This is a genomic window from Peribacillus huizhouensis (assembly GCF_014138605.1).
Lineage (GTDB): Bacteria > Bacillota > Bacilli > Bacillales > DSM-1321 > Peribacillus > Peribacillus huizhouensis.
Map to the genome: position 1 here is coordinate 1 of NZ_JACJHX010000020.1, position 48,219 is coordinate 48,219.

Below are 48,219 nucleotides of genomic sequence, written 5' to 3' on the forward strand. Positions count from 1 at the left end.
CAACCGTTTCGATTTTTGGTTTTTCTATTTCGATCATTTAACAAACCCTCCTTCAAAACGTCGAAACCTCGGTCATTAAGTATTTTACCTTATAACCGAAATTCCCCATGTATACGTTCCCGCTTGTGAGCAACAACTGAATTAATCATTCTGTTAGAACGCAAACTTAGTATTATGTCCCATTATAGACATGAATACAAAATTTATACAGAAAAATTAAACACGGCGACGTTTTGGTGGACGGCATCCGTTATGAGGAACTGGAGTTACGTCTTTAATTGCAGTTACTTCTAGTCCAGCAGCTTGAAGTGCACGAATTGCAGCCTCACGTCCAGCACCTGGTCCTTTAACAGTAACTTCAAGAGTTTTCATACCATGTTCGATTGATGTTTTTGCAGCAGTTTCAGCAGCCATTTGAGCAGCGAATGGAGTTGATTTACGTGATCCACGGAAACCTAGTGCTCCAGCACTTGACCATGAAATTGCGTTACCATGTGAATCTGTAATAGTAACAATCGTATTATTGAAAGTTGAACGAATATGTGCGATACCTGTTTCTATATTCTTTTTCACACGACGTTTACGTGTATTAGTTTTACGTGCCATGAAAAGTAACCTCCTTTACTGATTATTTTTTCTTGTTAGCTACTGTACGACGAGGTCCTTTACGCGTACGAGCGTTGTTTTTAGTGTTTTGTCCACGAACAGGAAGACCACGACGGTGGCGTAAACCACGGTAGCTACCAATTTCCATTAGACGTTTGATATTAAGAGAAATTTCACGACGAAGGTCACCTTCTACTTTTAAAGCATCGATGATTTCACGGATTTTGTTTAATTCATCTTCCGTTAAGTCGCGAGTACGAGTTTCTTCAGAAATACCAGCTTCTGCAAGAATTTTAATCGCAGTTTGTTTTCCAATACCGAAAATGTATGTTAAAGAAATGACAATACGTTTGTCACGGGGAATATCTACACCAGCAATACGTGCCATAGATGTGTGCACCTCCTTCTATATTAGCCTTGTTTTTGTTTATGTTTAGGGTTTTCGCAAATAACCATAACTTTACCTTTTCTGCGGATAACTTTACACTTTTCGCAGATTGGCTTAACAGATGGTCTGACTTTCATTGCTATCTAACCTCCTTATACAGATCGGAGCGTAACCAGATTATTTAAATCGGTATGTGATTCTGCCGCGAGTTAGATCATACGGGGAAAGCTCAACCGTAACTTTATCTCCAGGCAAAATGCGAATAAAGTGCATACGAATTTTACCGGATACATGAGCTAAAACAGTATGACCATTTTCTAATTCTACCTTAAACATTGCGTTTGGCAAAGTCTCTTGTACTGTGCCTTCTACTTCAATTACATCGTCTTTCGCCATTAAGTGATTCTCCCTTCTCTATGCATGGACCCATTTAGCACATGAACAATATCACCTTTACAGCACATTGTCAATGATGACAACAGCTCAAGGTATATAGCTCTCTAAAAGGGTTCACATCTTTCCGTCAAACTTTACTTTCGTCCATCATCCTCTAAAGTCTTCACATCTCTGCTTTTCAGATTTCGCCTATTAATAAGGGCGTAACCATACCAGGCTTCTACCGGTAACCAAGTGTTAGGCAGACCGGTTTGAGGAATATTTGGCCCTCATGTAAGTCTTGACCGATTATGTGGCCTCCATACTCTCTACTGTAAGAGAAGCTTCCAGCCTTGACATAGGTTTGAATAGCATGGGAGATGTTTGAAAGACGCACATCTTACTCGCTTCTTTCAACTCTCTATATAATGACTCTAGCTTCTTTAAAGAGTCGTTTTGTTAATTTAAAACCTTATCGCAAGGTTGACAGCAGCTTATTGATATCTTCAAAAACAAGATTAATATCCTGTTGACCGTTAATGTTGCGTACATACCCTTTCGCTTCATAGAAGTCGAGAAGTGGTTGTGTTTGCTTGAGATTTACGTCGAGACGATTCTGAACTGTTTCTTCATTATCATCAGCACGTTGATAAAGCTCTCCACCGCAACGGTCACAAACATCATTAACAGCTGGAGGATTGAAAACAAGGTGATAAGTAGCACCACAAGATTTGCAAATGCGTCTCCCAGTCAATCTATCCATTAAGATGTTTTTATCAACATCAATATTAATTACATATTGTAATTGACGATCTAAGTCTGTAAGAATCTTTTCAAGAGCCTCTGCTTGGGCCACCGTTCTAGGAAAACCATCAAGCAAGAAACCTTGGCTGCAATCATCTTGACTTAATCTCTCACGAACAATACCGATTGTTACTTCATCAGGAACAAGCTCGCCTTTATCCATGAATGATTTAGCTTGTAAACCAAGTTCCGTGCTGTCTTTAATAGCTGCTCGGAACATATCTCCAGTTGAGATATGAGGGATGTTATACTTTTCGACGATTCTTTCGGCTTGAGTACCTTTTCCGGCACCCGGAAGACCCATTAACACTAAATTCACGTTTCGTTCCCCCTCAAACTCCATAATGGATTTTAGGGAACAACGCTGTCCCTAAAACTCCATTACTTTATAAACCCTTTATAATGACGCTTTACTAACTGTGATTCAAGCTGCTTCATCGTATCAAGTGCAACACCGACAACGATTAAGATACTTGTTCCACCAATTTGTGCCGAAGCCGGCAAGTTAGCAAGTTGTATGAATATCACCGGTAAAATCGCAATAACTGCTAAAAATAGCGAGCCCACGAAAGTTAAGCGATATAACACACTTGTCACATAATCTTGCGTCGCTTTTCCTGGTCGAATGCCTGGTACATATCCACCTTGTTTCTTCAAATTATCTGCCATTTGTTCAGGATTAACTTGAATAAATGCGTAGAAATAAGAAAATGCAATGATAAGAGCCACATAAATGACCATACCAATTGGGTGTTGATAAGTAAGATTATTAGCTATCCAGTCAGTAACTTTATTCGAACCAAAGAATGAAGCAATTGTTGTCGGCGTAACAAGAAATGCCATGGCAAAAATGACAGGAATAACTCCCGCAGCATTTACTTTTAACGGCAAGTGAGTAGATTGCCCTCCCGCTGGTGTACGACCTGCTGCCGCACGCTTAGCGTATTGGATCGGAATTTTACGTAGCGCTTGTTGAATAAAAATAACAGCCACTACAACTGCTAACACAGCAATCAAAAGTAAAACAACTGTAAGAATTCTTAAGAAGAGTTGATCCCCTGCATCTTCAAATTGCTGAGCAAAAATCTGGTTTGCAGTATTCGGCATTCCTGCTACGATACCAGCAAAGATGATAATGGAAATTCCGTTACCAACTCCTTTGGACGTAATCAGTTCTCCTAACCACAAGAGAAAAGCCGTACCAGCTGTTAATACTAAAGCAATTAGCAGATAAGTACTAACACCAGCGTTTTTGATAAGCATTCCATTGGACATGTTGTTAAAGCCATATGACATACCTAATGCTTGGATAAACCCAAGTATTATAGTGAAGTAACGAGTAAACTGAGCTAACTTACGACGTCCAGCTTCTCCTTGTTTGGACCACTCAGTGAACTTTGGAACAACATCCATCTGTAAAAGTTGGATTATGATCGAAGCCGTAATATACGGCATAATTCCCATAGCCAAGATAGAGAAGTTTTGGAGTGCTCCACCACCAAAAGTGTTAAGAACACCAAATACGCTTAGCTGATCTTGTGCCTTTAACACATCGGCATTCACATTCGGTACGGGTATAAATGTACCGATGCGATAGACGATGAGCATTAAAAGGGTAAACATAATTTTGTTTCTTATATCAGCCACGCGCATAAAGTTGGAAATCGTTTGAAACATTAGATCACCTCAGTTGTACCGCCAGCTGCTTCAATAGCTTCTTTTGCAGTAGAGGAGAATTTATGAGCTTTAACAGTAAGCTTTTTCTCAACATTGCCTTTTGCAAGAATTTTAATTCCTGCTTTTTCTTTACTTACGATACCTGTCTCAATTAATAGAGCAGGTGTTACTTCAGTACCATCCTCGAAGCGGTTTAACACTTCAAGATTTACGATAGCATAGTCTTTACGGTTAATGTTCGTAAACCCGCGTTTAGGCAAACGTCTGAATAATGGTGTTTGACCACCTTCAAATCCTGGACGCACTCCGCCACCAGAACGAGCATTTTGACCTTTATGGCCTTTACCTGCTGTTTTTCCGTTGCCAGAACCAATACCGCGACCTTTACGTTTGCGCTCTTTACGAGCACCTTCTGCAGCTTTTAATTCATGAAGTTTCATTGTTGTTGGCACCTCCTTGTTAAGTGGTAATTATTTTATTGTTCGTTTACAGTAACAAGATGAGCAACTTTGTTAATCATACCGCGAATCGCAGGGTTATCATCATGAACAACTGTTTGATGCATTTTGCGTAAACCCAGAGTATTAACTGTAACGCGTTGGTCATCCGGACGACCAATCAAGCTGCGAGTGAGGGTAATTTCTAATTTTTTTGCCATTGATATTCCCTCCTTATCCTAACAGTTCTTCTACTGATTTACCACGTAGTTTTGCTACGTCCTCAGCACGTTTTAATTGCTTTAATCCTTCAACTGTAGCACGAACCATGTTAATAGGTGTGTTTGTTCCAAGTGATTTCGAAAGAATGTCACTTACTCCACCTAATTCTAGGACCGCACGAACCGGACCACCAGCAATAACTCCTGTACCTTCAGAAGCAGGTTTTAAAAGGACATGACCTGCACCAAAGCGACCGTTCACTAGATGTGGAATTGTCGTACCAACGACAGGAACCGCAACTAGATTTTTCTTAGCATCCTCAATAGCTTTACGGATTGCATCAGGTACTTCTTGTGCTTTACCTGTACCAAAGCCAACGTGACCATTCTTGTCACCTACAACTACAAGTGCAGTGAAGCGGAAACGACGTCCACCTTTTACAACTTTAGCTACGCGGTTGACAGTTACTACACGCTCTTCAAGTTCTAATTTATTAGGATCAATACCTCGCATCAGTTTTGTCCCTCCTTTATCTATTAAAATTCTAAGCCGTTTTCACGAGCAGCGTCAGCTAATGCTTTAACACGTCCGTGGAAAAGGTATCCACCACGGTCAAATACAACAGCGCTGTATCCTTTTTCAACTGCGCGTTTAGCAATTAGTGCGCCAACTTGTTTAGCAGCTTCTGCATTACCAGCAGCTTCAATGCTAAGCTCTTTATCAAGAGTAGAAGCACTTGCAAGTGTTACGCCATTTGCATCGTCAATTAATTGAGCGTAAATGTGTTTGTTTGAACGGAACACATTTAAACGAGGACGAGCTTCAGTTCCAGAAAGTTTAGCACGTACACGTGCATGTCTTTTCTGACGAGTAGCGTTTTTATCAAGCTTCGTAATCATTTACGTCACTCCTTTCATTTACTCAGGCGACATTACTTACCTGTTTTACCTTCTTTACGACGAACAAATTCGCCTTCGTAACGGATTCCTTTACCTTTATAAGGCTCTGGTGGACGAACTTGACGAACATCAGCAGCTAAAGCGCCAACGCGTTCTTTGTTAATCCCTTTGATAATGACTTTTGTATTTGAAGGAACTTCAACTTCTAGTCCTTGTTCAACTTCGAATTCAACCGGGTGAGAGTATCCTACGTTTAGGACAAGTTTGTTACCTTGCTTTTGAGCACGGTAACCTACCCCGATAAGTTCTAATGTTTTTTCAAACCCTTTAGAAACACCCTCAACCATGTTTGAGATAACCGCACGAGTTGTACCATGAAGGGCACGGTGTTCTTTTGCGTCAGATGGACGTGTTACAGTTAACACGTTTTCTTCCACAGAGATTGTAAGATCTGAATTGAAAGTTCTAGATAATTCACCTTTTGGTCCTTTAACAGCTACTTCACTACCGTTAAGAGTAACTGTTACACCAGCAGGAATTTCAATAGGTTTTTTACCTATACGTGACATTTAGTGCACCTCCATTCTTGTGAAAATGTATTACCAAACGTATGCTAGTACTTCTCCGCCAACTTGTTTAGCGCGAGCTTCTTTATCTGTTAAAACTCCCTGAGAAGTAGAAACAATTGCGATACCTAAACCATTAAGAACGCGTGGAACCTCACCAGTTTTCGCATAAACACGTAGACCAGGCTTGCTGATACGTTTTAGTCCTGTGATAACACGTTCGTTATTTGCACCGTATTTTAAGAAGATACGGATGATACCTTGTTTGTTGTCTTCGATTAACTCAACGTCACGTACGAAGCCTTCGCGTTTTAAGATCTCAGCAACTTCCTTTTTGATCTTAGAAGCGGGCACTTCCAATTTCTCGTGACGAACCATATTCGCATTACGAATGCGAGTTAACATATCTGCAACAGGATCTGTCATGACCATTATTTTTTACCTCCTTCCCATAATTGGGTTTTACCAGCTAGCTTTTTTCACGCCAGGAATTTGTCCTTTATATGCAAGTTCACGGAAACAAATACGGCATAGTTTAAATTTACGGTATACAGAGTGTGGACGTCCGCAACGTTCGCAACGTGTGTACTCTTGAACACCAAATTTAGCTCCGCGTTTTTGCTTCACGATCATTGATTTTTTAGCCACGTTTTCGCCTCCCTTTACTTAGAGATTACTTTTGGAACGGCATTCCTAATTGAGTAAGTAGTTCACGAGACTCTTCGTCAGTATTAGCAGTCGTTACAATAACGATGTCCATACCACGAACTTTGCTCACTTTATCGTAGTCAATCTCAGGGAAGATAAGTTGTTCTTTAACACCCAAAGTGTAGTTCCCGCGACCATCAAAAGATTTTTTTGAAACTCCGCGGAAGTCACGTACACGAGGTAAAGAAACAGAGACTAGCTTATCAAGGAAATCATACATACGCTCACCGCGTAATGTAATTTTCGCACCGATAGGCATACCTTCACGTAGACGGAAGCCTGCGATAGATTTTTTTGCTTTTGTTACAACTGGTTTTTGTCCAGATAGAAGTGCTAATTCTTCAACAGCAACATCCAATGCTTTTGAGTTTGAAACAGCATCACCGACACCCATGTTAATAACGATTTTATCCACTTTAGGGACTTGCATTACTGATTTGTAATTAAATTTGCTCATAAGAGCAGGAGTAATTTCTTTTTGGAATTTTTCCTTTAGGCGGTTCATTACTTAGTGTACCTCCCTTCATTAATGACTTATTTATCTAAAGATTCACCTGAAATTTTAGCTACGCGTACTTTCTTGCCGTCTTCAATCTTATAACCAACGCGAGTTGGCTTCCCTGTTTTTGGATCAAGTGGCATAACATTTGATGCGTGAATAGCAGCTTCTCTACTGATGATTCCACCTTGTGGATTCAATTGAGATGGCTTAGAGTGCTTTTTCACGATATTAATTCCTTCTACAAGCACACGATTTTTCTTAGGGTATGCTGCAAGAATTGTACCTTGTTTGCCTTTATCCTTACCAGAGATGACTACGACTTTGTCACCTTTTTTAACATGCATTAGCTTCGCACCTCCTTGAAAGGCCTTTTACGATATTTATCATTACAATACTTCTGGAGCAAGTGAAACGATTTTCATAAAGTTGCTATCACGTAATTCACGTGCAACAGGTCCGAAAATACGTGTTCCACGCGGGCTCTTATCGTCTTTAATAATTACACATGCGTTTTCGTCGAAACGAATGTAAGATCCATCAGGACGACGCATACCGCGTTTTGTACGTACAACAACTGCTTTAACTACTTCACCTTTTTTAACAACGCCACCTGGTGTTGCTTGTTTGACTGTTACAACGATAACATCACCGATGTTAGCAGTTTTACGGCCTGAACCACCAAGAACTTTAATTGTTAGTACTTCACGAGCACCAGAGTTATCAGCTACTTTTAAACGTGATTCTTGTTGAATCATGTACGAAACCTCCCTTCGGATTTAACTTAATCCGAACATAGATTAGATAATTACAGCTTTTTCTACTACTTCTATTAAACGGAAACGTTTTGTAGCGGATAATGGACGAGTTTCCATCACTTTAACTACATCGCCAATTTTAGCTTCGTTAAGCTCATCATGAGCCTTGAATTTTTTAGAATACTTTACGCGCTTACCGTATAGTGAGTGCTTTTTGTAAGTTTCTACAAGAACAGTTACCGTTTTATCCATTTTGTCGGATACAACGCGTCCAGTGTATACTTTACGTTGGTTGCGTTCGCTCATTCTGCAAACCTCCCCTCAATTATCGATTGTTGACACCGATCTCTCTTTCACGAACAACTGTCTTCATACGAGCGATCGATTTACGAACTTCACGAATACGTGCTGTATTTTCAAGTTGTCCAGTAGCTAACTGGAAACGAAGATTAAATAATTCTTCTTTAAGAGATTTTACTTTTTGTTCAATTTCGGCAGTGGTTAACTCTTTAATTTCATTAGCCTTCATTTGATTCACCACCAATTTCTTGTCGTTTAACAAACTTACATTTAATTGGAAGTTTGTGTGCTGCAAGACGTAAAGCTTCTCGTGCCACCTCTTCAGATACACCAGAGATTTCAAACATTACTTTACCCGGTTTTACAACTGCAACCCATCCTTCAGGTGCCCCTTTACCGGAACCCATACGTACTTCTAGTGGTTTAGCAGTGTAAGGCTTGCTTGGGAAAATCTTAATCCAAACTTTACCACCACGTTTCATATAACGAGTCATAGCGATACGAGCAGCTTCGATTTGACGGTTCGTAATCCATGATGCTTCAATTGCTTGAAGGCCATATTCACCGAAGTGTACTTCAGTTCCACCTTTAGCATTACCTCTCATCTTACCGCGGTGTTCACGACGATATTTAACGCGTTTAGGTAATAACATATTATTTTCCTCCTTCCTCAGATTTCTTCTTAGTAGGAAGAACTTCTCCACGATAGATCCATACTTTCACGCCAAGCTTACCATAAGTAGTGTCCGCTTCAGCATGTGCATAGTCAATGTCAGCGCGAAGTGTGTGTAGAGGTACAGTTCCTTCACTGTAGTGTTCAGCACGAGCAATATCAGCTCCGCCAAGTCGACCAGATACTTGTGTTTTGATTCCTTTAGCGCCTGCACGCATTGTACGTTGGATTGCTTGTTTCTGAGCACGACGGAAAGAAACACGGTTTTCTAATTGACGAGCTACGTTTTCAGCAACTAATTTAGCATCAAGATCTGCTCTTTTAATTTCAATGATGTTAATGTGAACTCTTTTACCAGTTAACTGGTTCAAAGCTTTACGAAGTGCTTCAACTTCAGTACCACCTTTACCGATAACCATACCTGGTTTAGCAGTGTGTACTGAAACATTAACGCGGTTAGCAGCACGTTCAATTTCAACTTTTGATACAGAAGCATCGCTTAAGCGTTTCGTGATGTATTCACGAACTTTAAGGTCTTCATGCAAAAGAGTTGCGTAATCTTTATCAGCGTACCATTTAGATTCCCAATCACGAATAATTCCGATACGCATACCGATTGGATTTACCTTTTGACCCACAGTTTACCCCTCCTTCTTTTCTGATACAACGATAGTAATATGACTAGTACGTTTATTAATCGCACTCGCACGTCCCATTGCGCGTGGACGGAAACGTTTCAATGTTGGTCCTTCATTTACGTATGCCTCTGAAACAACTAGGTTATTGATATCCATTTCGTAGTTGTGTTCTGCGTTTGCAACTGCAGACTTCAAAACTTTCTCTACGATTGGAGAAGCAGCTTTTGGAGTTAAGCGAAGAATCGCTACAGCTTCACCTACTTGTTTTCCTCGAATTAAATCTGCAACTAAACGGACTTTACGAGGAGCAATACGAACTGTTCTAGCAACAGCTTTTGCTTGCATGAGATGCCCTCCTCTCGTTAACGTCTTGTTTTCTTGTCGTCACTTGCGTGACCTTTATAAGTACGTGTAGGTGCGAATTCGCCAAGTTTATGACCTACCATGTCTTCCGTTACATAAACCGGTACGTGTTTACGACCATCATAGACAGCGATTGTGTGACCGATAAATTGTGGGAAGATTGTTGAACGACGAGACCAAGTCTTAATAACTTGCTTCTTATCAGTTTCATTTAACTTTTCAACCTTAACGATCAAATGCTCATCAACAAATGGACCTTTTTTTAAGCTACGACCCATGAGTGTACCTCCCTTCGTGATTGTGCTACGGCTCTATATGTGAACCGTAGTTCAATCCCGTTATTTTTTACGACGACGTACGATAAATTTATCGGATTTGTTTTTCTTCTTACGGGTTTTAGCACCAAGAGTTGGTTTACCCCAAGGAGACATTGGAGATTTACGTCCGATAGGTGAACGACCTTCCCCACCACCATGCGGGTGATCATTCGGGTTCATTACAGATCCACGAACAGTTGGGCGTTTTCCTAACCAGCGTGAACGTCCGGCTTTACCGATGTTGATTAATTCGTGTTGTTCGTTACCCACTTGACCGATAGAAGCACGGCAAGTTGCAAGAATCATACGAACCTCTCCAGAATTTAAACGTACAAGTACATAACGACCTTCTTTACCAAGAACTTGTGCAGATGTACCTGCAGAACGGACCAATTGTCCACCTTTTCCTGGTTTTAATTCGATGTTATGGATTACTGTACCAACTGGAATGTTTGATAATGGAAGAGCGTTACCTACTTTAATATCAGCGTCAACACCTGACATAATCTCCATGCCTACTTCTAGGTTTTTAGGAGCTAGGATATAACGTTTTTCTCCATCTAAATAGTTAATTAATGCAATGTTTGCAGAACGATTTGGATCGTACTCAATAGTAGCAACGCGTCCTGGTATACCATCTTTAACTCGTTTGAAGTCAATGATACGGTATTGACGCTTATGGCCGCCACCTTGATGACGAACTGTTAACTTACCTTGGTTATTACGGCCGCCTTTACGTGTTAAAGGAGCAAGTAATGATTTTTCTGGTTTGCTTGCAGTAATCTCAGCAAAGTCAGAAGTAGTCATATTACGTCGACCGTTAGAGGTAGGTTTATACTTTTTAATCGCCATGTGTATTTCCCTCCTTCTCTAATGAATTAAGCTTCGAATAATTCGATTTCTTTGCTGTCAGCAGTTAGTTTAACAATCGCTTTACGGCGTTTGTTTGTATAACCTGCATGTTTACCCATGCGTTTAAATTTACCTTTGTAGTTCATGATGTTAACTTTCTCAACTTTTACGCCAAAGATTTCTTGTACAGCATCTTTAACTTGAGTTTTGTTAGCTTTTACATCAACTTCAAACGTATACTTCTTCTCAGCCATTGCGTCTGAAGAAGCTTCTGTAATTACTGGTCGCTTAATGATATCACGAACATCCATTATGCTAGAACCTCCTCTACTTTTTGAACAGCAGATTTAGTCAAGATCAATTTGTTGTGTGAAACAACATCAAGAACATTAAGACCATTCGCCTCTACAACAGTAACACCTGGGATGTTACGAGCAGATAACGCAACTTTCTCATCTAAACCGTCAGTTACGATCAACGTTTTAGTTTCAATAGAAAGTCCTTTAAGAACAGCTGCAAATTCTTTTGTTTTTGGAGCTTCGAAAACTAGGTTTTCAAGTACTAATACATTATCTTCAAGGACTTTAGCCGATAGTGCAGATTTAATCGCTAAACGGCGAACCTTTTTAGGTAATTTGTAAGAATAGCTTCTTGGTGTTGGACCGAATACAGTACCACCGCCACGCCATTGTGGTGAACGAATTGAACCTTGACGCGCACGCCCAGTTCCTTTTTGTCTCCATGGTTTACGACCGCCGCCTGCAACTTCTGAGCGGTTTTTCACTTTATGAGTTCCTTGTCTTAAAGAAGCTCTTTGCATGATAATTGCATCAAATAATACAGAATTATTAGGTTCAATCCCGAAAATAGACTCATTAAGTTCGATATCGCCAACTTTCGAGCCAGTTTGAGTGAACAATGTAACTTTTGGCATTCTAATGCTCCTCCTTTCTCAGATATTACTTAGCTTTAATAGCAGATTTAACTTTAATTAAAGCTTTTTTCGCGCCCGGAACATTACCTTTTACTAAAAGTAAGTTACGTTCTACGTCAACTTTAACAATTGTTAAGTTTTGAACAGTTACTTGTTCTCCACCCATACGTCCTGGTAATAACTTACCTTTGAATACGCGGTTTGGAGCAACAGGACCCATTGAACCTGGGCGACGGTGGTAACGAGAACCGTGTGACATAGGTCCGCGTGATTGTCCGTGGCGTTTAATCGAGCCTTGGAAACCTTTACCCTTAGAGATTCCTGTTACATCAACTGTATCGCCTTCTGCGAAAATACTAACTTTGACTTCTTGACCTAATTCGTAATCAGCTGGATTAGCTGAACGGAATTCGCGAACGAAGCGCTTAGGTGCAGTGTTTGCTTTTTGAACATGGCCTTTTTCAGGTTTATTCGAAAGCTTTTCGCGTTTATCTTCAAAACCGATTTGAATTGCTTCATAACCGTCAGTTTCAATTGTTTTCTTTTGAAGAACTACGTTGTTAGCAGCCTCGATTACTGTTACTGGAATAAGTTCACCATTTTCAGCAAATACTTGCGTCATACCGATTTTTCTTCCTAAGATTCCTTTGGTCATTAGTCACACCTCCTGATTTTTCTGTTTTCTATAATTAAAGTTTGATTTCAATGTCAACACCAGATGGTAAGTCTAAACGCATCAATGAATCAACTGTTTGTGGAGTTGGGTTCACGATATCGATAAGACGTTTGTGTGTACGCATCTCGAATTGCTCACGAGAATCTTTATATTTGTGAACTGCACGAAGAATCGTGTAAACAGAACGCTCAGTTGGTAATGGAATCGGACCCGATACAGCAGCACCAGAACGTTTTGCAGTTTCAACAATTTTCTCAGCAGATTGATCAAGGATTCTGTGATCATATGCTTTTAAACGAATACGAATTTTTTGTTTTGCCATTATTTTCCCTCCTTTTCGCCTATTTTCTAAATAGACTTTCTCATTGGAAATTTCCCACACACTCGCCATGGCAAAGCGGCCGGGTGTGTCAGCAACCTTCCAAATCATCGCAGTCAAAGACCAACATTGTCTATTATAACTAATGCACATTAGAAAATCAAGTAAAACTTAAATGTTTCTCTGTGCAACACTTTTACTATTATACATAGTAGGCCACTCTTTATCAAGCTTAATTTATTCTTGTATCTTCACACACTATTAATAAGGAATTTTCAACTTAATTACGTTATATTCAATTTGATAAATAAAATTATTTTATACAGACCCTACTCGTACTTAGTCCCATCCGTATTCTATCAATAAGTTTATAAATCAACTAGCGTACCACCTAATTAAACTAACTTCTTAACAATCTTTCAAACAAGGAGCCATAGAATAACAATCATATACCTTACCTTATAGATGAGAACAACCAAAATAATATATGTAAACTGTTTTCTCTTCTCGTGACTTTGAGTTGCTCGTAGGAAAAATAGATAAGAATATTTATGCTAACGCAGCACACCAGATAGATTAAGCATCTGCACTAAACCTTTACAATACCATCTGCTTATAAATAAGTGACACTTCTATTAGTTGGAGGTTTGCAACATCCCCATAATTGTGAGCCCTGTACTACTTTCGCTAGGAACCATCTCTCCAACTAGATTTATACTGGCAGTTATTCCCCTCCATCGCTTCTCCGATTCCTCTAAGCCTTGATGTTGAAGAATTACTACTGTTTATGCGGAATAATAACCTGATATTACCTTACTTTCTATAATCAATATCTACTATTATACATTTTCTATTTTTACTCTTAATAGGTGTAAAGCTAGTCTGTAAATTTGCTAATAATATTACAAGTTGCTATATATAAAAAAGAGCTGCCGGCGTCCCAGCAGCTCCCCTTGAAAGGCGTCCCTTTCAACTATTTAATTACTCAGTGATAGTAGCAACTACACCAGCGCCTACAGTACGTCCACCCTCACGGATAGAGAATTTAGTACCTTCTTCGATAGCGATTGGTGCGATTAGTTCTACTGACATTTCGATGTTATCTCCAGGCATAACCATTTCTACGCCTTCAGGAAGATTACAAATACCAGTTACATCCGTTGTACGGAAGTAGAATTGTGGACGGTAGTTTGTGAAGAATGGAGTATGACGTCCACCTTCTTCTTTTGAAAGAACATAAACTTCCGCTTTGAATTTAGTGTGTGGAGTAATTGAACCTGGTTTAGCAAGTACTTGTCCACGTTGAATATCTTCACGAGAAACCCCACGAAGAAGTGCTCCGATGTTGTCACCAGCTTCAGCATAGTCAAGTAATTTACGGAACATTTCAACACCAGTTACAGTTGTTGGTTTTGGTTCTTCAGTCATACCGATGATGTCTACAACATCGCCGACTTTAACTTGTCCACGTTCTACACGTCCTGTAGCAACTGTTCCACGACCAGTGATTGAGAATACATCCTCAACTGGAAGCATGAAAGGTTTGTCAGTGTCACGTGTTGGGTTTGGAATATATTCATCAACAGCGTTCATTAATTCATGAATTTTTTCTTCCCAAGCCGCTTCACCTTCAAGAGCTTTAAGAGCAGAACCTTTAATTACTGGAATATCATCACCAGGGAATTCATATTCAGAAAGAAGGTCACGAATTTCCATTTCTACTAATTCAAGTAGCTCTTCGTCGTCAACCATGTCACATTTGTTCATGAATACAACTAGGTAAGGAACACCTACTTGACGAGAAAGAAGGATGTGCTCACGAGTTTGTGGCATTGGACCATCAGCAGCAGATACTACTAGGATTCCGCCGTCCATTTGTGCAGCACCAGTGATCATGTTTTTAACATAGTCAGCGTGACCTGGGCAGTCAACGTGTGCATAGTGACGAGCTTCTGTTTCATACTCAACGTGTGAAGTAGAAATTGTGATACCACGTTCTCTTTCTTCTGGCGCACCGTCGATTTGGTCATATCCGCGTGCTTCTGCTCCACCTGCTTTAGCAAGTACAGTTGTGATAGCAGCTGTTAGAGTTGTTTTACCGTGGTCAACGTGACCAATTGTTCCAACGTTAACGTGTGGTTTTGAACGATCAAATTTAGCTTTACCCATTAGGATATTCCTCCTTGAAATAAGAAATTTATATTTTTGAATTATGATGCTGCAAAACAAGGCGATGCCTGGAATTGCAGCTTACATAAGTAGTTATACTTTAATAAATGATGAAAATCAATTATTCACCTTTATTTTTTTTAACAATTTCCTCAGAGATGCTCTTCGGTACTTCTTCATAGTGGTCGAAGTGCATAGAGAATGTTCCGCGTCCTTGAGTGTTAGAACGTAGAGATGTTGCATAACCAAACATTTCAGATAGTGGAACCATCGCTTTAACCATTTGTGTGTTTCCGCGTGCTTCCATACCTTCTACACGTCCACGGCGTGATGTAACATCACCCATGATATCACCCATGTATTCTTCTGGAATAACAACTTCTACTTTCATGATTGGCTCAAGAATTACTGGATTACATTTAGATGCAGCATTTTTCAATGCCATAGACGCAGCAATTTTAAATGCCATCTCGTTAGAGTCAACATCATGATAAGATCCGTCAAATAATTTTGCTTTAATATCTACAAGTGGATATCCCGCAAGAACACCGCGATCAAGTGAATCAACTAGACCAGCTTGAACAGCAGGGATGTATTCACGTGGAACAACACCACCGACGATAGCATTTTCAAATTCGAATCCTTTTCCTTCTTCGTTTGGAGAGAACTCAATCCAAACGTGACCGAATTGTCCACGACCACCAGATTGGCGAACGAATTTACCTTCAACTTGCGCAGATCCACGGAATGTTTCACGGTACGCTACTTGAGGAGCACCTACGTTTGCTTCAACTTTAAACTCGCGACGCATACGATCTACAAGGATATCTAAGTGAAGCTCACCCATACCTGCAATAATTGTTTGACCTGTTTCCTGGTCAGTATGTGCACGGAATGTTGGATCTTCATCTTGAAGTTTTTGTAGTGCTTGACCCATTTTGTCTTGGTCAGCTTTTGATTTTGGTTCAACTGAAAGGGAGATAACTGGCTCTGGGAAGACCATTGACTCAAGAATAACTTGGTCTTTGTCATCACATAGCGTGTCACCAGTTGTTGTATCTTTTAAGCCTACAGCAGCTGCGATGTCTCCAGCATGTACTACTGAGATTTCTTCACGGCTGTTTGCGTGCATTTGTAGGATACGACCAACACGTTCACGTTTACCTTTAGTTGAGTTGATTACGTAAGAACCAGATTGCAATGTACCAGAGTATACACGGAAGAATGTAAGTTTCCCTACATATGGATCCGTCATAACTTTGAATGCAAGTGCAGAGAATGGTTCTGTATCATCAGCATGACGCTCAACTTCTTCCTCAGAATCAGGAAGTGTACCTTTAATTGCAGGTACATCAAGTGGAGATGGTAAGTAATCAACTACTGCATTAAGCATTAATTGAACACCTTTGTGTTTGAATGCAGTACCACAAATTACAGGGTAGAATTCAACACTAAGTGTCGCTTTACGGATTGCAGCTTTAAGTTCAGCTACTGAGATTTCTTCTCCACCTAGGTATTTTTCCATTAGGTCTTCATCAACTTCAGATACCGCTTCGATAAGCTTTTCACGGTGTTCTTGAGCTAATTCAAGATGTTCTTCAGGGATTTCACCTTCAGAAATCTCAGTACCTTGGTCATTACCGTAGAATGTAGCTTTCATTTCTACTAAGTCAATGATAGCTTTGAATTGATCTTCAGCGCCAATAGGTAATTGGATTGGGTGTGCGTTCGCTTGAAGGCGATCATGTAACGTTCCTACAGAATATAGGAAGTCTGCACCCGTTTTGTCCATTTTGTTTACAAACACGATACGTGGTACGCCGTATGTCGTAGCTTGGCGCCAAACAGTTTCTGTTTGCGGCTCAACACCTGATTGTGCATCAAGTACAGCTACAGCACCATCAAGTACACGCAGGGAACGCTCAACTTCTACAGTGAAGTCTACGTGTCCTGGTGTATCAATGATATTTACACGGTTACCATTCCATTGTGCTGTTGTAGCAGCAGATGTAATAGTGATACCACGCTCTTGCTCTTGTTCCATCCAGTCCATTTGTGATGCACCTTCGTGCGTTTCACCAATTTTATGAATTTTACCAGTGTAAAAAAGAATACGTTCAGTTGTCGTAGTTTTACCGGCATCGATGTGAGCCATGATACCGATATTACGAGTATTTGCTAAGGAGAACTCTCTTGCCATCTTGGTCTTTCTCCTTCCTTTTTATGAGAATAATTTTATATAAATCAATCTTACCAACGGTAGTGAGCAAACGCTTTGTTAGCTTCTGCCATTTTATGTGTATCTTCACGTTTCTTAACAGCTGCACCAGTGTTGTTAGCAGCATCCATGATTTCGTAAGCTAAACGCTCTTCCATCGTTTTTTCACCACGAAGGCGAGAATAGTTTACTAACCAACGAAGACCAAGAGTTGAACGTCGATCTGGACGCACCTCAACTGGTACTTGGTAGTTAGCTCCACCCACACGGCGAGCTCTTACTTCTAGTACTGGCATGATGTTTTTAAGTGCTTGTTCAAACACTTCCATCGGGTTGTTGCCAGTACGTTCTTGGATTGTATCAAATGCAGAATAAAGAATTTTTTGTGATTTACCTCTTTGTCCATCAACCATCATTTTGTTGATTAAACGAGTCACAAGTTTTGAATTATAAATCGGATCTGGTAATACGTCTCTTTTAGAAACAGGTCCTTTACGAGGCATTATGTTTCCTCCTTTCGATGTAGTTCATATTTTTAGTTCTATTATTTTTTTGGTGCTTTTGGACGTTTTGTTCCGTATTTAGAACGACTTTGCATACGGTTGTTTACTCCAGCAGTATCAAGCGCACCACGTACAATGTGATAACGTACCCCTGGTAAGTCTTTTACACGACCTCCACGGATTAGTACCACGCTGTGTTCTTGTAGGTTATGTCCGATACCAGGAATGTAAGCTGTTACCTCGATACCATTTGTCAAACGTACACGCGCATATTTACGTAACGCTGAGTTTGGTTTTTTCGGTGTCATAGTTCCCACACGAGTACATACACCACGTTTTTGTGGAGAAGTTACGTTAGTTTGTGATTTTTTAAAGCTGTTATAACCTTTGTTAAGTGCTGGTGATTTTGAGTTATATTCTTTTGACTCGCGACCTTTACGCACTAATTGATTAATAGTAGGCATTAATTTGTCCTCCCTTCACTTTTCAGTTCTAGTACCACACATCCAGGTGGTTCATAAATGAGCAAAAACAAAGTTTTTGCAAAATCTTTTTTGCAAAAACAGTTTTACTTTTTAATGGCAACAGTAGCTGCTCCGACATCAATACCACATGCTTTTCCAAGCATTTGCATCGAATCAACGTACGTGATTGGAACTTCTAATTCTCGAGCAGTCTCTGCAACATGGGCTGTCAATAATTGATCAGCATCCTGTGCAATGATAACCTCTCGAATTAAATATTGTTTGAGAGCTCTCATGGTTTGTTTCGTTCCTATTATCACTGACTTTGCCTGTAGTACTTTTTCATAAGACATCTATCATATCCTCCAAAGTAACAGGTTATCATAGGAGCACCTTTGCAATAATATCACTTAAAATGTCTTTTTGTCAACTTATCTTTTGAAAAAAATAAATTAATACTGACTCGTGATATCATGTGGAGCTTTTACATGATTAAACTAAAATCTAATAAAAGAACATGCACATCACGAGTCAGCGTTTATATCATTACTCTACTGGAACACTATCTTCGTTTGTATCTTCTACAATAACAGGGCTTGCCTTGCGGTAACGAAGCATGCCTGTTCCCGCAGGTACCAGTTTACCAATAATAACATTTTCTTTTAATCCAAGTAATTCATCACGTTTTCCTTTTATCGCTGCATCTGTTAACACTCTAGTAGTTTCTTGGAATGAAGCAGCCGACAAGAAGGAATCTGTTTCTAATGATGCTTTTGTTATACCGAGCAGGACAGGTCGTCCAGTAGCTGGTATTTTACCAGTAAGAAGTGCGTCTGTATTCGCTTGAGTGAATTGGTGTACATCAAGTAAAGTACCTGGAAGAACATCCGTTTCACCTGCATCAAGGACGCGGACTTTACGAAGCATTTGTCTCACCATTACTTCGATATGTTTGTCCCCAATTTCTACCCCTTGCATACGATATACATTTTGAACTTCGCGTAACAAATACTCTTGAACTGCAAGAACATCTGTAACTTTCAGTAACTCTTTCGGATCAATAGATCCTTCGGTTAATTCTTCTCCACGCTGTACGTATGAATCTACAGATACTTTTAAGCGCGCAGAGTATGGTGCGGTATACGTGCGAGATTCAACTGCACCTTGAATCACAATTTCCTGTTGCTTATCTCGTATTTCATTAATTGAAACAACAGTACCTTCGATTTCAGTAATTAGCGCTTGCCCCTTAGGGTTCCTTGCTTCAAATATTTCTTGGATACGTGGTAAACCTTGAGTGATATCATCTCCGGCTACACCACCTGTATGGAATGTACGCATCGTTAACTGTGTACCAGGCTCTCCGATCGATTGGGCAGCAATAATTCCAACTGCTTCCCCAACTTCAACTTCTTGACCCGTCGCAAGATTTCGACCATAACATTTTTTACATACACCATGGCTTGTATTACATGTAAATGCCGAACGAATCCACGCTTCTTCAATTCCACTATCTTCAATATACTTAGCAAGATCTTCAGTAATAAGTCCATTTTCATGAACAATCACTTCATTCGTTTCAGGATGTTTAATTGCCTTTCTAGCGTGACGACCAATTAAACGTTCTTCTAACGTCTCTATTACCTCTGTACCGTTTTTCAAAGCTGAAATTTTCAGGCCTCGGTCAGTTCCACAATCATCATCGCGAACAATAACATCTTGTGCTACGTCTACGAGACGGCGAGTAAGGTAGCCTGAATCGGCTGTTTTAAGTGCGGTATCGGCAAGACCCTTACGTGCACCATGGGTAGAGATGAAGTATTCTAATACCGTTAGTCCTTCGCGGAAACTTGATTTAATTGGCAACTCGATAATACGTCCAGCCGGGTTGGCCATCAATCCCCGCATACCTGCTAATTGAGTAAAGTTAGATGCGTTACCACGCGCTCCAGAATCACTCATCATGAAGATCGGGTTGCTACGATCTAATGAATCCATTAGTTTAGCTTGAATCGTATCTTTAGCAGCACTCCAAATTGAAATAACTCGATCATAACGCTCGTCTTCCGTTATTAAACCTCGTCTAAATTGTTTTAAGACGTTATCTACTTTTTGTTGTGCTTCTTCGATGATTTGTTGTTTTTCACCCAAAACTACGATATCAGAAACACCAACAGTGATTCCAGCTTTCGTAGAATGTTTGAATCCGAGGTTTTTCATTCTATCAAGCATTTTCGACGTTTCGGTAATTTTGAAACGTTTAAATACTTCCGCAATAATGTTCCCAAGAATTTTCTTCTTGAATGGATCAATTAACGGTTGTGCCTGGATAAGTTCTTTTATGTTTGCCCCGTTTTCAACAAAATACTTCTCAGGAGTTTTCACTTCTAAATTGTATCCTGTAGGTTCATTAATGTAAGGGAACGATTTAGGTAAAATTTCATTAAATATCAGTTTACCAACAGTTGTTAATAAGAGCTGATTATTTTGCTCTTCAGTAAAAGTTTCATTATTTAGAGATCCTGCATGAACAGCTACACGTGAGTGCAGGTGTACATAGCCATTTTGATAAGCAAGCAATGCTTCACTTGTATCTTTAAAGACCATTCCTTCCCCGATAATTCCAGCTCTTTCTAAAGTTAAGTAATAGTTTCCTAATACCATATCTTGTGAAGGAGTAACAACTGGTTTTCCATCTTTCGGATTTAGAATGTTTTGCGCAGCTAACATTAGTAACCTTGCTTCAGCTTGTGCTTCAGATGATAACGGAACGTGTACTGCCATTTGGTCACCGTCAAAATCCGCATTATATGCTGTACATACAAGTGGGTGAAGACGGATTGCGCGACCCTCAACAAGTGTCGGTTCAAATGCTTGAATACCGAGTCTATGAAGAGTAGGGGCACGGTTAAGTAATACCGGATGCTCCTTAATGACTGCTTCAAGAACGTCCCAAATCTCTGGAGATAACCGTTCGATCTTACGTTTAGCAGATTTAATATTGTGTGCTAATCCTTTTTGAACAAGTTCTTTCATAACAAATGGTTTGAAGAGTTCAATTGCCATTTCTTTTGGAAGTCCGCATTGATACATTTTCAAGTTCGGCCCAACAACGATAACGGATCGACCAGAATAGTCAACACGTTTACCAAGTAAGTTTTGACGGAAGCGTCCTTGCTTTCCTTTTAGCATATGCGAAAGTGATTTCAACGGGCGGTTACCAGGTCCTGTTACCGGACGGCCACGACGTCCATTATCAATCAAAGCATCTACAGCTTCTTGAAGCATACGTTTTTCGTTTTGAACGATAATGCTCGGTGCACCAAGATCCAATAAACGTTTTAAACGATTATTGCGGTTAATTACTCGTCGGTACAAGTCATTTAAGTCAGAAGTCGCAAAACGACCACCGTCTAATTGCACCATAGGACGAAGTTCTGGAGGAATAACAGGTAGTACATCAAGAATCATCCAAGAAGGTTCGTTTCCAGAATTACGGAAAGCCTCTAACACTTCAAGACGCTTAATTGCTCGAGTTCTACGTTGTCCTTGAGCTGTTTTTAATTCCTCTTTTAATGCTTCTGTTTCTTTTTCGGTATCAATGTCTTGTAATAATTTCTTTATTGCTTCTGCACCCATACCAGCTTGGAATTTTTTCCCGTACTTTTCGCGGTATGCACGATACTCTTTTTCAGAAAGAAGTTGCTTCTTTTCTAAAGTTGTATCACCCGTTTCAGTGACTACGTAAGATGCAAAATATATTACTTCTTCCAAAGCACGTGGAGACATGTCTAACACAAGTCCCATACGACTTGGAATTCCTTTGAAATACCAAATATGTGATACAGGAGCAGCGAGCTCAATATGACCCATACGCTCACGACGAACCTTCGCACGTGTAACTTCTACACCACATCGATCGCAAACTACACCTTTATAACGAACTCGTTTGTATTTACCACAATGACATTCCCAGTCTTTTTGCGGTCCAAAAATTCTTTCGCAGAACAAACCATCTTTCTCAGGCTTTAATGTACGATAGTTAATTGTTTCTGGTTTTTTTACTTCGCCATGTGACCAAGAACGAATCTTATCTGGTGAAGCAAGACCAATTTTCATATACTCAAAATTATTTACATCTATCAAGGGGCCTACCTCCCTTTTGATCTCCAGGTTATACCTAAATTGCTTATCATGAACTGTCATGTATTAGGCGCCATTTTCCCTTAAAATAGCCGGCCTAATTAATTGAACTCCAACAGGCAGCATGGTTCGATCCGTTAAAAGAGCCAATACTGCCTAGTCAGAGTGGTAAAATAAACTATTTATTCAAAGCGTTAATCCGTTGTGATGGCATTTGTCTTTAAGCCAGCATCTGAGGCAACCATTTCTTTGCCTTCTGTATCAATGTTTAAGGAGTCAGAATGATTTACATCATCTTCATCTTCTAAATCACGCATTTCCACTTCGCGGTCTTCAGCATTCATGATTTTAACATCCAACCCTAAGCTTTGAAGCTCTTTAATCAATACTTTAAATGATTCAGGAACACCTGGCTCTGGAACATTTTCACCCTTCACAATCGCCTCATATGTTTTCACACGACCGACGACATCATCGGACTTAACTGTAAGGATTTCTTGCAAGGTGTATGCAGCACCATATGCCTCAAGTGCCCAAACTTCCATTTCACCGAAACGCTGCCCACCAAATTGCGCTTTACCTCCAAGCGGCTGCTGTGTAACGAGTGAATAAGGTCCTGTTGATCGAGCGTGAAGCTTATCATCAACCATGTGAGCAAGTTTGATCATATACATGACACCGACTGATACACGGTTATCGAATGGTTCACCTGAACGCCCGTCATATAAGACTGTTTTCGCATCGCTTGCCATACCAGCTTCAGCAATTGTTGCCCAAACATCTTCCTCTGTTGCTCCATCGAATACTGGAGATGCAACATGGATATTAAGAGCTCTAGCAGCCATTCCTAAATGTAATTCCAATACTTGCCCGATGTTCATACGGGATGGTACACCTAACGGGTTTAACATGATGTCAACAGGTGTGCCATCTGGTAAATACGGCATATCTTCTTCAGGAAGAATACGAGAGATAACCCCTTTATTACCATGACGACCTGCCATTTTGTCGCCTTCATGAATTTTACGTTTTTGTACAATATATACACGTGCAAGTTGGTTTACACCTGGTGGAAGCTCATCTCCATCTTCACGGTTAAACACTTTAACATCATGTACAATTCCACCGCCACCATGAGGTACACGTAGGGACGTATCACGTACTTCACGTGCTTTTTCACCAAATATAGCGTGTAAAAGACGTTCTTCAGCTGTAAGTTCAGTTACACCTTTTGGCGTTACTTTACCTACCAGTAAGTCTCCATCTTTAACTTCTGCACCGATGCGGATTATGCCACGTTCGTCAAGATTACGAAGTGCATCTTCCCCAACGTTTGGTATATCTCGGGTAATTTCTTCAGGCCCAAGTTTTGTATCTCGTGATTCTGACTCATATTCTTCAATGTGAATAGATGTATATACATCATCTTTCACAAGACGTTCACTCATAATAATGGCATCTTCATAGTTATAGCCATCCCATGTCATGAATGCTACAAGAACGTTACGACCTAAAGCAAGTTCACCTGATTCCATTGACGGACCATCAGCTAATATTTCACCTTTGACCACTTTGTCCCCTACACTTACGATTGGGCGTTGGTTATAACACGTACCTTGGTTAGAACGGATAAATTTCAATAGACGGTATTTATCAAGATTTCCTTTTACCTCTTGTCCATCTACAATACTTACTCGTCGTACCCAGACTTCACGTGATTCTACATGCTCTACGATTCCTTCGTGCTTACAAATAACAGCTGCTCCAGAATCTTTAGCAGATACGTATTCCATACCTGTTCCAACACGTGGTGCTTCTGGTTGTAGTAACGGAACTGCTTGACGTTGCATGTTCGCTCCCATAAGAGCACGGTTAGAGTCATCGTTCTCTAAGAAAGGAATACATGCTGTCGCCGCGGATACAACCTGCTTCGGTGAAACATCCATGTAGTCAACGCGGTCGCGTGGTACTACTGTGTTTTCGCCACGGAAACGGGCTACAATTTTATCATCAACAAATGAACCATCATCAGCTAAACGAGTATTCGCTTGAGCAGTTACATAGTTATCTTCTTCATCTGCTGTCAAATAGTCAATTCGATCTGTAACTTTTCCAGTTTCCGGATCAACACGACGGAATGGTGTTTCAATAAATCCATATGGATTCACCTTCGCGTAGCTGGATAATGAGTTGATAAGTCCAATGTTTGGACCCTCCGGTGTTTCAATTGGACACATCCGCCCATAGTGAGAATAGTGAACATCCCGTACTTCAAAGCCAGCACGTTCACGTGTTAAACCGCCTGGTCCTAATGCAGAAAGACGACGTTTATGCGTCAATTCTCCCAATGGATTTGTTTGGTCCATGAACTGCGAAAGTTGAGAACTTCCGAAGAATTCTTTAATAGAAGCAATTACCGGTCGAATATTAATCAATTGTTGCGGTGTAATGGTATTCGTGTCTTGAATGGACATTCTTTCACGTACCACACGTTCCATCCTTGATAACCCAATCCGGAATTGATTTTGTAATAATTCACCAACTGAACGAAGTCTACGATTACCAAGGTGATCAATATCATCTGTAATCCCTACTCCGTGAAGTAAATTAAAGAAATAACTAATAGAAGATAAAATGTCGGCTGGAGTGATATTCTTCACCCGGTCCGTTACATTCGCATTTCCAGTTACGTTGATAATTTTCTCGCCTTCTGTATCATTTGGTGCATAAATTTTAATTGGTTGTAGCAAAATCTCATCTTCAACCACACCGCCTACTGGCTGGTATGTGCGGTTACCAATTCCTTCATCAAGATGTGGAAGAATGCGATCTAAAGTGCGTCGATCTAAAAGAGTGCCTTTTTCAACAATAATTTCACCAGTTTCCGGATCCACTAATGTTTCTGCAATACGCTGACCGAATAAACGATTTTTAATATGGAGCTTTTTATTAATTTTATAACGGCCTACATTCGCCAAATCATAACGTTTCGGATCAAAGAAACGTGATACCAAAAGGCTTTTCGCGTTTTCTACAGTCGGTGGTTCACCTGGACGAAGACGTTCGTAAATCTCAAGCAATGCTTTTTCTACACTTTCGGTATTATCCTTTTCAAGCGTATTACGGATATACTCATTGTCTCCAATAAGGTCAAGAATTTCTTGATCTGACCCAAACCCAAGAGCTCTCATTAATACTGTAATTGGCAATTTACGTGTGCGATCAATTCTGACATAAACTACGTCTTTTGCATCTGTTTCGTATTCCAACCACGCACCTCGGTTTGGGATAACAGTAGCTGTAAAGCCGTACTTTCCGTTTTTGTCCATTTTTCCGTTGTAGTACACACTTGGCGAACGAACAAGTTGCGAAACAATAACGCGTTCTGCACCATTAATGACAAATGTACCTGTTTCAGTCATAAGAGGGAAATCACCCATGAATACATCTTGGTCTTTGACTTCCCCAGTTTCTTTATTTACAAGTCTGACTTTTACTCGAAGTGGTGCTGAGTACGTTACATCACGTTCTTTCGATTCTTCTACCGAATACTTGGGATCTCCCAAACTGTAATCGATAAATTCAAGCGATAAATTGCCCGTAAAGTCCTCAATCGGAGAAATATCCTGGAACATCTCTCTTAACCCTTCATCAAGAAACCATTGATAAGAAGCGGTTTGAATTTCAATTAGGTTTGGTAATTCCAATACCTCACTGATTCTTGCATAACTTCTACGTTGGCGGTGTCGTCCATACTGAACTAGTTGACCTGTCAACCGATTCACCCCTTAAATCAAGCGTTATAAGGTTCCATTTGTCTTGTGGAAACATGTATTTCCATAGACAAAAAGAAAATGGTTTTTGTTTAAAAACCACAATTTCTCATAAAACGAACTATTATTTATATATTTTTTCCAATTAATCCACTTTCTATACACCTTTTGTATAAAAATTGCATAGTTAAGGAATTATAATATATGCATTTTATAATACTAACATAGCAAAAAAATTGAGTCAAACTTTTTTAGATACAAGTATATAATAACCTTTTTTCTTTACAACCGTTCTGACATTCCCAAAAACCTGTTCCATCTTCTCCATTGCTGATGGAGCACCTTGTTTTTTCTGAATGACGACCCATAACTCGCCGCCATTTTTTAATTTCGCATGACTTTTTTCTAAAATGCCATGAACAACATTTTTTCCCGCACGAATAGGCGGGTTAGTCAATATTGCTGCGAATTGAGTAATTTCTACTCTGTCCAATTGATCACTTTCATGAATATTTACATTTGTAATTCCATTCGTTTTCGCATTATCCTTCGCAAGAGCAACAGCACGGCTATTAATATCTACCAACTCCACTGTTCTTTCAGGAAAGGCTGCAGCAATAGAAAGTCCAATCGGGCCGTATCCACAACCAACATCTAGAATACTCCCTTTTGTCTCCTCTTCAAATGTAAAAGTTTCAATTAATAAACGCGAGCCAAAATCGATGTCGTTTTTAGAGAACACTCCATTATCGCTTTTAAAACGAAATGAGCGTCCTCTCAGAGTGTAGTCCCAAAATTTCGGATTGCTTTCAACATCCGGTTTTTGTGAGTAGTAATGATCTGCCAGAGTCATCTCCTCCTATCAGAAAAGATTAATTGAAGAATTTTGAGAGAAGATTTGTGAAGATTAGAAGCTTACTGTTTACAACAATATATCTGTGTATCACTTACACTTTCAAAAGTAAGAGAAAAAAAGCCCGCCATAATAGCGAGCTTTTTAACAAGCAAAATTACTTAACTTCAACGCCAGCTCCAACTTCTTCAAGTTTAGCTTTGAATTCTTCAGCTTCTTCTTTAGATACGCCTTCTTTGATTGCTTTAGGAGTGTTATCAACAAGTTCTTTCGCTTCTTTAAGACCAAGTCCTGTGATTTCACGAACAACTTTGATAACTTTGATTTTTTGGTCGCCTGCAGATGCAAGAACAACGTCAAACTCAGTTTTTTCTTCAGCAGCAACGCCACCAGCAGCAGCTACAGCTACTGGAGCAGCAGCAGTTACGCCAAATTCTTCTTCGATTGCTTTAACTAGGTCATTTAGTTCTAAAACAGTCATCGTTTTAACTGCTTCAATGATTTGATCTTTAGTCATTGTATATTTCCTCCTAGGGTTTGTTTTAGTTTTTGATTACCAAGGGCAAAGCGCTAGCTTACGCTCCTTGTTCTTCTTTTTGTTCTGCCACAGCTTTTGTAGCAAGAGCAAGATTGCGAATAGGTGCTTGTAGCACGCTGAGTAGCATAGAAAGTAGACCTTCGCGTGATGGAAGTTCTGCAAGAGCTTTAATTTCTTCAGCTGATGCAACATTTCCTTCGATAACTCCAGCTTTAATTTCTAATGCTTCATGTTTTTTCGCGAAATCGTTAAGGATTTTCGCAGGAGCAATAACATCTTCAGTAGAGAATGCAATTGCGTTCGGGCCAGTCAATGATTCATTTAAAGCAACTAATTCAGCAGCTTCAGCAGCACGACGAGTCATAGAGTTTTTGTAAACCTTGAACTCAACGCCCGCTTCACGAAGTTGTTTACGAAGTTCTGTTAATTCTGATACAGATAATCCGCGGTAGTCAACAACAACAGTTGATTGGCTAGCTTTGAATTTCTCTGCGATCTCATTAACAATTTGAACCTTTTGTTCGATAATGGCGCTCATCCTTACACCTCCTATAGATTTGCTTGAAAACATTTATACCGGTCAAAGATAAAGCCTCCACATCTTGCAGACGAGGAGGCAGTAATTTGAAAGTCATAGTCATGGACTATTTTATCGAATTACCTCGGCAGGAAATTAAGCTCAAGACGTGAGCACCTACTGTCTACGGTACAAATGATATTCTTTTATATTAACAAAACAGATTATAGCAATAATCGTTTCATATTGTCAAATGTTAATTTTTTACATTGAATGAAGAAGGATCAACCTTAACACCAGGGCCCATTGTAGTCGTTACAGAAACATTTTTCATGTAAGTTCCTTTAGCTGCCGCAGGTTTAACTTTCATTAATGTGTCATAGATAGTTGTAAAGTTCTCAACCAATTTGCTGTCTTCGAAAGAAGCTTTACCAATTGGAGCATGAATGATACCTGTTTTGTCAACGCGGTATTCAACTTTACCAGCTTTAATTTCGTTAACTGCTTTCGTTACATCAAATGTAACTGTACCAGTTTTAGGGTTCGGCATAAGACCTTTTGGTCCTAATACTCGTCCTAATTTACCAACTTCACCCATCATATCTGGAGTAGCTACGATTACATCAAATTCGAACCAACCTTGTTGGATTTTGTTGATGTATTCTGCGTCTCCAACATAATCAGCACCTGCTGCTTCAGCTTCTTTAACTTTTTCGCCTTTAGCAAATACTAATACACGTTGAGTTTTACCAGTTCCGTTCGGAAGCACGACTGCTCCACGGATTTGTTGGTCAGCTTTCTTAGGGTCAACGCCTAAACGGAAAGCAACTTCAACTGTTGCATCAAATTTTACAAAGCTAGTTTTTTTAGCAAGTTCTACAGCTTCTGCTACTGAATATGCTTTAGTACGGTCAATTAATTGTACCGCTTCAAGATACTTTTTACCTTTATTAGCCATGATATAAAATCCTCCTATATTGTGGTTTTAACGGAATAACCTCCCACGAATAAAGGTTGCGAGTATGAATCGCAACCCCGTAGAAACGAATAACTGTTTAGATGGGATTAATCTTCGATGACAATACCCATGCTGCGTGCTGTACCTTCAACCATACGCATTGCAGACTCAACGTTTGCTGCGTTTAGATCAGGCATTTTTGTTTCTGCAATCTCGCGTACTTTATCACGTTTGACTGTAGCAACTTTATTACGGTTAGGTTCACCAGAACCAGACTCAATTCCAGCTGCAACTTTAAGCAATACTGCAGCAGGTGGAGTTTTTGTTACGAATGTAAATGAACGGTCTTCAAATACCGTAATTTCAACAGGAATAATTAGACCAGCTTGATCTGCTGTACGAGCGTTGAACTCCTTACAGAATCCCATGATGTTAACACCAGCTTGACCTAGTGCAGGACCAACCGGCGGTGCCGGATTCGCTTTCCCAGCAGGAATTTGCAATTTAACCATTTTAATTACTTTTTTAGCCACGAGACACACCTCCTTATAAGTCTAAGTCCGTGATGTGGTAATAGGGGTATACCCTCCCACTCATCTTAAATTCTTTATTTAAATAAAGAATGTTTGTATCATTTAGGTCTCGTAATAGAAACATACTGACCTATGAAATTTTACCACTTTCCAACAATGATTTCAAGTTTTTTCAGATTATATTTTTTCCACCTGATTAAAATCTAGTTCAACCGGGGTATCTCTGCCAAACATATTGACCAGCACCCGTACTTTACTTTTGTCCTTATCCAATTCTTCAATAACTCCTGAGAAATTGGAAAATGGTCCTTCTTTAACCGTAACTGTGTCACCTAACTCGAAATCTACTTCAATTCGTTGTTCATCAACACCCATGCGTTTTAGAACTACTTCAATTTCTTCAGGTAGTAAAGCCGTTGGTTTTGAACCAGCTCCAGAAGAACCAACAAACCCTGTTACCCCAGGAGTATTTCGAACTACATACCAAGAATCATCCGTCATAATGATTTCCACAAGTACATAACCCGGAAATACTTTCTTTTTCAGAACCTTCTTCTTACCATCTTTAATTTCTGTTTCTTCTTCTTCAGGAACAACGACGCGGAAGATCTTATCTTGCATCGCCATTGTTTCTACACGTTTCTCAAGATTCGCTTTTACTTTATTCTCATATCCTGAGTATGTGTGTACAACATACCAATTTTTTTCCATGTTAATAGGACTAAATCGCCCTTCCCTCCCTATACAGTTCTTTTTTTCATATTGTTTTCATTTTTACATGAAAAGTCCAAGAAGGCATTGCTGACTTCCAGATGAATTACTTTTAAGAAAAGCGAAAAGCACTTTGTTAATTACAAAGGCTTGTATATGACAAACAAGATAGAGAACAATGTTTTTCTCCCTATTCAATTATTTGTCTATTAACTGATAAGGTAACTTTCGCTCAGCATCAAAATCCGTTTGAAAACTTACGCTTTCTTACTCTTAAAAAAGACAAATTAAAAAACCCGTTTCCGGGCTTTTTACTGTTGTTTATTATTTTAGCACTATTATAGCTTATTTTGGAATCTCTTATTCAATAACAAGACGAATTAGTTCAGATATGCCTAAATCTACTACAGCAAAGAAAACTGCCATAATGACAACGGTTGAAAGTACTACTACCGTATATCTTGTAAGCTCTTTTCTTTTAGGCCAGCTTACTTTCCTCATCTCTCGAGCAACACCGCGAAAAAATTCGGTTATGCGATTCATGAATGTAACCTCCAACCAACTTAGATAGCTTCTGTCAATCTATTTAAACAGTTACTTCGTTTCTTTATGCATGGTATGGGCATTGCAAGTACTACAAAATTTCTTAATTTCCAAACGCTCCACACTTACTGCTTTATTGCTTTCAGAAGAGTAGTTTCTAGAACCGCAATCTGTACAAGCGAGGATTAACTTTTTTCTCATCATTTCCACACCTATCTATCTCTACATCGTTAAAACTTTATCACGGCTGTCACTTATTGTCAACAAACAATAAGCTTAAATACCGCATGAATACAGGGAATTACAGGGTTACCTCTCTCACTTCCAAATATCGTTCTAGCTTCCTCTTCACTCGTTGTAGGGCATTGTCTATAGACTTCACGTGTCGGTTTAATTCTTCTGAAATTTCCTGGTAAGATTGTCCGTCTAGATAAAGAGCAAGAACCTTTCTCTCTAAATCACTCAATAGTTCCGCCATTTTTAATTCGATGTCATCAAATTCTTCCTGATTTATGAACAGTTCTTCAGGATCTAAAACTTTTGCTCCAGAAATAACATCCATAAGTGTGCGATCTGACTCTTCATCATAAATAGGCTTGTCCAAAGATACATATGAGTTTAAGGGAATATGTTTTTGTCTTGTTGCTGTTTTAATCGCTGTAATAATCTGCCTTGTAATGCAAAGCTCTGCAAAGGCTTTAAATGTTGACAGTTTATCCCCTTTGAAATCACGAATAGCCTTATATAAACCTATCATACCTTCTTGTACGATGTCTTCTTTATCAGCACCAATTAAAAAATAGGTTCTAGCTTTAGCTCTTACAAAGTTTCGGTATTTTTGGATTAAATAATCCAAAGCCTCACTGTCTCCTTTATGCACATAATCCACAAGCACGTCATCATCAAACTGGCCATAATCCTCATTCACTTTCATTCCGAAGTTGGACCCCACATTTTATCCCCCTGACCGTACGCATAGTTAGCAATATTATACAGTAGGCGAAATTTACTCGTCAACAGCTCAAAACTTCCCCCGGCGCCAATTTTCAAAAATTTCTGCCACTTCGTCCGTTAAATCAATCTTGGAATTTTGTTTGAATTTTGTCGCTTTATCAAGCTTTTTGTCAATTTCAACTTCTATATGTTCCATTTCAATTAATAGTTCTCGTGCAGATTTTCGTAAAGCTCCTTGCCCAAAAACCACCCATTGTTCAGTAAAATCAGAAGTTGCCACGTAAACTTGCGTTTTAATATTATTTAACTGGATAGCCATTTTTTCGATCCGCTCATCTGCGGACTCGTTTTCTCTTGTAAAAATAATTTCTACCTTAAAATTTTTATATTTACGCTCAATTCCCTGGACAAAATGGGCATCAAAGACAACTATGACTCTGTAACCTGAAAAAGCTTGATATTCTGCCATCTTCTCTATCAGGCGATCACGCGCTTCTGATAAATTGTGTTCCTTTAATTCTCTTAGTTCCGGCCAAGCTCCAATAATGTTATAACCGTCTACCAACAGAATATTCATTACCTATTCCCCTAAAGGATTTCTTTTTCGATAAACCTCATACATCAACAACCCTGCTGCAACAGATGCATTCAAAGAAGTTACCTTTCCGATCATTGGCATACGAATAAGAAAATCACATTTATCTTTAATAAGGCGGCCCATTCCCTTTCCTTCGCTGCCGATTACGAGGCCAATTGGCATCTTACCATCCATGTTTCGGTAATCATCAGTGCCCAACGCATCGGTACCAACAATCCAGACCCCACGTTCTTTTAATTCATCAATCGTTCTAGACATGTTAGTAACTCTGGCAACAGGAATGTATTCGATGGCTCCTGTTGATGATTTTGCTACAGTTGCAGTTAAGCCCACAGCTCTACGTTTCGGGATAATAATACCATGAGCTCCTACCGCATCTGCTGTACGCATGATCGATCCAAGATTATGAGGATCTTCAATTTCATCTAATAGAATAAAAAAGGGAGCTTCTTCACGAGACTCTGCCACAGCAAATAGATCATCCACTTCTGCATATGAATACGCAGCTACCTGTGCAACAACCCCTTGATGAATGCCTTCTGTCATTTGATCAATCTTTTTTTTCGGGACAAAATTAACGAATATATTCCTCTCTTTTGCCAATGTAATAATTTGCTGCATTGTACCTTTTTGCGAACCTTCAGCAATCCATATTTTATTCATATCACGCTCAGAACGTAATGCTTCTAATACAGGATTCTTTCCAATGATATATTCCTCGCTCATAAGCTCATCTCCTTTTTTCGTCTTCAATAAATTGGATCGATTGATTAATCAGAACCTCTAATCTCTCATTGTTTCCTGATAAATATACATAACCCATTAATGCCTCAAACGCAGTACCATATCGATAAGTTTGAACATCCGTATTCTTAGGCACGCTACCTGATTTGGCATTCCGTCCGCGCCTAACGACAGCTCGTTCTTCCTCTGTTAATTGATTGCTTTCAATAAAAAAATGAATGATTTTACTTTGTGCTTTCGCCGATACGAATGAAGTCGCTTCTTTATGAAGTAAATGCGGCTTCACTGCACCCTTTTTCAATAGATGATGCCTGATATACGTCTCATATACGGCATCACCCATATAAGCAAGAGCAAGGCTATTCACCATTTTTTCATCGACTTTCTTCTCGTGTTGCATACCGTTTATCCTCTTTTCCATCTAGTACCCTGAGGTGTATCTTCGAGAATAATATTTAAATGTTTTAGTCGGTCTCGAATGTCATCTGAAAGTTTAAAGTTTCTGTCTTTACGCGCTTGGATACGCTGCTGAATCAACGCTTCTATTTCTTCATCCAGTAATGTTTCTTCCTCAAGAGTCAAACCAAGGATGGACGTTAATAACTTGAACTCTTCGATGAATTTCTCAATCACATGCTGATCTGTATTCTTTTCCATCATGTAGTAATTAGCTTGCTTGGAAAGCTCAAACAAGACAGAAATGGCATTAGCTGTATTAAAGTCATCGTCCATTTCACGGGTGAATTCATCATGTAATTCTGAAATTTTCTTCAACCACAAATCATTGCTATCTGCTAATCCGGCACTAGAATCTAATCGATGCTTTAAGTTTTGAAAAGATGTTTTCAAACGGTCAAATGCTGCTTTTGTTTTCTCAAGTACTTCTTCACTATAATTAATAGGATGGCGATAATGAACAGATAACATGAAGAATCTCAATACTTGTGGATCATGATGCTGAATAATGTCGTGTACAAGGACAAAATTCCCTAGTGATTTCGACATTTTTTCATTATCTATATTTATATAGCCATTATGCATCCAGTACTTTGCAAATGTTTTCCCAGTCAAAGCCTCTGATTGGGCAATTTCATTTTCATGATGCGGGAATGCTAAATCTTGGCCACCTGCATGAATATCAATCGTGTCACCTAGGTATTTTTGCGCCATAGCTGAGCATTCAATATGCCAACCTGGGCGGCCATTTCCCCACGGAGATTCCCAAGAAATTTCGCCCTCCTTTGCTGTTTTCCATAGTGCAAAGTCTAACGCATCTTGTTTCCTTTCCCCTACTTCAATTCTTGAGCCAATGCGTAGCTCATCAATGGATTGATGTGAAAGCTTGCCATACGTATCGAATTTACGAGTTCGGAAGTAGACATCGCCTTCCGATTCATAAGCATATCCTTTTTCAATCAATGCAGAAACAAAATCAATAATCGTATCCATATTTTCCATAACAGTCGGATGTTTATCTGCTTTTTTGCAACCTAACGCAGTGACATCTTCAAAATAAGCATTAATAAATCGTTCTGCAATCGTTGGAACATCTTCACCTAATTCCTTTGCAGCCTTAATTAACTTATCATCTACATCAGTAAAATTTGAAACAAATTTTACATCATAACCGCTAAATTTAAGATAATTGCGGACCGTGTCAAACACAATAGCAGGACGGGCGTTGCCAATATGGATATAGTTGTACACGGTAGGTCCGCAAACGTACATCTTCACCTTACCTTCTTCTATTGGAATGAACTCTTCCTTCTGCCGTGATACAGTATTATAAATTTTAATAGTCATATTCTTTGCTCCTTTCTTCCTTTAACACATTCAATTCCGCTTTCATTTCCAACAGTTCTTTTTCCAGTTCTATGATGCGGTCTGCAATTGGGTCAGGAAGATCTGTATGGTTCAAATCTTTATTTATCCTTACTCCATCCTGAATAACGACTTTTCCTGGAATACCAACAACAGTCGAATTCGGGGGGACTTCTTTCAGTACCACAGAACCTGCGCCAATTTTGGAATTTTCCCCAACTTCAATAGAGCCTAATACCTTAGCACCTGTAGCAATTAATACATTGTCTTTAATGGTGGGATGCCGTTTACCTTTTTCTTTTCCAGTTCCTCCAAGTGTAACACCTTGAAACACAGATACATTATTCCCAATTTCACAAGTTTCACCAATCACAATCCCCATTCCATGATCAATAAAAAAACGATTCCCAATTTGTGCACCTGGATGAATTTCAACACCAGTGAAGAAGCGGCTAATTTGCGAAATAGCTCTTGCAATGAAAAAGAATTTTCGTTTATAAAAGGCATGGGCCAGTCGATGACTCCAAATGGCATGCAATCCGGCATATGTCAAAATAACTTCTAGATAACTACGTGCTGCAGGATCCTGGTCAAATATGACCTCTAAGTCTTCCTTGAACATTTTAAACACCGCTGTGACCTCCTATATATCCCTTCTCTTTTTCTCTATTTGCTTGATGTTTGGACAAAAATGACCGTATCTAGCGACCTATATATTCTTTTGTTCAATAAAAAAACGCCTCTGTCCAATAGACAGAGACGCTTTGTTAGCGCGGTTCCACTCTGTTTGAAATGTACAACAAATCGTTCCATTTCCAACTTGTTTCCTGATAACGGAGGAAGTTCCGCCTTTACCTACTATTGGTTAGTTCAGCAAAGGACTCCAGGGTGCATTTCATAAAATGAGGGGCTTAAACCACTTTCAGCAGGTTATGGTTCTCTCTTTCAAGCATCATTTTCTTACTTCTCCCTATCTACGCGTTTTTAACTAATAATTATCTAATACTATATTACATTTCCAACAAATTGTTAACTTAAAATGTTCTCTACACGCTGTTTTATTTTTTCCTTACCTAAAAGCGCAATAGCTTTCGGAAGATCAGGTCCGTGTGTTTGTCCTGTAACTGCTGCACGAATCGGCATAAACAGTTTTTTCCCTTTTTGTCCTGTGCTTTTTTGAACGGCTTTAATCGCCTTCTTAATTTCCTCAGCAGTAAATGTTTCAAGGGAATCAAGTTCTTGAAGAAATGCTTGCATAACTTCTGGAACTTGCTCTTCTGCAAGAACCTCTTTCGCTTCCTCTTCGAAATCCAACTCTTCCCTAAAGAATAGTTGTGAAAGTCCAACGATTTCCGCACCAAAACTCATTTGCTCTTGATACAAATCAACTAATTGATAAACCCATTTAGCTTCTTCTTCGTTCATTTCAGCAGTTATTTTCCCTGCTTTTACTAGATGAGGCAGTGATATTTCTACAGCACGGCTGATATCAAGTTGTTTCACATACTGATTGTTCATCCATGTTAACTTCTGAGTGTCAAATAAAGCCGGTGATTTTGACAGGCGGTCTGCATCAAACATTTTGATAAATTCATCTTTTGAAAAGATTTCTTCTTCTCCGCTTGGTGACCAACCCAATAATGCAATGAAATTGAATAAAGCTTCTGGCAAATAGCCTAATTCTTCATATTGCTCAATAAATTGAATGATTGATTCATCACGCTTACTTAATTTCTTACGACTCTCATTAACGATAAGAGTCATATGTCCAAATACAGGCGGCTCCCAACCAAATGCTTCATAAATCATCAATTGTTTTGGCGTATTTGAAATATGATCGTCGCCACGAAGTACATGCGAGATTTTCATCAAGTGATCATCTACTGCCACTGCAAAGTTATAAGTTGGAATCCCGTCCTTTTTCACAATAACAAAGTCGCCAATCCCGTCCGATTCAAAGGATACTTCATCTTTAACCATATCTTTAAACGTGAAGACCTTGTCAGAGGGAACAGCAAAGCGGATGCTAGGCTTTCTCCCCTCTGCTTCAAACTTACTTCGCTCTTCTTCTGTCAAATGACGGCATTTCCCTGAATATTTAGGCGTTTCATTACGAGCAAGCTGCTCCTCGCGCTCCGCCTCAATTTCCTCTTCAGTACAATAGCATTTATATGCCAAGCCTTTTTCGAGCAGACCGTCATATAATTCTTTGTAAATATCATTTCGCTCAGATTGGCGGTAAGGTCCATATTCCCCACCAACATCGATGCTTTCGTCCCACTCAATCCCAAGCCATTTTAAATATTTGAGCTGGCTCTCTTCGCCACCCTCAATATTCCGCTTTTGGTCTGTATCTTCAATACGGATAATAAACTTCCCGCCTAGATTTCGTGCAAACAAATAATTAAACAAAGCCGTACGTGCGTTACCTATATGTAAATGCCCTGTTGGACTAGGCGCATATCGGACTCGAATGTCACTGCTCATATCTGACTCCTCCTAATGAATACATTCCATACGTCACTTCATAATCCCAAAATGGCCTAACCACATGGGAAGTCTCATTTTATTTTACCACCAATAAGTCTATGAAGAAAGTATCTCTTGGCGGTCACTCCGCTTTCACTAAGAGTACAGCAACTTGTGCGGCTATTCCTTCTCCACGGCCAGTAAAACCAAGCTTTTCCGTTGTCGTTGCCTTTACATTGATTTGATCCTCGGAAGCTTCCAGCAGCTCAGCTATTCTTGCTTTAATTTTTTCGTTATAAGGGGACATTTTAGGCTTTTGCGCTATGATTGTACAATCTGCATTTCCAAGTACATAACCTTTCTTTTTCACTATTGCCCATACATGTTGAAGAAGCTTCGCTGAATCAGCATCCTTAAACTCTGGATCTGTATCCGGGAAATGCTTTCCAATATCACCTGCACCGATTGCCCCAAGACATGCATCGGCAACTGTATGAAGTAATACGTCTGCATCTGAATGGCCAAGTAAACCTTTTTCATAAGGAATTGTTACTCCACCTATAATTAACGGTCTTCCTTCTACCAACTGATGAACATCAAATCCTTGTCCAATTCGAAACATCATTTCATCTCTCCCTTTACATCTTATTTTTATGAAAGTGCTACATCATTTATCCTTCATGATAAATGGTGGCCTTTTAATCCCATACAGGTTTTTTATGTAAAATTGCTTCTGCAAAATATAAATCTTCTTGAGTCGTAATCTTAATGTTATCATAATTACCTTCAATAATTACAACAGGTTGCCCCACTCGTTCCAGAAGACTAGCATCATCAGTACCTAAATAACCGGCTTTTTCTGCTTCCTCATGAGCCCTTTTCAAAATGGACACACGAAAAGCCTGTGGTGTTTGGACAGCCCACAAGCTAGATCGCTCCACGGTATCTATAACCATACTTTCTTTCACTTTTTTTATTGTATCTTTAACAGGAACCGCAACAATTGCCCCTCCATGTGAGGATGCTGCCTCTGTTAAACGGTTAATAAGCAATTGGTCAATAAACGGCCTTGCTCCATCGTGAACTAATACAAGGCCGTCTTCCTTGATTTCTTTCACCCCGTTAAACACACTTTGTTGACGCTCTTTACCACCTGGAACAAGCCTAATCTCTTTCTTTATTCCATACTGCTTAATTAGACTTTCAAAAATGGTTGCTTCATCTGGATTAATCGTCAGGATAATCCGCTTACAGGCAGGGTCACGATCAAATACTTGTAGTGTATACACAATAATTGGAGTTTCTAAAAGTTCGATAAATAATTTATTCTTTCCAGCCTTCATTCTTTTTCCTTGTCCCGCTGCTGGAATGACTACTTCATAAAACATACCGGCCTCTCCTTGCCACTATAGGACCCGTTTACTTCCTATAATGCTTTTTCTAATAGTTTAGGCTTTGCAAAAATCATACGACCTGCAGATGTTTGAAGGACACTGGTTACTAATACATCGATCCGCTTGCCGATATAATCTCTTCCACCCTCAACAACAATCATCGTTCCATCGTCAAGATAAGCAACGCCCTGATTCTGCTCTTTCCCATCTTTAATGACTTGTACACTCATTTCTTCCCCTGGCAGTACAACTGGCTTCACAGCATTGGCTAAATCATTAATATTCAGCACAGGTACCCCTTGAAATTCACACACTTTATTGAGGTTGAAGTCATTTGTAACAACAACACCATTGGATACTTTCGCAAGCTTAACTAATTTGCTATCCACCTCTTGAATATCTTCAAAATCACCTTCATACATTTCTACTTTTATCGATAATTCCTTTTGAATGCGATTGAGGATATCCAATCCTCGGCGACCACGATTTCTTTTTAATGCATCTGATGAGTCGGCAATATGTTGAAGCTCCGCTAAAACAAATTGCGGGATGATAATTACACCTTCTAAAAATCCTGTTTGGCAAATATCCGCAATTCTTCCATCAATAATGACGCTTGTATCAAGGATTTTCATTTTTCGATTTTGCTCTTCTAATTCCTGTTCACTTCCTTGAATTTTTCTTTTTCCAGCTTTGGAGAATAAATTCAAGAATTCATCCCGCTTCTTAAAGCCTACTTGAAAACCGAGATATCCAAATAATAGAGTCAAAAGAATCGGTGCTACCGTATTTAGAATAGGTACTTGGATGGCATTGAGTGCTGAACCGATAATATAGGCAGCCAAGAGACCTACAAGCAAACCAATACTTCCGAAAACAATATCCGTAATCGGCGCCTTGACGAGTTGTTCCTCTAGCCACTTCATAAAATTAACGACATACTCTACAACCCAAAAAGTAATAAGATAAAATATGATGGCTCCTAAAATAGCAGTAACATAAGAGTTATTTAATAATGCAATATCATCTACATGTATCATTGTTAATAGCCAAGGAATTAACACAATTCCAAGTGTACCCCCGACAATTAAGAAACATGCTTGTATAATGCGTTTTAACATCCCTTCACCTCCCTTTACTCATTATTAACAAATATTAAAATTCGAAACCTTCTTACTTAATTTTTTGATAAAATTTTACGATAAAATTATAGATAACTTCCATACCTCAGCCTAGCATTCGTCAATAGGAGTGTCAAAAATTATTCATTCCATTCACATTCTTCGCTCTGCAACAAGTTGTGATTTCAGCAGTCTCAGACCTTCTTGAATTTTATTCGCCCGGACTTCACCGATACCTTCAACATCGTCCAACTCTTCTACAGAAGCCTGATAGACGGTAATAAAATTGCCAAATTGATTAATAAGATTCTCAACAATCAAAAATGGCAATCTGGGGATTTTATGTAAAATCCGATACCCCCTCGGACTTACAATTTCATCCAAATGAATATAACCGTTATATCCAAGTACCTTTAACAAAGTACCTTCCTCAAACTTCTCCTGCTGGGCTAACTCGTGTAGCTTTTCGATTATTTCTTTTGGCTGGTCTTCCTTCTGATTGAGATAATCTTTTATAATTAATTTCCCTTCACTTTCCAACTCAAAAAGTAACTCGTTCATCTGAAGACGGATTAATCTCCCCTCTGTTCCAAGCTCATTCAAATAATTAACTAACTCGAGTTTTATTCTTAAAACCATAATGTAACGATGGAGGACCTGCAATAAATCCGTATAGGTCACCATATCTTCAAATTCAAGCAATCCCAGTTCATTAATGCTTTGCTGCAAAACAATTTTATATTTTTCCAACGTTTGTATCGCAAGATTTGCTTTAGCTAATATAACAGCAATATCTTTAAGAGCATATTGGAAATTTCCCTGATAAAGTGTAATAACATTTCTCCGCTGTGAAATTGCAATAACAAGTGATTTTGTTTCCCTTGCCACTCGTTCTGCTGTTCTATGACGCATCCCGGTTTCCTTGGAGGGTACGGATGTGTCAGGTGCCAACTGTGCATTAGCAAGGATGATTTTATCCGCTTTTTCATTTAATAGGATCGCACCATCCATCTTTGCCAGTTCATATAATGTACTTGGTGTACAAGGAGAGTTAATTTGAAATCCACCGTCTACTATTGACCTGACTTTCTCATTATCACCAACGACGATGAGTCCTCCTGTATTAGCACGCAAGACATTATCGATCCCTTCTCTTAATGGTGTACCTGGGGCAACCATGTGAAGGATTTCTAATTTAATCTTTTCAAATGCTTTTTTGTCTGTCATTTTTAGCCTCCTAGCGCATACTGAAGAGCTTCCGCAACGGTTGACACTCCGATAATTTCAATTCCTTTAGGTGCACTCCACCCACTTACATTATTAGCTGGAAGTATTACTCGGTCAAAACCAAGTTTCACCGCTTCCTGAACCCTCTGTTCAATTCTTGATACTCTTCTCACTTCACCAGTCAGGCCTACTTCCCCAATAATACAATCCGTAGGTTTCGTTGTTTTGTCTCGAAAACTTGAAGCAATACTTACAGCAACTGCAAGGTCTATCGCGGGTTCATCCAGCTTTACTCCACCAGCTACCTTTAGATAAGCATCTTGGTTCTGTAAGAGTAATCCTACCCTTTTTTCTAAAACAGCCATCAAAAGTGATACCCGATTATGGTCAATACCAGTTGCCATCCTTCGTGGGTTCCCGAAGCTTGTCGGAGATACGAGTGCTTGAATTTCCACAAGCACTGGGCGTGTTCCTTCCATCGAAGCGACAACTGTTGAACCAGCCGCACCTTGGGACCGTTCTTCGAGGAATATTTCAGATGGATTTGCGACCTCTTCTAAACCGCTCTCCTTCATTTCAAAAATACCCATTTCATTTGTCGAACCAAAGCGATTCTTAACGGCTCGGATAATTCGATATGTATGGTGCCGTTCTCCTTCAAAATACAATACTGTATCTACCATATGCTCCAATAATCTTGGACCCGCAATAGCCCCTTCCTTCGTTACATGACCAACAATAAAAATGGCGATGCCATTTGATTTCGCGATACGCATTAATGTAGCCGTACATTCCCTGACCTGCGATACACTACCAGGGGCAGAAGTGACTTCCGACTGGTAGACTGTCTGAATAGAATCAATAATAACAAGATCGGGATTCACTTCAGCAATTGCTTGCTGGATATAATCCATATCTGTTTCTGAATATACATATAAATGGTCAGATGTAACTCCAAGTCGATCTGCACGCAGTTTCGTTTGTTTTACCGACTCTTCTCCAGAAATATAAAGGACTTTCTTCTCCTTTTGTGCGAGTTGAGAAGATACCTGTAGCAAAAGTGTCGATTTACCAATCCCTGGATCACCACCGATTAAAACAAGTGACCCCTGAACAATCCCTCCACCTAATGCTCGATTCAACTCTGCTAAATCTGTAGCAATTCTTGGCTCTTGTAACGTTTCAATTGTTGTAATAGGTGTTGCCTTTTGCCGCTCGGCCGTTCCTGCGATTCCATCTGAATGTGTAAAGGCCCCTCCGCGTCTCGTGGGCTTTACAATTTCAACTTCCTCAACCATTTTGTTCCATTCTCCACAGCCAGGGCATTTCCCCATCCATTTTGCTGACTCATATCCACATGATTGACACATGAACTTCGTCTTTTTTTTCGTTGCCATGATAACTTCCCTTTCTTTTAGTAAAATAAATAAGCCTCTATCGCCAATACGTTTATGTAAAAAAATCCCTATACTAGATATTATGTATTGACCTGTCATAATCCTGCTTATTTCATAATCATTCCAGTTTTTTTAATTTTTTAGAAAAAAAAAGAGAGTGTCCCATAAGAGTCTGACCTCGCACTCTAAACAGTATGTAGTGATTCATACACTAAACATATACTGTCTTTAGTTATCGCGGGGTCTGACCCTTCTTTTGGGACACCCTCTTGTCACCACTTATTTAATACTATTTACTGGTTCTACATATTTTAGTACAAATTCACCATCTTTTACATCAATCGTAACCGGATGATTTTTTTGAACATTTCCTTTCAGCAGCTCTTCAGATAAGTAGTCTTCTACATGCTTTTGTAGCGCCCTACGAATCGGACGAGCCCCATATTCAGGATCATATCCTTCTTCAGCAATTTTTTCTTTCGCAGTATCTGTCAATTCAATTAAAATTTCCTGCTCTTTCAAGCGGTTTGTAAGTTGAGTTGTCATAAGTGTAACAATTTCATTCAAGTGCTTTCTCTCAAGAGCATGGAATACAATTGTTTCATCAATTCGGTTTAGGAACTCTGGACGGAACGCGCGCTTTAGCTCTTCCATCACTTTTCCTTTCATATCCTTATAATCCTGACCTTGATCTTGGATGTTAAATCCTACATATTTATTTGATTTTAAAGCGGCTGCTCCTACATTGGAAGTCATAATTAGAATCGTATTTCTAAAGTCTACTGTACGCCCCTTAGAATCCGTTAATCTGCCGTCCTCCAAAACTTGAAGAAGAATGTTGAATACATCTGGGTGTGCTTTTTCAATCTCATCTAATAGGACGACGGAGTACGGCTTTCTACGTACTTTTTCGGTTAATTGCCCACCTTCTTCATATCCTACATATCCAGGAGGTGAACCAACAAGACGTGAAGTCGAATGCTTTTCCATGTATTCTGACATGTCAATGCGAATCATTGCCTCTTCATCACCGAAAATGGATTCAGCCAACGCTCTTGCTAGTTCTGTTTTACCCACTCCTGTAGGTCCAAGGAAAATAAATGAGCCTATTGGTCGTTTGGGGTCTTTCAAGCCTGCTCGAGCTCGACGTACGGCTTTAGCAACCGCAATTACCGCTTCCTCTTGACCAATTACACGATCATGAAGAATACTTTCCATCTTCAACAATTTATCTGATTCCGTTTGTGCAAGTCTTGTAACAGGGACACCCGTCCAACTAGATACGACATGAGCAATATCATCGACGGTTACTTCACTATTTTCTTGACCCTGTTTTTCTTTCCAAGTCTTCTTCGTTTCTTCAAGTTGTTCTCTTAATCGCTGTTCAGTATCGCGTAAAGAGGCTGCCTTTTCAAACTCTTGGCTCTGTACAGAAGAGTCTTTTTCTTTTCGTACTTCATCAAGTTTCACTTCTAATTCTTTTAAATTCGGCGGAGTCGTATAAGAACGTAATCGAACTTTTGAACCAGCTTCATCGATTAAATCAATTGCTTTATCAGGAAGAAAGCGGTCAGAAATATAACGATCAGAGAGTTTAACCGCAGCATCTATCGCTTCGTCTGTAATAGAGACACGGTGATGCGCTTCATAACGATCACGTAAGCCTTTTAGGATTTGAATGGATTCCTCTAATGTAGGCTCATTAACCGTTATAGGCTGGAATCTGCGCTCTAAGGCAGCATCCTTCTCAATATATTTTCGATATTCATCAAGAGTCGTAGCTCCAATACATTGTAATTCACCACGAGCTAATGAAGGTTTCAAAATATTAGAGGCATCAATTGCTCCTTCTGCTCCACCAGCACCAATTAATGTGTGTAGTTCATCAATAAATAAAATGATATTTCCAGCTTGGCGAATTTCATCCATCACTTTCTTCAAACGATCTTCAAACTCACCACGGTATTTCGTACCAGCTACTACAGTTCCCATATCAAGGGTCATAACTCGCTTATCACGAAGAATTTCTGGAACCTCATTATTTATTATTTGTTGAGCAAGTCCTTCAGCAATGGCTGTTTTACCCACTCCCGGCTCTCCAATTAAGACTGGGTTATTTTTTGTCCGACGACTTAACACCTCAATTACACGTTGAATTTCTTTACTGCGTCCAATGACTGGATCTAGACTTCCTTCACGTGCAATTGCTGTTAAATCACGGGCTAAGCCATCTAAAGTCGGTGTGCTAGCATTTGCTGAAACAGCACCTTGATGACCACCAGACTCATTGCTTCCCAACAATTGTAGTACTTGTTGACGTGCTTTGTTCAAACTTACCCCAAGATTATTAAGGACACGGGCTGCTACGCCTTCTCCCTCGCGAATTAATCCTAGCAGAACATGCTCAGTACCAACATACGAATGTCCAAGTTTTCGGGCTTCGTCCATAGATAGCTCAATAACCTTTTTAGCTCTTGGCGTATAATGTATCGTTTGAGCCTTCTCTTGACCTCGACCAATTAGGTTTTCTACTTCTTTTTGAATTTTATCTGAGCCAAGCCCAAGTGCATATAGTGCTTTTGCGGCGATACCGTCACCTTCACGAACGAGGCCTAATAGAATATGCTCAGTACCAATATTGTTATGTCCTAAGCGAATAGCTTCTTCTTGGGCCAATGCTAATACTTTTTGAGCTCTTTCAGTAAATCGTCCAAACATCATAAGATAATTCCTCCTTAAGAATTTTCAATTTGGGCTAAATCTAACCGTTCACGTATTAACGAAGCGCGGCGAACATCTCTTTCGTATGGTTGTAATGGCCCGCCTGCGTACTTTTGTAAAAATCCGGGCTGTGTTAAAATCATCAATTCATTCATTACACTTTTTTCTATATTTTTTATATACCCTAAATCGATACCTAAACTAACATCAGATATACAAGTTGCTGCTTCTTTAGACTCAATAATCCTCGCATTCAATAAAACTCCAAGAGAACGATATACTCTATCTTCTAATTGTATGTGAGAGGTTTTGACTAATGCTTCTCTAGCAGACCTTTCTTGTGCGATGATTTGTTGAACAACACTAGTCAAGTCTTCCACAATATCTCTCTCTGATTTTCCAAGTGTAATTTGGTTTGAAATTTGAAAAATATTGCCAACTGCACTACTACCTTCTCCGTAAATTCCTCTGACCACAAGACCTAACTGGTTAATTGCCGGGATAATTTGGTTGATTTGACGAGTTAAGACTAAGCCTGGTAAATGCATCATAACTGACGCCCTTAAGCCTGTTCCTACATTTGTAGGGCAACTTGTTAAATACCCCCTCTCCTCATCGTACGCATAATCAATCTGCTGCTCCACCCAATCATCATATTTATTTGCCAGATCTAAAGCTTCAGTAAGTTGCAAGCCAGATACCATACATTGAATCCGGATATGTTCCTCCTCATTGACCATAATACTAATATCTTCATTTTCAGATAGCAGACAAGCACCATACAAAGAATCTTCAGCTAGATTAGGACTAATTAAGTGTTTTTCTACCAATACCTGTCTTTCGAGAGATTCAAGCTTCTCTAATTCGAATATGTCCAAATTTCCTACTGCATCGGTGTTTTGTTTTCCTAGTTTTTCCTTTACCAGTTCCATCACTTTATTGGCTTCTTCTTTGTTGTAAATAGTTGGAAATCTAAAATCCCTGAAATTTCTCGCCAATCTAATTCTGGAGCTTCGGACAATATCAGCATCAGGACCAGCTTCATTCCACCAAGAGCTTTTTGCATTTTGCGCGAAGTGATCTAAAGTCATGGCTGATTTCCCCTTTCTTTTGCTGCTATATCCTCTTTTTCAAGTGAACGTATTTGATCTCGCATTAAAGCTGCCTGTTCAAATTCTTCTTGATCAATTAGGGCTCTAAGTTCACTTTTCAAATCCTTAATTTGTTTTCTAAGATGAATACTTTCGCCTAATCTTTCCGGAATTTTCCCAACATGTGCAGTATTGCCGCCATGAACTCTTTTTAAAATAGGATCCAGACTATCTTTAAACGTTTCATAACATGTTGCACAACCAAATTTCCCAACATGGACAAATTCTTTAAAGGTCAAATGACAGTTCTTACACTTTAATTCATCAACATGTGTAAGCGTACTTGCTTTCGCTTGCTGAAGAAATGGTTCTATATTAAGTAAACCGGCTAATAAGTTGTTTATCGAAAATCCATTTGAACCATTCTGCATAAATAAATCACCTTTTTCATTGGCGCACTTATCGCAAATATGGATTTCTTTCTTTTCGCCATTAATAATTTTTGTAAAATGCAAAGTTGCTGGCCTTTGATTACATTCTTGGCAAACCATATCATCACCTCTGCCAGGTCTTTATTTATATTTTAAAGTGGTTAGCATTGCATTTAGAATGCTTGCCCTTAATTCATCACGTGCAGGCAAATCGATACAAATTACCGAACGATCAATCACACTAAGCATGATTTTCGCCTCTCTTTTGGAAATAATCTCCTCACCCACAAGGCGTATAATAATATCTTCAGCTGCTGATTGAGAGACTCTAGACCCAACTAACGACAGTAGTTGATCTATTAAATCCGCTTGGCCGTGTGCTTGAACCTTCATAATTCTAATGTAGCCTCCACCACCGCGCTTACTTTCCACTAAATAGCCTCGTTCAATTGTAAATCTCGTATTAATTACGTAATTTATTTGAGATGGAACACATTGAAACTTATCAGCTACTTCGCTTCTCTTGATTTCTAAAATGTCTTTCTGACTCATCTCAAGAACTTGTTTTAAATAACTTTCGATAATATCAGATATATTTTTCACTCGCCCTCCCCCATTCTGACTTTGACTATATTTGACTATTATTATACATCGAAAACCTAATTTTGCAACTTAGATGCATTTATTTTTTGATTATATGATCCATTATTTCCATTTGTTATGTATTTTAACTTTTAAATCAAAAATTTTTTAATGTTTAACGATTTTTTTAAACCATTATTAAAAGGGCTCTTGTTTCGTTAAAGAAATGATAAGGAAACAAATATATTAGATTTTAACTAAAGGCAAGGAGTTAAATATTTAGTATTAATCAATAAAAGTGGCATGAAAAATCCCCATTGCTATAATGAGCTTGTCGTGTGAAATTATTTATTGAGTACATATATATGTATGTAATTCAAAAAAATCAACTATAGCTAGCTGATTTTTTGATTACTAGTGTCGTCCTAAACTCACAGAAGGAATTCAATTATAATTCAGGCCACTGATGACCTATGAACAGCGGATTTCTGTGTTTTAAGTCACACAATATTTTTTGCAAAATTGGGTGGGGATTAATAGTTACCGATCTTTAAAAAAGACCTTCTATAACAAAAAAAGACCAGCTATAAATAGCTGATCTCTTAGATTGCTTGGCGGCGTCCTACTCTCACAGGGGGAAACCCCCAACTACCATCGGCGCTAAAGAGCTTAACTTCCGTGTTCGGAATGGGAACGGGTGTGACCTCTTTGCTATCGCCACCAAACATGAAAGGA

Annotated in this window: 58 protein-coding genes, 1 rRNA gene and 2 other annotated features; all 59 genes read right to left on the reverse strand. The window is 39.3% G+C overall.

Annotated elements, in window-relative coordinates:
* Window positions 1-216: 216 nt before the first annotated feature.
* The 59 genes from rpsK to rrf all read right to left on the reverse strand — a co-directional run bounded on the left by rpsK (window position 217) and on the right by rrf (window position 48,209).
* On the reverse strand, window positions 217-606 hold the full coding sequence (gene rpsK, locus HNP81_RS20110) for a 30S ribosomal protein S11 (RefSeq protein WP_028390438.1): 390 nt from the start codon (window positions 604-606) through the stop codon (window positions 217-219).
* A gap of 22 nt (window positions 607-628) precedes the next feature.
* On the reverse strand, window positions 629-994 hold the full coding sequence (rpsM, locus tag HNP81_RS20115) for a 30S ribosomal protein S13 (RefSeq protein WP_028390439.1): 366 nt from the start codon (window positions 992-994) through the stop codon (window positions 629-631).
* Window positions 995-1,017: 23 nt separating this feature from the next.
* Entirely contained in the window at window positions 1,018-1,131 is a 114-nt protein-coding gene (rpmJ, locus tag HNP81_RS20120) for a 50S ribosomal protein L36 (protein ID WP_003156543.1), read from the reverse strand.
* Between the two features lie 40 nt (window positions 1,132-1,171).
* Entirely contained in the window at window positions 1,172-1,390 is a 219-nt protein-coding gene (infA, locus tag HNP81_RS20125; protein ID WP_028390440.1) for a translation initiation factor IF-1, read from the reverse strand.
* A gap of 451 nt (window positions 1,391-1,841) precedes the next feature.
* On the reverse strand, window positions 1,842-2,492 hold the full coding sequence (locus HNP81_RS20130) for an adenylate kinase (RefSeq protein WP_182503818.1): 651 nt from the start codon (window positions 2,490-2,492) through the stop codon (window positions 1,842-1,844).
* A 62-nt stretch (window positions 2,493-2,554) separates the two neighbouring features.
* On the reverse strand, window positions 2,555-3,850 hold the full coding sequence (secY, locus tag HNP81_RS20135) for a preprotein translocase subunit SecY (RefSeq protein WP_028390442.1): 1,296 nt from the start codon (window positions 3,848-3,850) through the stop codon (window positions 2,555-2,557).
* The gene (gene rplO / locus HNP81_RS20140) at window positions 3,850-4,290 is read right to left on the reverse strand and encodes a 50S ribosomal protein L15 (RefSeq protein ID WP_028390443.1); all 441 of its coding nucleotides are present in this window, start codon (window positions 4,288-4,290) and stop codon (window positions 3,850-3,852) included. Before rplO ends, secY begins: the two co-directional genes overlap by 1 nt.
* Window positions 4,291-4,325: 35 nt before the next feature.
* The gene (gene rpmD / locus HNP81_RS20145; protein WP_028390444.1) at window positions 4,326-4,508 is read right to left on the reverse strand and encodes a 50S ribosomal protein L30; all 183 of its coding nucleotides are present in this window, start codon (window positions 4,506-4,508) and stop codon (window positions 4,326-4,328) included.
* Window positions 4,509-4,521: 13 nt separating this feature from the next.
* The gene (gene rpsE, locus HNP81_RS20150; protein WP_028390445.1) at window positions 4,522-5,022 is read right to left on the reverse strand and encodes a 30S ribosomal protein S5; all 501 of its coding nucleotides are present in this window, start codon (window positions 5,020-5,022) and stop codon (window positions 4,522-4,524) included.
* 23 nt (window positions 5,023-5,045) lie between these two features.
* Window positions 5,046-5,408, reverse strand: coding sequence for a 50S ribosomal protein L18 (gene rplR, locus HNP81_RS20155; protein ID WP_182503819.1), 363 nt, complete (start codon window positions 5,406-5,408; stop codon window positions 5,046-5,048).
* A gap of 32 nt (window positions 5,409-5,440) precedes the next feature.
* Window positions 5,441-5,977 carry a 50S ribosomal protein L6 gene (rplF, locus tag HNP81_RS20160; RefSeq protein WP_028390447.1) on the reverse strand — a complete coding sequence of 179 codons (537 nt, stop codon included), beginning with the start codon at window positions 5,975-5,977 and terminating at the stop codon, window positions 5,441-5,443.
* A gap of 30 nt (window positions 5,978-6,007) precedes the next feature.
* The gene (gene rpsH, locus HNP81_RS20165) at window positions 6,008-6,406 is read right to left on the reverse strand and encodes a 30S ribosomal protein S8 (protein WP_028390448.1); all 399 of its coding nucleotides are present in this window, start codon (window positions 6,404-6,406) and stop codon (window positions 6,008-6,010) included.
* A 30-nt stretch (window positions 6,407-6,436) separates the two neighbouring features.
* Window positions 6,437-6,622, reverse strand: coding sequence for a type Z 30S ribosomal protein S14 (locus HNP81_RS20170; protein ID WP_028390449.1), 186 nt, complete (start codon window positions 6,620-6,622; stop codon window positions 6,437-6,439).
* A gap of 25 nt (window positions 6,623-6,647) precedes the next feature.
* On the reverse strand, window positions 6,648-7,187 hold the full coding sequence (rplE, locus tag HNP81_RS20175; protein WP_028390450.1) for a 50S ribosomal protein L5: 540 nt from the start codon (window positions 7,185-7,187) through the stop codon (window positions 6,648-6,650).
* Window positions 7,188-7,216: 29 nt separating this feature from the next.
* A complete protein-coding gene (gene rplX / locus HNP81_RS20180; protein WP_028390451.1) occupies window positions 7,217-7,528 on the reverse strand; it encodes a 50S ribosomal protein L24 in 312 nt (103 codons plus the stop codon).
* 42 nt (window positions 7,529-7,570) lie between these two features.
* Window positions 7,571-7,939 (reverse strand): 50S ribosomal protein L14, encoded by a 369-nt coding sequence (rplN, locus tag HNP81_RS20185; RefSeq protein WP_028390452.1) that lies wholly within the window; start codon window positions 7,937-7,939, stop codon window positions 7,571-7,573.
* A 42-nt stretch (window positions 7,940-7,981) separates the two neighbouring features.
* A complete protein-coding gene (gene rpsQ, locus HNP81_RS20190) occupies window positions 7,982-8,245 on the reverse strand; it encodes a 30S ribosomal protein S17 (RefSeq protein WP_028390453.1) in 264 nt (87 codons plus the stop codon).
* 19 nt (window positions 8,246-8,264) lie between these two features.
* Window positions 8,265-8,468, reverse strand: coding sequence for a 50S ribosomal protein L29 (rpmC, locus tag HNP81_RS20195; protein WP_028390454.1), 204 nt, complete (start codon window positions 8,466-8,468; stop codon window positions 8,265-8,267).
* Window positions 8,458-8,892, reverse strand: a complete 435-nt coding sequence (gene rplP, locus HNP81_RS20200) for a 50S ribosomal protein L16 (RefSeq protein WP_028390455.1) — start codon at window positions 8,890-8,892, stop codon at window positions 8,458-8,460. Before rplP ends, rpmC begins: the two co-directional genes overlap by 11 nt.
* 1 nt (window position 8,893) lies before the next feature.
* Window positions 8,894-9,550: a 30S ribosomal protein S3 gene (gene rpsC / locus HNP81_RS20205; RefSeq protein WP_028390456.1), complete on the reverse strand. Its 657-nt coding sequence runs from the start codon at window positions 9,548-9,550 to the stop codon at window positions 8,894-8,896.
* 3 nt (window positions 9,551-9,553) lie between these two features.
* On the reverse strand, window positions 9,554-9,895 hold the full coding sequence (gene rplV, locus HNP81_RS20210) for a 50S ribosomal protein L22 (RefSeq protein ID WP_028390457.1): 342 nt from the start codon (window positions 9,893-9,895) through the stop codon (window positions 9,554-9,556).
* A 17-nt stretch (window positions 9,896-9,912) separates the two neighbouring features.
* Complete coding sequence (gene rpsS, locus HNP81_RS20215) at window positions 9,913-10,191, reverse strand: 30S ribosomal protein S19 (RefSeq protein ID WP_028390458.1); 279 nt, start codon at window positions 10,189-10,191, stop codon at window positions 9,913-9,915.
* A 60-nt stretch (window positions 10,192-10,251) separates the two neighbouring features.
* Window positions 10,252-11,082 carry a 50S ribosomal protein L2 gene (gene rplB / locus HNP81_RS20220; protein WP_028390459.1) on the reverse strand — a complete coding sequence of 277 codons (831 nt, stop codon included), beginning with the start codon at window positions 11,080-11,082 and terminating at the stop codon, window positions 10,252-10,254.
* Window positions 11,083-11,108: 26 nt separating this feature from the next.
* A complete protein-coding gene (gene rplW, locus HNP81_RS20225; RefSeq protein WP_034300580.1) occupies window positions 11,109-11,393 on the reverse strand; it encodes a 50S ribosomal protein L23 in 285 nt (94 codons plus the stop codon).
* Window positions 11,393-12,016, reverse strand: a complete 624-nt coding sequence (gene rplD, locus HNP81_RS20230; protein WP_028390461.1) for a 50S ribosomal protein L4 — start codon at window positions 12,014-12,016, stop codon at window positions 11,393-11,395. Before rplD ends, rplW begins: the two co-directional genes overlap by 1 nt.
* Window positions 12,017-12,041: 25 nt before the next feature.
* Window positions 12,042-12,671 (reverse strand): 50S ribosomal protein L3, encoded by a 630-nt coding sequence (rplC, locus tag HNP81_RS20235; protein WP_028390462.1) that lies wholly within the window; start codon window positions 12,669-12,671, stop codon window positions 12,042-12,044.
* Between the two features lie 34 nt (window positions 12,672-12,705).
* Window positions 12,706-13,014, reverse strand: coding sequence for a 30S ribosomal protein S10 (gene rpsJ / locus HNP81_RS20240; RefSeq protein ID WP_019244375.1), 309 nt, complete (start codon window positions 13,012-13,014; stop codon window positions 12,706-12,708).
* Between the two features lie 978 nt (window positions 13,015-13,992).
* Window positions 13,993-15,180, reverse strand: a complete 1,188-nt coding sequence (gene tuf, locus HNP81_RS20245; protein WP_028390463.1) for an elongation factor Tu — start codon at window positions 15,178-15,180, stop codon at window positions 13,993-13,995.
* Window positions 15,181-15,301: 121 nt separating this feature from the next.
* A complete protein-coding gene (gene fusA / locus HNP81_RS20250; protein WP_028390464.1) occupies window positions 15,302-17,380 on the reverse strand; it encodes an elongation factor G in 2,079 nt (692 codons plus the stop codon).
* 50 nt (window positions 17,381-17,430) lie between these two features.
* The gene (gene rpsG / locus HNP81_RS20255; RefSeq protein WP_028390465.1) at window positions 17,431-17,901 is read right to left on the reverse strand and encodes a 30S ribosomal protein S7; all 471 of its coding nucleotides are present in this window, start codon (window positions 17,899-17,901) and stop codon (window positions 17,431-17,433) included.
* 41 nt (window positions 17,902-17,942) lie between these two features.
* Entirely contained in the window at window positions 17,943-18,365 is a 423-nt protein-coding gene (gene rpsL / locus HNP81_RS20260; RefSeq protein WP_028390466.1) for a 30S ribosomal protein S12, read from the reverse strand.
* 104 nt (window positions 18,366-18,469) lie between these two features.
* Entirely contained in the window at window positions 18,470-18,718 is a 249-nt protein-coding gene (locus tag HNP81_RS20265; RefSeq protein WP_028390467.1) for a 50S ribosomal protein L7ae-like protein, read from the reverse strand.
* Window positions 18,719-18,911: 193 nt separating this feature from the next.
* Window positions 18,912-22,511, reverse strand: a complete 3,600-nt coding sequence (gene rpoC, locus HNP81_RS20270) for a DNA-directed RNA polymerase subunit beta' (RefSeq protein WP_028390468.1) — start codon at window positions 22,509-22,511, stop codon at window positions 18,912-18,914.
* A 191-nt stretch (window positions 22,512-22,702) separates the two neighbouring features.
* Window positions 22,703-26,284 carry a DNA-directed RNA polymerase subunit beta gene (rpoB, locus tag HNP81_RS20275; RefSeq protein ID WP_028390469.1) on the reverse strand — a complete coding sequence of 1,194 codons (3,582 nt, stop codon included), beginning with the start codon at window positions 26,282-26,284 and terminating at the stop codon, window positions 22,703-22,705.
* 238 nt (window positions 26,285-26,522) lie between these two features.
* The gene (locus HNP81_RS20280; RefSeq protein ID WP_182503827.1) at window positions 26,523-27,128 is read right to left on the reverse strand and encodes a class I SAM-dependent methyltransferase; all 606 of its coding nucleotides are present in this window, start codon (window positions 27,126-27,128) and stop codon (window positions 26,523-26,525) included.
* Window positions 27,129-27,291: 163 nt separating this feature from the next.
* Window positions 27,292-27,651: a 50S ribosomal protein L7/L12 gene (gene rplL, locus HNP81_RS20285; RefSeq protein WP_182503820.1), complete on the reverse strand. Its 360-nt coding sequence runs from the start codon at window positions 27,649-27,651 to the stop codon at window positions 27,292-27,294.
* 58 nt (window positions 27,652-27,709) lie between these two features.
* On the reverse strand, window positions 27,710-28,210 hold the full coding sequence (gene rplJ / locus HNP81_RS20290) for a 50S ribosomal protein L10 (RefSeq protein ID WP_028390472.1): 501 nt from the start codon (window positions 28,208-28,210) through the stop codon (window positions 27,710-27,712).
* Between the two features lie 38 nt (window positions 28,211-28,248).
* Window positions 28,249-28,397: a sequence feature (ribosomal protein L10 leader region), on the reverse strand.
* Between the two features lie 48 nt (window positions 28,398-28,445).
* Window positions 28,446-29,147 carry a 50S ribosomal protein L1 gene (gene rplA, locus HNP81_RS20295; protein ID WP_028390473.1) on the reverse strand — a complete coding sequence of 234 codons (702 nt, stop codon included), beginning with the start codon at window positions 29,145-29,147 and terminating at the stop codon, window positions 28,446-28,448.
* Between the two features lie 107 nt (window positions 29,148-29,254).
* Complete coding sequence (gene rplK, locus HNP81_RS20300; protein WP_028390474.1) at window positions 29,255-29,680, reverse strand: 50S ribosomal protein L11; 426 nt, start codon at window positions 29,678-29,680, stop codon at window positions 29,255-29,257.
* 177 nt (window positions 29,681-29,857) lie between these two features.
* Entirely contained in the window at window positions 29,858-30,391 is a 534-nt protein-coding gene (gene nusG, locus HNP81_RS20305; protein ID WP_028390475.1) for a transcription termination/antitermination protein NusG, read from the reverse strand.
* Between the two features lie 360 nt (window positions 30,392-30,751).
* Complete coding sequence (gene secE / locus HNP81_RS20310) at window positions 30,752-30,934, reverse strand: preprotein translocase subunit SecE (RefSeq protein ID WP_182503821.1); 183 nt, start codon at window positions 30,932-30,934, stop codon at window positions 30,752-30,754.
* 51 nt (window positions 30,935-30,985) lie between these two features.
* Complete coding sequence (gene rpmG / locus HNP81_RS20315) at window positions 30,986-31,138, reverse strand: 50S ribosomal protein L33 (protein WP_376766773.1); 153 nt, start codon at window positions 31,136-31,138, stop codon at window positions 30,986-30,988.
* A 97-nt stretch (window positions 31,139-31,235) separates the two neighbouring features.
* A complete protein-coding gene (gene sigH, locus HNP81_RS20320; RefSeq protein WP_034300600.1) occupies window positions 31,236-31,868 on the reverse strand; it encodes an RNA polymerase sporulation sigma factor SigH in 633 nt (210 codons plus the stop codon).
* Window positions 31,869-31,955: 87 nt separating this feature from the next.
* Window positions 31,956-32,465 (reverse strand): NYN domain-containing protein, encoded by a 510-nt coding sequence (locus HNP81_RS20325; protein WP_028390478.1) that lies wholly within the window; start codon window positions 32,463-32,465, stop codon window positions 31,956-31,958.
* Window positions 32,466-32,468: 3 nt separating this feature from the next.
* Window positions 32,469-33,212 carry a 23S rRNA (guanosine(2251)-2'-O)-methyltransferase RlmB gene (gene rlmB, locus HNP81_RS20330; RefSeq protein WP_182503823.1) on the reverse strand — a complete coding sequence of 248 codons (744 nt, stop codon included), beginning with the start codon at window positions 33,210-33,212 and terminating at the stop codon, window positions 32,469-32,471.
* Window positions 33,213-33,216: 4 nt separating this feature from the next.
* Window positions 33,217-33,630 (reverse strand): Mini-ribonuclease 3, encoded by a 414-nt coding sequence (locus HNP81_RS20335; protein ID WP_034300586.1) that lies wholly within the window; start codon window positions 33,628-33,630, stop codon window positions 33,217-33,219.
* A gap of 5 nt (window positions 33,631-33,635) precedes the next feature.
* Window positions 33,636-35,033 (reverse strand): cysteine--tRNA ligase, encoded by a 1,398-nt coding sequence (cysS, locus tag HNP81_RS20340; protein WP_028390481.1) that lies wholly within the window; start codon window positions 35,031-35,033, stop codon window positions 33,636-33,638.
* Entirely contained in the window at window positions 35,023-35,682 is a 660-nt protein-coding gene (cysE, locus tag HNP81_RS20345; protein WP_182503824.1) for a serine O-acetyltransferase, read from the reverse strand. Before cysE ends, cysS begins: the two co-directional genes overlap by 11 nt.
* Before the next feature lie 121 nt (window positions 35,683-35,803).
* Window positions 35,804-36,037: a binding site (T-box leader), on the reverse strand.
* Between the two features lie 43 nt (window positions 36,038-36,080).
* A complete protein-coding gene (gene gltX / locus HNP81_RS20350; protein ID WP_182503825.1) occupies window positions 36,081-37,538 on the reverse strand; it encodes a glutamate--tRNA ligase in 1,458 nt (485 codons plus the stop codon).
* A gap of 124 nt (window positions 37,539-37,662) precedes the next feature.
* Window positions 37,663-38,142 carry a 2-C-methyl-D-erythritol 2,4-cyclodiphosphate synthase gene (gene ispF, locus HNP81_RS20355; protein ID WP_182503828.1) on the reverse strand — a complete coding sequence of 160 codons (480 nt, stop codon included), beginning with the start codon at window positions 38,140-38,142 and terminating at the stop codon, window positions 37,663-37,665.
* 76 nt (window positions 38,143-38,218) lie between these two features.
* On the reverse strand, window positions 38,219-38,908 hold the full coding sequence (gene ispD / locus HNP81_RS20360; protein WP_028390485.1) for a 2-C-methyl-D-erythritol 4-phosphate cytidylyltransferase: 690 nt from the start codon (window positions 38,906-38,908) through the stop codon (window positions 38,219-38,221).
* Between the two features lie 38 nt (window positions 38,909-38,946).
* The gene (locus HNP81_RS20365) at window positions 38,947-40,035 is read right to left on the reverse strand and encodes a PIN/TRAM domain-containing protein (RefSeq protein ID WP_028390486.1); all 1,089 of its coding nucleotides are present in this window, start codon (window positions 40,033-40,035) and stop codon (window positions 38,947-38,949) included.
* A 153-nt stretch (window positions 40,036-40,188) separates the two neighbouring features.
* Window positions 40,189-41,262, reverse strand: a complete 1,074-nt coding sequence (gene disA / locus HNP81_RS20370; protein ID WP_028390487.1) for a DNA integrity scanning diadenylate cyclase DisA — start codon at window positions 41,260-41,262, stop codon at window positions 40,189-40,191.
* A gap of 2 nt (window positions 41,263-41,264) precedes the next feature.
* On the reverse strand, window positions 41,265-42,659 hold the full coding sequence (radA, locus tag HNP81_RS20375) for a DNA repair protein RadA (RefSeq protein WP_034300591.1): 1,395 nt from the start codon (window positions 42,657-42,659) through the stop codon (window positions 41,265-41,267).
* Between the two features lie 279 nt (window positions 42,660-42,938).
* Complete coding sequence (clpC, locus tag HNP81_RS20380; protein WP_028390489.1) at window positions 42,939-45,380, reverse strand: ATP-dependent protease ATP-binding subunit ClpC; 2,442 nt, start codon at window positions 45,378-45,380, stop codon at window positions 42,939-42,941.
* A gap of 14 nt (window positions 45,381-45,394) precedes the next feature.
* On the reverse strand, window positions 45,395-46,471 hold the full coding sequence (gene mcsB / locus HNP81_RS20385) for a protein-arginine kinase McsB (RefSeq protein WP_182503826.1): 1,077 nt from the start codon (window positions 46,469-46,471) through the stop codon (window positions 45,395-45,397).
* Window positions 46,468-47,022, reverse strand: a complete 555-nt coding sequence (gene mcsA, locus HNP81_RS20390) for a protein-arginine kinase activator protein McsA (RefSeq protein WP_028390491.1) — start codon at window positions 47,020-47,022, stop codon at window positions 46,468-46,470. The genes mcsB and mcsA overlap by 4 nt, the downstream gene beginning before the upstream one ends.
* A 21-nt stretch (window positions 47,023-47,043) precedes the next feature.
* A complete protein-coding gene (locus HNP81_RS20395) occupies window positions 47,044-47,505 on the reverse strand; it encodes a CtsR family transcriptional regulator (protein WP_028390492.1) in 462 nt (153 codons plus the stop codon).
* Window positions 47,506-48,093: 588 nt separating this feature from the next.
* Window positions 48,094-48,209 (reverse strand): 5S ribosomal RNA (gene rrf, locus HNP81_RS20400).
* Between the last annotated feature and the right edge of the window lie 10 nt (window positions 48,210-48,219).

Excerpts from the sequence above, each read along its gene's own strand:
- rpsK (WP_028390438.1), bottom strand. The coding sequence starts at position 606 with ATGGCACGTAAAACTAATACACGTAAACGTCGTGTGAAAAAGAATATA.
- rpsM (WP_028390439.1), bottom strand. The coding sequence starts at position 994 with ATGGCACGTATTGCTGGTGTAGATATTCCCCGTGACAAACGTATTGTC.
- rpmJ (WP_003156543.1), bottom strand. The coding sequence starts at position 1,131 with ATGAAAGTCAGACCATCTGTTAAGCCAATCTGCGAAAAGTGTAAAGTT.
- infA (WP_028390440.1), bottom strand. The coding sequence starts at position 1,390 with ATGGCGAAAGACGATGTAATTGAAGTAGAAGGCACAGTACAAGAGACT.
- secY (WP_028390442.1), bottom strand. The coding sequence starts at position 3,850 with ATGTTTCAAACGATTTCCAACTTTATGCGCGTGGCTGATATAAGAAAC.
- rplO (WP_028390443.1), bottom strand. The coding sequence starts at position 4,290 with ATGAAACTTCATGAATTAAAAGCTGCAGAAGGTGCTCGTAAAGAGCGC.
- rpmD (WP_028390444.1), bottom strand. The coding sequence starts at position 4,508 with ATGGCAAAAAAATTAGAAATTACCCTCACTCGCAGCTTGATTGGTCGT.
- rpsE (WP_028390445.1), bottom strand. The coding sequence starts at position 5,022 with ATGCGAGGTATTGATCCTAATAAATTAGAACTTGAAGAGCGTGTAGTA.
- rplR (WP_182503819.1), bottom strand. The coding sequence starts at position 5,408 with ATGATTACGAAGCTTGATAAAAACGCTACTCGTCAGAAAAGACATGCA.
- rplF (WP_028390447.1), bottom strand. The coding sequence starts at position 5,977 with ATGTCACGTATAGGTAAAAAACCTATTGAAATTCCTGCTGGTGTAACA.
- rpsH (WP_028390448.1), bottom strand. The coding sequence starts at position 6,406 with ATGGTCATGACAGATCCTGTTGCAGATATGTTAACTCGCATTCGTAAT.
- rplE (WP_028390450.1), bottom strand. The coding sequence starts at position 7,187 with ATGAACCGCCTAAAGGAAAAATTCCAAAAAGAAATTACTCCTGCTCTT.
- rplX (WP_028390451.1), bottom strand. The coding sequence starts at position 7,528 with ATGCATGTTAAAAAAGGTGACAAAGTCGTAGTCATCTCTGGTAAGGAT.
- rplN (WP_028390452.1), bottom strand. The coding sequence starts at position 7,939 with ATGATTCAACAAGAATCACGTTTAAAAGTAGCTGATAACTCTGGTGCT.
- rpsQ (WP_028390453.1), bottom strand. The coding sequence starts at position 8,245 with ATGAGCGAACGCAACCAACGTAAAGTATACACTGGACGCGTTGTATCC.
- rpmC (WP_028390454.1), bottom strand. The coding sequence starts at position 8,468 with ATGAAGGCTAATGAAATTAAAGAGTTAACCACTGCCGAAATTGAACAA.
- rplP (WP_028390455.1), bottom strand. The coding sequence starts at position 8,892 with ATGTTATTACCTAAACGCGTTAAATATCGTCGTGAACACCGCGGTAAG.
- rplV (WP_028390457.1), bottom strand. The coding sequence starts at position 9,895 with ATGCAAGCAAAAGCTGTTGCTAGAACAGTTCGTATTGCTCCTCGTAAA.
- rpsS (WP_028390458.1), bottom strand. The coding sequence starts at position 10,191 with ATGGGTCGTAGCTTAAAAAAAGGTCCATTTGTTGATGAGCATTTGATC.
- rplB (WP_028390459.1), bottom strand. The coding sequence starts at position 11,082 with ATGGCGATTAAAAAGTATAAACCTACCTCTAACGGTCGACGTAATATG.
- rplW (WP_034300580.1), bottom strand. The coding sequence starts at position 11,393 with ATGGATGTTCGTGATATCATTAAGCGACCAGTAATTACAGAAGCTTCT.
- rplD (WP_028390461.1), bottom strand. The coding sequence starts at position 12,016 with ATGCCAAAAGTTACATTGTTCACTCAAACTGGCTCGAAAGTTGGCGAT.
- rplC (WP_028390462.1), bottom strand. The coding sequence starts at position 12,671 with ATGACCAAAGGAATCTTAGGAAGAAAAATCGGTATGACGCAAGTATTT.
- rpsJ (WP_019244375.1), bottom strand. The coding sequence starts at position 13,014 with ATGGCAAAACAAAAAATTCGTATTCGTTTAAAAGCATATGATCACAGA.
- tuf (WP_028390463.1), bottom strand. The coding sequence starts at position 15,180 with ATGGGTAAAGCTAAATTTGATCGTTCAAAACCACACGTTAACGTTGGA.
- fusA (WP_028390464.1), bottom strand. The coding sequence starts at position 17,380 with ATGGCAAGAGAGTTCTCCTTAGCAAATACTCGTAATATCGGTATCATG.
- rpsG (WP_028390465.1), bottom strand. The coding sequence starts at position 17,901 with ATGCCTCGTAAAGGACCTGTTTCTAAAAGAGACGTATTACCAGATCCG.
- rpsL (WP_028390466.1), bottom strand. The coding sequence starts at position 18,365 with ATGCCTACTATTAATCAATTAGTGCGTAAAGGTCGCGAGTCAAAAGAA.
- HNP81_RS20265 (WP_028390467.1), bottom strand. The coding sequence starts at position 18,718 with ATGTCTTATGAAAAAGTACTACAGGCAAAGTCAGTGATAATAGGAACG.
- rplL (WP_182503820.1), bottom strand. The coding sequence starts at position 27,651 with ATGACTAAAGATCAAATCATTGAAGCAGTTAAAACGATGACTGTTTTA.
- rplJ (WP_028390472.1), bottom strand. The coding sequence starts at position 28,210 with ATGAGCGCCATTATCGAACAAAAGGTTCAAATTGTTAATGAGATCGCA.
- rplA (WP_028390473.1), bottom strand. The coding sequence starts at position 29,147 with ATGGCTAATAAAGGTAAAAAGTATCTTGAAGCGGTACAATTAATTGAC.
- nusG (WP_028390475.1), bottom strand. The coding sequence starts at position 30,391 with ATGGAAAAAAATTGGTATGTTGTACACACATACTCAGGATATGAGAAT.
- secE (WP_182503821.1), bottom strand. The coding sequence starts at position 30,934 with ATGAATCGCATAACCGAATTTTTTCGCGGTGTTGCTCGAGAGATGAGG.
- rpmG (WP_376766773.1), bottom strand. The coding sequence starts at position 31,138 with ATGATGAGAAAAAAGTTAATCCTCGCTTGTACAGATTGCGGTTCTAGA.
- sigH (WP_034300600.1), bottom strand. The coding sequence starts at position 31,868 with ATGAAAGTGAATGAGGATTATGGCCAGTTTGATGATGACGTGCTTGTG.
- HNP81_RS20325 (WP_028390478.1), bottom strand. The coding sequence starts at position 32,465 with ATGAATATTCTGTTGGTAGACGGTTATAACATTATTGGAGCTTGGCCG.
- rlmB (WP_182503823.1), bottom strand. The coding sequence starts at position 33,212 with ATGAGCGAGGAATATATCATTGGAAAGAATCCTGTATTAGAAGCATTA.
- HNP81_RS20335 (WP_034300586.1), bottom strand. The coding sequence starts at position 33,630 with ATGCAACACGAGAAGAAAGTCGATGAAAAAATGGTGAATAGCCTTGCT.
- cysS (WP_028390481.1), bottom strand. The coding sequence starts at position 35,033 with ATGACTATTAAAATTTATAATACTGTATCACGGCAGAAGGAAGAGTTC.
- gltX (WP_182503825.1), bottom strand. The coding sequence starts at position 37,538 with ATGAGCAGTGACATTCGAGTCCGATATGCGCCTAGTCCAACAGGGCAT.
- ispF (WP_182503828.1), bottom strand. The coding sequence starts at position 38,142 with ATGTTTCGAATTGGACAAGGATTTGATGTTCATCAGTTGGTAGAAGGA.
- ispD (WP_028390485.1), bottom strand. The coding sequence starts at position 38,908 with ATGTTTTATGAAGTAGTCATTCCAGCAGCGGGACAAGGAAAAAGAATG.
- HNP81_RS20365 (WP_028390486.1), bottom strand. The coding sequence starts at position 40,035 with ATGTTAAAACGCATTATACAAGCATGTTTCTTAATTGTCGGGGGTACA.
- disA (WP_028390487.1), bottom strand. The coding sequence starts at position 41,262 with ATGACAGACAAAAAAGCATTTGAAAAGATTAAATTAGAAATCCTTCAC.
- radA (WP_034300591.1), bottom strand. The coding sequence starts at position 42,659 with ATGGCAACGAAAAAAAAGACGAAGTTCATGTGTCAATCATGTGGATAT.
- clpC (WP_028390489.1), bottom strand. The coding sequence starts at position 45,380 with ATGATGTTTGGACGATTTACTGAAAGAGCTCAAAAAGTATTAGCATTG.
- mcsB (WP_182503826.1), bottom strand. The coding sequence starts at position 46,471 with ATGACTTTAGATCACTTCGCGCAAAATGCAAAAAGCTCTTGGTGGAAT.
- mcsA (WP_028390491.1), bottom strand. The coding sequence starts at position 47,022 with ATGGTTTGCCAAGAATGTAATCAAAGGCCAGCAACTTTGCATTTTACA.